Source organism: Terrimonas alba (genome assembly GCF_042434975.1).
Classification (GTDB): domain Bacteria; phylum Bacteroidota; class Bacteroidia; order Chitinophagales; family Chitinophagaceae; genus Terrimonas_B; species Terrimonas_B alba.
Map to the genome: position 1 here is coordinate 173014 of NZ_JBHMQM010000001.1, position 57671 is coordinate 230684.

At 40.0% G+C, this 57671-nt stretch carries 54 protein-coding genes and 1 tRNA gene (2 of these 55 only partly in view); 23 read left to right on the plus strand and 32 right to left on the minus strand.

The features are described 5' to 3' along the window. Both ACFEL9_RS00820 and ACFEL9_RS00825 read left to right on the plus strand, forming a co-directional pair. Positions 1-543: the 3' portion of an ester cyclase gene (locus tag ACFEL9_RS00820; RefSeq protein ID WP_385885259.1), read on the plus strand. 312 nt of this gene lie to the left of the window's left edge; the window shows 543 of its 855 coding nt (coding positions 313-855); the start codon falls outside the window, past its left edge; the stop codon is at positions 541-543. Between the two features lie 105 nt (positions 544-648). Beyond that, positions 649-1101 carry a YybH family protein gene (locus ACFEL9_RS00825; protein ID WP_385885261.1) on the plus strand — a complete coding sequence of 151 codons (453 nt, stop codon included), beginning with the start codon at positions 649-651 and terminating at the stop codon, positions 1099-1101. A gap of 91 nt (positions 1102-1192) precedes the next feature. Here the strand turns inward: ACFEL9_RS00825 and ACFEL9_RS00830 are convergent, their stop codons facing one another. Both ACFEL9_RS00830 and corA read right to left on the minus strand, forming a co-directional pair. After that, complete coding sequence (locus ACFEL9_RS00830; RefSeq protein ID WP_385885262.1) at positions 1193-2146, minus strand: ion channel; 954 nt, start codon at positions 2144-2146, stop codon at positions 1193-1195. A 269-nt stretch (positions 2147-2415) separates the two neighbouring features. Beyond that, positions 2416-3390, minus strand: a complete 975-nt coding sequence (gene corA, locus ACFEL9_RS00835; RefSeq protein ID WP_385885264.1) for a magnesium/cobalt transporter CorA — start codon at positions 3388-3390, stop codon at positions 2416-2418. A gap of 476 nt (positions 3391-3866) precedes the next feature. Here corA and ACFEL9_RS00840 point away from each other — a divergent pair, with 476 nt between their 5' ends. The 5 genes from ACFEL9_RS00840 to ACFEL9_RS00860 all read left to right on the plus strand — a co-directional run bounded on the left by ACFEL9_RS00840 (position 3867) and on the right by ACFEL9_RS00860 (position 7485). Further along, a complete protein-coding gene (locus tag ACFEL9_RS00840; protein ID WP_385885265.1) occupies positions 3867-4214 on the plus strand; it encodes a hypothetical protein in 348 nt (115 codons plus the stop codon). Between the two features lie 94 nt (positions 4215-4308). Continuing rightward, entirely contained in the window at positions 4309-4998 is a 690-nt protein-coding gene (locus ACFEL9_RS00845; protein WP_385885267.1) for an NAD-dependent epimerase/dehydratase family protein, read from the plus strand. A 12-nt stretch (positions 4999-5010) separates the two neighbouring features. Then, a complete protein-coding gene (locus ACFEL9_RS00850) occupies positions 5011-5478 on the plus strand; it encodes a GNAT family N-acetyltransferase (RefSeq protein ID WP_385885269.1) in 468 nt (155 codons plus the stop codon). Between the two features lie 472 nt (positions 5479-5950). Continuing rightward, a complete protein-coding gene (locus ACFEL9_RS00855; RefSeq protein ID WP_385885271.1) occupies positions 5951-6937 on the plus strand; it encodes a T9SS type A sorting domain-containing protein in 987 nt (328 codons plus the stop codon). 140 nt (positions 6938-7077) lie between these two features. Further along, complete coding sequence (locus ACFEL9_RS00860; RefSeq protein ID WP_385885273.1) at positions 7078-7485, plus strand: DinB family protein; 408 nt, start codon at positions 7078-7080, stop codon at positions 7483-7485. Between the two features lie 4 nt (positions 7486-7489). Here ACFEL9_RS00860 and ACFEL9_RS00865 read toward each other — a convergent pair whose 3' ends face one another. The 4 genes from ACFEL9_RS00865 to ACFEL9_RS00880 all read right to left on the minus strand — a co-directional run bounded on the left by ACFEL9_RS00865 (position 7490) and on the right by ACFEL9_RS00880 (position 11327). Further along, the gene (locus ACFEL9_RS00865) at positions 7490-8362 is read right to left on the minus strand and encodes a sigma-70 family RNA polymerase sigma factor (protein WP_385885275.1); all 873 of its coding nucleotides are present in this window, start codon (positions 8360-8362) and stop codon (positions 7490-7492) included. Positions 8363-8638: 276 nt separating this feature from the next. Continuing rightward, entirely contained in the window at positions 8639-9304 is a 666-nt protein-coding gene (locus tag ACFEL9_RS00870; protein ID WP_385885277.1) for a DinB family protein, read from the minus strand. Between the two features lie 61 nt (positions 9305-9365). Continuing rightward, entirely contained in the window at positions 9366-9716 is a 351-nt protein-coding gene (locus ACFEL9_RS00875) for a hypothetical protein (protein WP_385885279.1), read from the minus strand. A 192-nt stretch (positions 9717-9908) separates the two neighbouring features. Continuing rightward, on the minus strand, positions 9909-11327 hold the full coding sequence (locus ACFEL9_RS00880) for a glycoside hydrolase family 125 protein (RefSeq protein WP_385885281.1): 1419 nt from the start codon (positions 11325-11327) through the stop codon (positions 9909-9911). Between the two features lie 696 nt (positions 11328-12023). Here ACFEL9_RS00880 and ACFEL9_RS00885 point away from each other — a divergent pair. The 3 genes from ACFEL9_RS00885 to ACFEL9_RS00895 are packed head-to-tail and all read left to right on the plus strand — an operon-like array spanning position 12024 to position 13385. Further along, positions 12024-12866 (plus strand): hypothetical protein, encoded by an 843-nt coding sequence (locus ACFEL9_RS00885; protein WP_385885283.1) that lies wholly within the window; start codon positions 12024-12026, stop codon positions 12864-12866. Positions 12867-12910: 44 nt separating this feature from the next. Beyond that, a complete protein-coding gene (locus ACFEL9_RS00890) occupies positions 12911-13135 on the plus strand; it encodes a hypothetical protein (protein WP_385885285.1) in 225 nt (74 codons plus the stop codon). A 46-nt stretch (positions 13136-13181) separates the two neighbouring features. Then, on the plus strand, positions 13182-13385 hold the full coding sequence (locus ACFEL9_RS00895) for a hypothetical protein (RefSeq protein WP_385885287.1): 204 nt from the start codon (positions 13182-13184) through the stop codon (positions 13383-13385). A gap of 111 nt (positions 13386-13496) precedes the next feature. Here the strand turns inward: ACFEL9_RS00895 and ACFEL9_RS00900 are convergent, their stop codons facing one another. From ACFEL9_RS00900 to ACFEL9_RS00910, 3 genes are all read right to left on the minus strand, one after another. Further along, a complete protein-coding gene (locus ACFEL9_RS00900) occupies positions 13497-13733 on the minus strand; it encodes a hypothetical protein (protein WP_385885289.1) in 237 nt (78 codons plus the stop codon). 427 nt (positions 13734-14160) lie between these two features. Beyond that, a complete protein-coding gene (locus ACFEL9_RS00905) occupies positions 14161-15075 on the minus strand; it encodes an alpha/beta hydrolase (protein ID WP_385885291.1) in 915 nt (304 codons plus the stop codon). A gap of 107 nt (positions 15076-15182) precedes the next feature. Further along, positions 15183-16358, minus strand: a complete 1176-nt coding sequence (locus ACFEL9_RS00910) for a glycoside hydrolase family 172 protein (protein WP_385885293.1) — start codon at positions 16356-16358, stop codon at positions 15183-15185. 231 nt (positions 16359-16589) lie between these two features. Between ACFEL9_RS00910 and ACFEL9_RS00915 the strand changes: the two genes are divergently transcribed. Continuing rightward, a tRNA-Ser gene (locus ACFEL9_RS00915) sits at positions 16590-16674 on the plus strand. A gap of 725 nt (positions 16675-17399) precedes the next feature. Here the strand turns inward: ACFEL9_RS00915 and ACFEL9_RS00920 are convergent. From ACFEL9_RS00920 to ACFEL9_RS00990, 15 genes are all read right to left on the minus strand, one after another. Then, the gene (locus ACFEL9_RS00920) at positions 17400-17516 is read right to left on the minus strand and encodes a T9SS type A sorting domain-containing protein (RefSeq protein ID WP_385886594.1); all 117 of its coding nucleotides are present in this window, start codon (positions 17514-17516) and stop codon (positions 17400-17402) included. Between the two features lie 290 nt (positions 17517-17806). Next, positions 17807-18277 (minus strand): MFS transporter, encoded by a 471-nt coding sequence (locus tag ACFEL9_RS00925; protein WP_385885295.1) that lies wholly within the window; start codon positions 18275-18277, stop codon positions 17807-17809. A 277-nt stretch (positions 18278-18554) separates the two neighbouring features. Further along, positions 18555-20918 carry an alpha-amylase family protein gene (locus ACFEL9_RS00930; protein ID WP_385885296.1) on the minus strand — a complete coding sequence of 788 codons (2364 nt, stop codon included), beginning with the start codon at positions 20916-20918 and terminating at the stop codon, positions 18555-18557. 129 nt (positions 20919-21047) lie between these two features. Further along, positions 21048-21995 carry a hypothetical protein gene (locus tag ACFEL9_RS00935; RefSeq protein ID WP_385885298.1) on the minus strand — a complete coding sequence of 316 codons (948 nt, stop codon included), beginning with the start codon at positions 21993-21995 and terminating at the stop codon, positions 21048-21050. A gap of 105 nt (positions 21996-22100) precedes the next feature. Continuing rightward, complete coding sequence (locus tag ACFEL9_RS00940; protein WP_385885300.1) at positions 22101-23339, minus strand: polysaccharide pyruvyl transferase family protein; 1239 nt, start codon at positions 23337-23339, stop codon at positions 22101-22103. Positions 23340-23405: 66 nt separating this feature from the next. Next, positions 23406-24938: a lipopolysaccharide biosynthesis protein gene (locus ACFEL9_RS00945; protein ID WP_385885302.1), complete on the minus strand. Its 1533-nt coding sequence runs from the start codon at positions 24936-24938 to the stop codon at positions 23406-23408. Further along, positions 24938-25756, minus strand: coding sequence for a nitroreductase family protein (locus ACFEL9_RS00950; RefSeq protein WP_385885304.1), 819 nt, complete (start codon positions 25754-25756; stop codon positions 24938-24940). Before ACFEL9_RS00950 ends, ACFEL9_RS00945 begins: the two co-directional genes overlap by 1 nt. A gap of 330 nt (positions 25757-26086) precedes the next feature. Next, positions 26087-27073, minus strand: coding sequence for a polysaccharide pyruvyl transferase family protein (locus tag ACFEL9_RS00955; protein ID WP_385885306.1), 987 nt, complete (start codon positions 27071-27073; stop codon positions 26087-26089). A 55-nt stretch (positions 27074-27128) separates the two neighbouring features. After that, entirely contained in the window at positions 27129-27974 is an 846-nt protein-coding gene (locus tag ACFEL9_RS00960) for a glycosyltransferase family 2 protein (protein ID WP_385885308.1), read from the minus strand. 42 nt (positions 27975-28016) lie between these two features. Beyond that, positions 28017-29186, minus strand: coding sequence for a glycosyltransferase (locus tag ACFEL9_RS00965; protein WP_385885310.1), 1170 nt, complete (start codon positions 29184-29186; stop codon positions 28017-28019). Positions 29187-29362: 176 nt separating this feature from the next. After that, positions 29363-30223: a glycosyltransferase family 2 protein gene (locus ACFEL9_RS00970; protein ID WP_385885312.1), complete on the minus strand. Its 861-nt coding sequence runs from the start codon at positions 30221-30223 to the stop codon at positions 29363-29365. Between the two features lie 140 nt (positions 30224-30363). Further along, on the minus strand, positions 30364-31560 hold the full coding sequence (locus tag ACFEL9_RS00975; protein ID WP_385885314.1) for a glycosyltransferase: 1197 nt from the start codon (positions 31558-31560) through the stop codon (positions 30364-30366). A gap of 76 nt (positions 31561-31636) precedes the next feature. Beyond that, positions 31637-33061: an O-antigen ligase family protein gene (locus tag ACFEL9_RS00980; RefSeq protein ID WP_385885316.1), complete on the minus strand. Its 1425-nt coding sequence runs from the start codon at positions 33059-33061 to the stop codon at positions 31637-31639. An 88-nt stretch (positions 33062-33149) separates the two neighbouring features. Next, the gene (locus tag ACFEL9_RS00985; RefSeq protein ID WP_385885318.1) at positions 33150-35357 is read right to left on the minus strand and encodes a GumC family protein; all 2208 of its coding nucleotides are present in this window, start codon (positions 35355-35357) and stop codon (positions 33150-33152) included. Between the two features lie 10 nt (positions 35358-35367). Next, positions 35368-36129, minus strand: a complete 762-nt coding sequence (locus ACFEL9_RS00990; protein WP_385885320.1) for a TolC family protein — start codon at positions 36127-36129, stop codon at positions 35368-35370. A gap of 555 nt (positions 36130-36684) precedes the next feature. Here ACFEL9_RS00990 and ACFEL9_RS00995 point away from each other — a divergent pair. Both ACFEL9_RS00995 and ACFEL9_RS01000 read left to right on the plus strand, forming a co-directional pair. Then, positions 36685-37611, plus strand: a complete 927-nt coding sequence (locus ACFEL9_RS00995) for a glycosyltransferase family 2 protein (RefSeq protein WP_385885322.1) — start codon at positions 36685-36687, stop codon at positions 37609-37611. 296 nt (positions 37612-37907) lie between these two features. Then, positions 37908-39077, plus strand: coding sequence for a glycosyltransferase family 2 protein (locus ACFEL9_RS01000; RefSeq protein WP_385885324.1), 1170 nt, complete (start codon positions 37908-37910; stop codon positions 39075-39077). A 63-nt stretch (positions 39078-39140) separates the two neighbouring features. Here ACFEL9_RS01000 and ACFEL9_RS01005 read toward each other — a convergent pair whose 3' ends face one another. After that, entirely contained in the window at positions 39141-40307 is a 1167-nt protein-coding gene (locus tag ACFEL9_RS01005; protein ID WP_385885325.1) for a sugar transferase, read from the minus strand. 45 nt (positions 40308-40352) lie between these two features. Beyond that, a complete protein-coding gene (locus tag ACFEL9_RS01010) occupies positions 40353-40685 on the minus strand; it encodes a hypothetical protein (RefSeq protein ID WP_385885327.1) in 333 nt (110 codons plus the stop codon). A gap of 665 nt (positions 40686-41350) precedes the next feature. Between ACFEL9_RS01010 and ACFEL9_RS01015 the strand changes: the two genes are divergently transcribed. Genes ACFEL9_RS01015 through ACFEL9_RS01050 form a run of 8 tightly spaced genes read left to right on the plus strand, consistent with a single transcriptional unit; the run spans position 41351 to position 49192 of the window. Beyond that, positions 41351-42199, plus strand: a complete 849-nt coding sequence (locus ACFEL9_RS01015) for an ABC transporter permease (protein WP_385885329.1) — start codon at positions 41351-41353, stop codon at positions 42197-42199. A gap of 9 nt (positions 42200-42208) precedes the next feature. After that, entirely contained in the window at positions 42209-43486 is a 1278-nt protein-coding gene (locus ACFEL9_RS01020; protein WP_385885331.1) for an ABC transporter ATP-binding protein, read from the plus strand. 2 nt (positions 43487-43488) lie between these two features. Beyond that, positions 43489-44430: a glycosyltransferase family 2 protein gene (locus ACFEL9_RS01025; protein ID WP_385885333.1), complete on the plus strand. Its 942-nt coding sequence runs from the start codon at positions 43489-43491 to the stop codon at positions 44428-44430. Continuing rightward, complete coding sequence (locus ACFEL9_RS01030) at positions 44427-45170, plus strand: methyltransferase domain-containing protein (RefSeq protein ID WP_385885335.1); 744 nt, start codon at positions 44427-44429, stop codon at positions 45168-45170. The genes ACFEL9_RS01025 and ACFEL9_RS01030 overlap by 4 nt, the downstream gene beginning before the upstream one ends. Next, positions 45170-46180 (plus strand): polysaccharide deacetylase family protein, encoded by a 1011-nt coding sequence (locus ACFEL9_RS01035; protein ID WP_385885337.1) that lies wholly within the window; start codon positions 45170-45172, stop codon positions 46178-46180. Before ACFEL9_RS01030 ends, ACFEL9_RS01035 begins: the two co-directional genes overlap by 1 nt. A gap of 21 nt (positions 46181-46201) precedes the next feature. Further along, positions 46202-47104, plus strand: a complete 903-nt coding sequence (locus ACFEL9_RS01040) for a glycosyltransferase family 2 protein (protein WP_385885339.1) — start codon at positions 46202-46204, stop codon at positions 47102-47104. A gap of 9 nt (positions 47105-47113) precedes the next feature. Next, the gene (locus ACFEL9_RS01045) at positions 47114-48130 is read left to right on the plus strand and encodes a glycosyltransferase family 2 protein (RefSeq protein WP_385885341.1); all 1017 of its coding nucleotides are present in this window, start codon (positions 47114-47116) and stop codon (positions 48128-48130) included. 51 nt (positions 48131-48181) lie between these two features. After that, the gene (locus ACFEL9_RS01050) at positions 48182-49192 is read left to right on the plus strand and encodes a glycosyltransferase family 2 protein (RefSeq protein ID WP_385885343.1); all 1011 of its coding nucleotides are present in this window, start codon (positions 48182-48184) and stop codon (positions 49190-49192) included. An 830-nt stretch (positions 49193-50022) separates the two neighbouring features. Here the strand turns inward: ACFEL9_RS01050 and ACFEL9_RS01055 are convergent. The 3 genes from ACFEL9_RS01055 to ACFEL9_RS01065 all read right to left on the minus strand — a co-directional run bounded on the left by ACFEL9_RS01055 (position 50023) and on the right by ACFEL9_RS01065 (position 54037). Then, positions 50023-50469 carry a response regulator gene (locus ACFEL9_RS01055; protein WP_385885345.1) on the minus strand — a complete coding sequence of 149 codons (447 nt, stop codon included), beginning with the start codon at positions 50467-50469 and terminating at the stop codon, positions 50023-50025. A gap of 14 nt (positions 50470-50483) precedes the next feature. Beyond that, positions 50484-52508, minus strand: coding sequence for a PAS domain-containing sensor histidine kinase (locus ACFEL9_RS01060; protein WP_385885347.1), 2025 nt, complete (start codon positions 52506-52508; stop codon positions 50484-50486). Positions 52509-53605: 1097 nt separating this feature from the next. Beyond that, positions 53606-54037, minus strand: coding sequence for a hypothetical protein (locus ACFEL9_RS01065; protein WP_385885349.1), 432 nt, complete (start codon positions 54035-54037; stop codon positions 53606-53608). A 133-nt stretch (positions 54038-54170) separates the two neighbouring features. On the opposite strand from ACFEL9_RS01065, the gene ACFEL9_RS01070 reads away from it, so the two are divergent. Further along, on the plus strand, positions 54171-54656 hold the full coding sequence (locus tag ACFEL9_RS01070; RefSeq protein ID WP_385885351.1) for an NUDIX hydrolase: 486 nt from the start codon (positions 54171-54173) through the stop codon (positions 54654-54656). Between the two features lie 64 nt (positions 54657-54720). After that, the gene (locus ACFEL9_RS01075) at positions 54721-55104 is read left to right on the plus strand and encodes a DUF2784 domain-containing protein (RefSeq protein ID WP_385885353.1); all 384 of its coding nucleotides are present in this window, start codon (positions 54721-54723) and stop codon (positions 55102-55104) included. Between the two features lie 111 nt (positions 55105-55215). On the opposite strand, the gene ACFEL9_RS01080 is transcribed toward ACFEL9_RS01075, so the two are convergent. The 3 genes from ACFEL9_RS01080 to ACFEL9_RS01090 all read right to left on the minus strand — a co-directional run. Next, on the minus strand, positions 55216-55632 hold the full coding sequence (locus tag ACFEL9_RS01080) for a hypothetical protein (protein ID WP_385885355.1): 417 nt from the start codon (positions 55630-55632) through the stop codon (positions 55216-55218). A 329-nt stretch (positions 55633-55961) separates the two neighbouring features. Beyond that, on the minus strand, positions 55962-57014 hold the full coding sequence (locus tag ACFEL9_RS01085; protein ID WP_385885357.1) for a LacI family DNA-binding transcriptional regulator: 1053 nt from the start codon (positions 57012-57014) through the stop codon (positions 55962-55964). An 84-nt stretch (positions 57015-57098) separates the two neighbouring features. Beyond that, positions 57099-57671 carry the 3' portion of a lysophospholipid acyltransferase family protein gene (locus tag ACFEL9_RS01090; protein WP_385885359.1) on the minus strand. 189 nt of this gene lie beyond the right edge of the window, so 573 of the gene's 762 nt are visible here — the last part of the coding sequence; the start codon falls outside the window, past its right edge; the stop codon is at positions 57099-57101.

Here is a 57671-nt window from a genome sequence, read left to right on the forward strand (position 1 = left end):
GCAGAAGGAAATAAGGTTTTCGTGAAACAAACGATAGAAGGAACACACAAAGAACAATTTCAAAATATTGCGGCAACAAACAGAAGCATTTCTAATGAAGGGGTTGGTATTTATGAGTTTAAAGACGGCAAAATAATTAGTCACCAAATCCAAACCGACAGACTTGGCTTCCTTCAACAGTTAGGTGTTCTACCATCTGACCTGACGGCTCTTTCGCAAGAGAAAGAATCTAACGTATTCTTTGTTGATAAATTTTTCATACCCAAAAAAGCGATTGAAGAATTTACGCAAAGAATGCAATACAACAGGAACTTTATCAAATCTCTTCCTGGATTTATTAAGGACGAAGTACTCGCTTATAAGGATAGCAATGGTGACTTAAGCTTAATGACTATTGCCGTTTGGCAAAATCAGGATTATTTGGATAAAGCAAAAAGATTAGTGCAAACTGAGTATGAAAAAATAAATTTTAACCCGGCAGAATTTACTGAGCAACTGAATATAAAAATGGAAAGACAACTGTATAAAACTTATCAAAAATAGAAGAACGGCGGTCAAAACGAATACGCTTATGCTTTTGTAAATGCCTTCATTTATGATTTACAGATGCAGTAAACCAAAAAAGATTATCTTAAAATAAAAAAAATTATGCTCCCCCGTTTTTGCCTTGCAGCAACCTGTACTATGCTGCTCATCTCCTGTGGTCAGCAAACACCGGTAGTAAAAGACACTGAAGCAGTAAAACAGGAAATACAAAAAGCCGAAAAAGATTTTGAAACAATGGCAGCTGAAAAAGGAATAGCCGAAGCGTTTTGGTTTTATGCTGACTCCAATGCCGTGATCAAGCGAAATAATGACAGCCTTATTCATACAAAAGAAGGGATTAGAAATTTTTATGGCGCAGACTTTTATAAATCTGCTTCGGTAAAATGGTCACCGGATTTTATAGACGTGTCACCAGATGGAAACATGGCGTATACCTATGGGAAATATCTTTGGCAATCGAAAGACAGCACCGGTAAGCCGCTTGAGTTCAGCGGCATTTTTCATACGGTTTGGAAACGGCAAAAAGACGGCTCCTGGAAATATGTATGGGACTGACACGATGAACTATCAATTATTCCCGGGCTGATTTCATCTTCAACATAACGCAGGAAGCTAAGAATATCTTTACTGTTTGACGCTTGTCATCTTACAGCTTGCGGTAACTGCTGAGTTTATCCAGCTCAAGTATTGTTGTTTTCCCGTCTTCGCTTTCGTGGTACATGCTTGCAAATTTTGCATCGAATATTATTTCATCATAGGTAAAAGACGTACGCTGGATCACCGTCGTGGAATAAACATCATCAAACCCTCTTACCTGCACATATATTTCTACATCCGCTGTCCTGTAATCTTCTTCTGTTAATCCCAATAGAGGACTATTTTCATCAATCGGATGCACTACAGTCCAGTTCATCATCAGCGTATCTACCCTGCTTCTTTCAAGCGCCAGTTCATAAAACTTGTAACTCAGTTTTTCATTTTCCTGTACCTGTAACGCCAAATTCACTTTTATCACAGCATCTGTAAGATTATGATTGTCCTTATAAGATGCAATACGAAACATCAGCGCCTTTTTATCCTGGTAAGGCGCAATCAATGCATGATCGCTAAAGGCAATATGCGATTTGGGCCTAGCAAATCTTCCATAAATAAGACCCGTGGCTACAGCAAATGAAAGAAAACCACCCATGGCTTCAATAGCAGCCACCATATTGGCAGCATCACCAACAGGATTCACCCTTCCATATCCCACCGTCGTAAAAGTTTCGGCACTAAAAAAATAAAGCTCTTTAAATTCCTGCCAGTCATTAGAAGCAATGATTCCGGTAAAACCGCTTGCGCCTATCAAGTAATAAATGATTGCAAAAAACAAATTGATAGTAAGAAAAAACAAAACAATTACCGTAACGAATTTCCACAGCGGCATATTCAGCATGGTATGAAAAAGACTGAATCTGTCCCAAAACGAAACACCGGTCTTTTTGAGATTATAGCTGCCATCGCGGTTGATAAAACGGCCGCCATAACTGTTTACATTGATTCCAAAACCTGTATCGTTGTTGGTTTTTGAAAAGGGATTGATTCGCTTCAGCACAGACATAAGTAATAATTGGATGAAACAACAAAATAGAAAAAAATAGGTTCGCTTTTTTAGCTGCTATTAAATTTCCCGCAAGGGAACGATTGGCTAAACCACTGCTGACTAAAGATAAAACCGGCTCCTTGTTCGCCAATAATAAGCCTATCCGGCGGCCATAAGATTTATTACACAGGCTATCACAATGAAATTAAAACGGGATGCAAAAGTTAGCTTATAGGAAGAATCGAACTCTTTAATTTTATAAATGTGCATTGTCTTTAAAACCGCTGTCATAACCAACCCGATCTTCTGAAAAAAAAGTAAAGCAAACAGCAGGTTATGATCGTTATAGCAATGACCCCATAATAGCCGTAGTGCCAGTCCAGCTCAGGCATAAACTTAAAGTTCATTCCATAAAAACCGGCTATCATGGTAGGCACGGCGATGATGGCGGCCCAGCCGGCAAATTTTTTAGAAGTATCATTTTGTGAAATAGAGATCAATGAAAAATTTGCCTCCAGCGCCGTACTCAGCAACTCTCTTGTGTTATCCACCATTTCATTGATGCGGATGGCATGATCATAGATATCCCGGAAATAGGGTTGCGTTTCATTGGAAATACACTTTATATCAAATCGCATCAGTCGTGTACAAATATCCATTAGTGGTGACACAGCTCTCTTCACTTCAAGCAGCTCTCTCTTCAACTGGTAGATTTGTTCTGTCGTTTCCCGGCTTGGTTTTTCTTTAAATATCTTGTCTTCCAACACCTCCAGTGCCGACTCCAACTCATGCACCACGGGAAAATACCGGTCGACAATAAAATCCATGATTGCATACAACACAAAGCCCTGTCCCTTACTCAGCAGTTCCGGCATCGATTCACATCGTTGACGGACATCTGTGTAGGCCACAGTTGATCCATGCCGGACACTAACAATAAAGTTGGTTCCCACAAAAAAATGGGTTTCGCCAAATTCAATATGTTGTTCAGCATTGATATTAGCTGTACGGACCACTACAAAAATAGAATCGCCATACAATTCAATTTTTGGCCGTTGGTGGGCACGGTGAGCATCTTCAATAGCCAGATCGTGCAAACCAAACTCTTGCTGCACTTTGCCCAATATTTCACCGGATGGTTCGTGCAACCCGACCCATATAAACTTGTCGGTTTCTTTCAGTACTTTATGAATTTTGTCTAGCTCAATATCGGACAATCGTTTACCGCCTGAATAAGCGGCGCAATTGATAATCTCTCTCATGGCAGTGAAGTTGAACTTATCAATATGGTTTGCTTTGGTAAGTTCGGAAAATAAACAGAGAACATCAATTTAAAACCCTTATTCGCTTTTGGCCATGCCACAGGCATAATAGTTGCAGCCTTATCCAAAACATGCTGTATGATACGCAAATTAAAATCCGGAGAATACAGATTGTATTCGATAAAGAAAGACCCAAGGACAAATAAACGCCGTAACCTCGGCACTTTTTCATCATTGGCAGCTGCCAAAAAACATGAAAAGGAAATACAGTATTTTAAACGGCATAAATAGCTAATAAACCAGCTACTCATCAAATTAAGTTATCGTTAAAACCTACCTGTTATTTTATGAGCGGTAGTGAGTTCAACCGGCGTTCCCATGTAATGGCATAGAAATTGCGCAGTTCCTGAAGCCATCAGTTTCTCCTCCAGCTATCGGTTATCATCCATTTATTAATCTTCTAAATTTCACAGTGTATGAAAAAACTATTGCTGACCTTGTTGATGGGCGCATTCGTCTTTGTTGCTGCCAATGCCCAGGATCAAAAAGAGACGAAAGAAGAATGGGACAAAAAAGTAAAAACTGAACTGGCACTTACGGATGAGCAGGTGGCAAAATATGATGCCATCAGTAAAGAATACGGCGACAAAATAGACGCCATCATGAAGGATGCTTCGCTGACCAAAGAAGCACAAAAGGAAAAAAAGATGGAACTGAAAAAAGAAAAACAAGCTAAGCTGTTTGAGTTTTTCACTCCCGAGCAACAAACAAAATACAAGGACCTGATAGAAAAAAAGAAAGCTGAAAAACCAGCAGGATCTTAATTGTTTCAACAGTTATTGAAAAGCCGGCAAGCCGGCTTTTTTTATGCCCTGCCATTTCAATTCTTCTTTATCCCAATGAAGGTATATTTGGTTCATGAAATTAAAAGTATTGCTGACGGGTGCGACGGGTATGGTGGGTGAAGGTGTATTGCATGAATGCCTGCAGCATGAGCAGGTTGAAAAAGTATTGGTGATCAACCGCAGGCCTTGTCGTGTGCAACACTCCAAACTGGAAGAGATCATACACGAAGATTTTTTTGATATTACCCCTATCGTAGACCAATTGGCCGGCTATACTACTTGTCTTTTTTGCCTGGGCGTTTCTTCCGTTGGAATGAAAGAATCCAACTACCACCACCTCACCTACACACTTACTTTATCTTTTGCTGAAACAGTAGTGAAAAAAAATCCTGCTATGGTGTTTTGTTATATCTCGGGGCGTGGTACAGACAGCACAGAAAAAGGCAGGCTGATGTGGGCGAGGGTTAAAGGCAAGACAGAAAATGATCTAATGACACTGCCGTTCAAAAATGTCTATGCTTTCAGACCAGGATACATGCACCCGACAAAAGGATTAAAAAACACCCTGAAAGCCTACAACTATCTGGGCTGGTTGTATCCATTTCTCCGAACCTGTTTTCCGAAGTCCGTGTCAACCCTGAAGGAGCTTGGACTGTCCATGATCCAGGTTGGATTGAATGGATACTCAAAAAACATCATCGAAGTAAAAGACATCGTGCAACTGGCAAAAGAAAATATAGCCGCCAGTGCTCCAATAAAGTAAGGCAAAACCCGAATGAATAATGTCGTTATCATAAAAAAAGTCTCACCAGGTTCTGCCGAAGCGCAATTGATGTCGGCTGCTTTGTGGGAGGAAATTCAAAGCCGCTATGGTTTCGAAGCTCCCAATCCATTCGACGCTGCTTCATTTGCGGCAGGCAATGCCGGTTTTTGGATTGCCCGCGATGCAGCTAGCAAACCGGTGGGCAGCATTGCCGTTGCACCATTAAACAACACCGAAAGTGAAATCGATATGATGTATGTTTCGCCTGGTTACCGTGGGTGTGGCATTGCGCAAAAATTAATGGCGGCTGCTGTAAAGCATGCAAAAGAAAATAACTTCACCCTGCTAAAACTCAGGGCAGGTGCTCCGCAACCCGAAGCACTTCGCTTTTATGAAAAAGAGGGATTTACCCGAATCCCGGCATTTGGTAAATGGGTGGACGATTCTACGGCCATCTGTTTTGAAAAAAAGATTGGCTAATCATAATACCAGTTTATATTCTGTCACCTTTACGGACGCCAATCTGTAACCCGGATCTTCCCCAGGTATCTTATCCCCGGAGATACCCAATACCCCTGGTGCAATTAATGCCACACCATCTAATTTTGCCGTCGCTATAGTCCTGTTTTAAGGCTATCAGCTATCGAAAATTTTCGATCGTATCCTCCAGTCAGCCGTCAGAGCAAGAGCAAATCTCACCGGGTAAATACTTCCAGGTGAGTGTGAACCCCACCTTATTTCAACGTTTTTCCAAGTGCATACACTTATAAAAGTTTCCTATATCCCATTAGAATTAAGGGTACCTGCTGATACTAAATTTATTAAAATTTAATAATCAACACTTTATTATCATCATAGCAACTTTTCAAAAAAAAATTGCAGAAAATACTATGACAACTGCGAAGTTTTACCTTGTTTTACCTCCGATTTGATCACGTACTAATTCCAAACTATGAAACTAACTGTACATACAATTTTTTTAGCTCTTACCATCTCCTTATTCAGCAACAATTCCTTTTCACAGGTCAGTATTCAATCCACCAAAGGCTATAGCGTAAACGTTTATGTGGAACCGGTAGCTCTTGTTATCAATGCAAAAAGTTGCCCCTCGGGATATAATTACAATCTTCTCCTGAACTATGTTATTACGTATACCGGTAGTAATATTCCAAAAAATCTTCATGCCCTCCAGGGTACTATCACCAATAACTCGGTATCGCATTCTTTTAACCTCCCTAATAAACAAGGAACCGGCTCTGTAGTTTCTCATTCTAATGTATGGAGACCTGCCAGTGATTGTGCCACTGCTACACTCAGTGCTGTGTCACTGAAAATGATAAACATTGAAATAGAAGGTGATGGCATTAGCCATCGGGTGGTTTCCTATGCATTTGCCGGTATTCTCCCGGTAAAGATGGTTAGTTTTTCGGCCGTACCCGAGCAGCAAAAAGTGAAGCTCCAATGGCAGACAGCTACAGAGATCAATAATGATTTTTTTACGGTGGAGCGTTCCGCCGGTAATAATGAATGGACTGCTATTAAAACCGTAAAGGGCGCAGGAAACTCAGCGGAAGAAAAAAACTATGAAGTATACGACAATGCCCCTGTAACAGGCACCCTGCACTACCGGATTAAACAAACTGATCACGATGGAAAGACAAGTTATTCAGAAACCAGGACGGTAAAATATGTTTCTGCTTCGAACAGCGTATCTCTTTACCCGGTTCCCAACACTGGCAATACAATTAACATGACCGGTATCACCGATTTCAAAAATTACGAGCTGGCATTACTAAACACAGCGGGAAACTTACTTTACACCACTGTCATTTCAAAAACCAGTGTTGAGCTACCTTCTTTGCAAAAAGGCATCTATTTTATCCGCATCACCAACAAGCTGACAGCAGAAGCCACCAACCTTCGCTATGTCAAAATTTGATTTCTTTAGAAATCGTTCCCGTTCCACCAAGACAAATCAAGGGTCTCTTTCCAGAGATCCTTTTTTGTTATAATGAATAGCAAGATTTCTAAACCCTACCGGTTCACACACTTTTAGTTTTGTCAATAAATAGAAAAAACATGAAAGAGCATTTATTGACAACACTGGAAAACTCAAAAAACTATACCCTGGCTGTAGCGGAAGCAATGCCTGAAAAAAACTATTCCTTCAAACCTGCTGCTCCCGTCTGGAGTTTCTTAGAACAACTACACCATATCGGCTATGGCATCAGCTGGTGGCAGAATAATTATATCAGAGGGATAAAAACGGATTGGGCCCCTACTCCTGTCAGCAAAGACAAAAAACAGGTGATTGACTATCTTAAAAAAAATTATGATAGCCTAAAGCACTTGATAACAAAAGGAGAAGTAAATGAAAATACGATTAAAGGATTCCAGGCAACAATAGACCATATCACGCATCATCGCGGACAAGCAATCATCTACCTTCGTTGCAATGGCATTAATGCCCCTGAATATGTTTTTTGATGATTTATACGCCGCCTAAAAAGGTGCGAAGCTGGTTGAAATTTTGACTGGCCCTCAATTTAGTGATGGCTTTGTCCTTGATCTGTCTTACTCTTTCAGGTGTAATATCGAAACGCTGGCTGATATCCTCGAGGCTAAGCGGGTAATCAACACCGATTCCGAAAAAGTAACAGATCATTTTTTTATGCCGTTCGGGAAGTGTTTGCAGGGATCTCTCGATCTCCATCTTTAATGATTCTGCATGATGCACTTTTAGATCGGTTTTTTCTGCGTTGTGATTTTCGAGTGTGTCGAGCAGGCTGCCATCATCTTCATCCGAAAAAGGTGTGTCCAGGCTCACATGATGATCTTTCATATCCATCTGTGCTGCCACATCAGCGGGATCCATTTCCAGGAACTCGGCCAACTCTTCCGCTGACGGAACTCTTCCCAGTTCCTGCTCCAGAATTGCACTGGCCTTATGGATGCGCCCACCCAATACTACCTTGTTTAGCGGCAACCGAACTAGGCGGGCATGATCAGCAATTGCTTTAATGATACTCTGGCGGATCCACCAAACGGCAAAGGAAATAAATTTAAACCCCCTTGTATCATCAAAACGCTCGACTGACTTGATCAGGCCAATATTACCCTCATTAATCAGATCCGGCAGTGAAAGTCCCTGCCCCTGGTATTGCTTAGCCACCGATACAACAAATCGGAGATTGGCTTTTACCAGTTTGTCAAGTGCAATTTTGTCGCCCTGTTTGATACGGGCCATCAGGCATACTTCTTCCTCTGCTGAGATAAGGGGTACCCGGCCAATTTCCTGGAGGTATTTTTCCAGGCTTGGGGATTCACGATTAGTGATAGACTTAGAGATCTTAAGCTGACGCATAAGGGAACGTTTTATTATTTTAAAATGCGATTACTTAGGATAGGACACTGTAAAGTAACGGAGACAAACAGGCGAAGAAAATAGATTAGTGTCTCATTTACATGTAATATTTGTAAAGGAGGGCTTGTAGAGTTTATGCTACAATTTTGTTAAAAAGAAATGGAACTGAACATTCCGAATTTGCTCATTGAAACTTAACTATGAAGAATAATCTGTAGAAAGATGATTTTCAGTATAAATAAAGAAACATTATTATATTTCTATATTGAAAAAAAATTAATCATTGCCGGCTTTAGCCCCGGGCAATCTGCTCTTGATCCATTTGATTTGCCCGTTGTGATTTGATTCATGTTCTACTACATGAAACCATTTGCAATAATTATTAGTTGGCTGGTTGCCGAAAAAACTTGGATCAACGGTCATTAGCCATGTATCATCCCGTTTCTTGAATTCAGCCAGTGTAGCTTCCCGGGTTGAACTGAGAATGTCCAAGTAGTAATTAAGGTTATTACCCTTTATCTGCTTCCGGCCCTCATCACCAAGGCTCATTGCCGCACCCCACTTAGCTTTTTCCGCTTCATTGTAATCGCCTCTTCCTTCAAAAGTGTTAGCCCGATAAAATGCTTCAGTTGCCGCCAGGTGCAACAACATGGCGCCAATGGTATTTGATTTGGGATCTTGCAGGTAATCGAGCTGGTCTTTGGTCATATCCTTTACTGACCGCAATACTACCATCCGCATCCAGTTCATCATGGATACGAGGGTACCTATATGAGGTGAATAGCCTTCTTTCGGCCCGATGATATGAATACTATCATCCGCCATTCGATCCATGGCCCATGTGTCTTGCGGAATAAAGGGAAGCCCGGCAAGGCCGGTAGTGATAGCAGTAGCCGTTTTGATAAAATGTCTGCGTCCTTCATTGCCTGTACTCTTTTCCATAAAAATAATTTTTTAGTGACCCAGAAACATGATTGGCAAGGGTACGCATCAACCTACACTGTTATTTTTCCAACAGCCCGTCTTCTTTCCATTTTTTAAATACTGCAATGGTGCTATCGCTCAATTTTTCTGTTTTCTTGAAGGGCATAAATCCTTTCTCAGTGGGGCTGAGTTCCATACGACGAATGATCTCATCAATATCTGCTTTTACATTAGCGTAATTGTCGTATGCTTTTTTCTTTCCACCTTTCTCGGGAATATGACAAGGGCTGCAATAGCCAACGATAGTTGAATGAACACTGTTTTCGTAACTCAGTTTCGGAGCAGCTTTCGCAGCTTTTTTAGCACCGCTGCAATAAGAAAAAACGATTGTGACGACTGCTAACAATAAAAGAACAGCATATTTTCTCATGCGAGTTAAAATTTTGGATTTAATGTACAACTTGTTTTTCAAAATCGCAGCAATTTATTAGTGCCAGCAGACTCACAATAATAAAGAATAGTGTGTATAACCTGGCGTAAAATAGCACCCGCTTCAATTCGCCACAGCGGTTCCAGATCTTTACGAGTACATTCGAAAGCGGTAAAAAATTTTATGCCATCCCTATCTCAATAAATGTGGTCTTTCTTTATGCACTTTCCATACAAACTCACCAAAGATGGTATTGGCCCATGCAAACCATGCACGGGAAAATTTCTTCGCATCATCTTTATGAAATGACTCATGCATAAACCCGGTACCGCCATGACAATGCTGCAACAGGCCAAGGCATTTTTTAATTTCTGCATCACTATTACTGGTCAAACCCCGGATAATAATGCTCAATGGCCATATCATATCAATACCGGCATGCGGACCGCCAATGCCTTCACCCGCTTTTCCTTTGAAGAAAAATGGGTTTTCCGGTGACAATAATAATTTTCTTGTATTGATATAAACGGGATCTGTATTTTTTACTGCACCCAGGTAAGGCAATGACAACAGGCTTGGAATGTTCGCATCATCCATCAGGTTGTAACTACCAAAGCCGTTTACTTCATACGCATACACTTTACCAAACTGCGGGTGCGAAACAGTCGCATATTGCTTTAACGCTTGTTCCACTTCTTTTGCCAAAGCACTGCATTCATTGTAGAGAGCCGTGTCGCCATGCAATGCTTTCACCATTTCAGCAGCCTGTTTTAAACTGACCACCGCAAAGAAATTGGAAGGAATTAAAAAATTATAGATGGTAGCATCGTCACTTGGACGAAATGTGGAACAAATAAGACCAACAGGTTTTACCGGGTACCCGTAGCCACCCAGCGGTACACCGTCTGTAGCCCAGGAGGTCCGGCGTTGGAAACTGTACGGCCCATTCCCATTTTTACGCTGCTGCTCCTTAAATGTTTTTACGATCAATGCTATCGCTTCTTTCCATTGTACGTCAAATACCTGTTTATCTCCTGTGATCTTCCAGTAATGATAGCTCAACCGAATGGGATAGCACAAGGAATCGATCTCCCATTTGCGTTCGTGCAAACCGGGCTGCATGTCGGTTAAATCATCTTTCCATTCGCCTCTTTTATTCTCGTCTTTATAAAAAGCATTGGCATAAGGATCTTTCAGGATACATTTAACCTGCCGGTTGATAACACCCGTGACCAGGTGATGCAAGTCCTGGTCGTTCTTTGTCAAAGTGAGATAGGGCCAAACCTGGGCCGTGCTGTCCCGCAGCCACATGGCATCGATATCACCCGTGATCACATAAGTGTCGGGTTTGCCATTGATCATTTCAAAATCAACTGTTGTATCCAGCGTATTGGGAAAACAGTTTTCAAACAACCACGCAATTTCTTTATTGCCTGATTTGGCCTTTACTTCCACGATCGCTTTTTCCACCGCCATGCTCTTGAACTTACGTTGTGATTCGGGTATGCGCACAACCGGGAATTCATTACCCGAAGCAAAAGAAAGACTGGGGCGCAATAAAATGCCCGTTGTAATAACAGCAGATCGTTGCAGGAATTGTTTTCGATGCATAAGCAATTTTATTCGTTCCGTCCAAAATTAACCCCTCGTGCAAACCCGGCCAAACTGAGTTTGACCCGGATAAGGACACATTTTTGGAAAAACCCTGACAACATTTGAAAAAATGTTTTAATTCGCCCCTATTTTTATAAAAAGGTTATCAGGCAACCCTGATTTAATTGATGCTTCAAACAAAAATCAATCACGGGCGACGTTGGAATTCAGAAAAAATTTTGGTTCTATTTGCCGCAACTCTTCTTATAGGTATTTTTTGTTTCTATTTGTATAGAGCAAGTTTGTTGAAAAAGAATGGTGTTTATGTAATTGGGAAAGTTACTGATATAGAAAATGTTGAAAATGGCTACAATGTCAGTATCTCATATTTCTTTAATAATAAAAAATATAAGTACGTTCACAAAATGCTCCCTGCAACTAAGGACACTCATGTTTTCCTTCTAATAGCTAAAGACCGCCCGAAGATCTGCTCTTTAATAACAAAGTCACATGTTCCACCATGTCTAATCAATGGCAGATATTTCGATTCGTCATGGATCTACATTCCTACTTGTCGATGACAAAACATCAATTCATCCTTCCCTTTACTCAAATCATGTAAGCCTTTATTGTTTGACGGCGCATAATGACAAATCTTTAGCCCGTCAAAAACCTTAACCTTACCTGCACCCGGCAGGCTTAAATCTTATTTTTATGAACCGCAGAAGAATTACCTGGGCATCAGGATTTATCATGTTATGCATGCTGGTTAGCAGCAGCTTTCTATTGTCATCTTACCAGGCTAAACAAATGACGGACGATGTCTGGAAAATGCTGGGCCTGACAAAACAATCCGGCACCGAAAACATCAAAAACAGTTTTCTGAACGGCTATCTCCATTACTACGGGATAAAGAATGCAAAGAATCTTGCGGTAAATGACCGGGCGGCAGTGGCAAAAGATTTGTTGGTCTTTACCAAAGAATACATTAGCAGCGAGGTATTCAAAAAACAATATGACCAGCTCCGTAACAGTGCTAAACCGCAGGAACCGGAGTTGAAGCCACTTCGCAGTATCGCTGAAATACAAAAAGACGAAATTGCTAAAACAGAAAAAGGAATAAAAGATACCGAGAAAACAATGAAGGAGCTGACTCCTGAAATGGCTAAAGGTGTTAAGCCTGTGCTGGACATGCTTCGCAAAAATCTGAAAGACTACCAGGACCCCAATCATCAATATTTTTCATCTATGGCTATGGGCGAAAAATACCAACAGGAAAATGATGTGAAGCGTTACAAGGAATACCTGCAAAAATGGGAAACTGATTATCCGGAAAATATCAATCTCTTTATTGCCGATAAGCTTCAAAAAATGCTGGACTACACAAAAGGTATCGACTATAATGCAGCCCTCGTAGAAAAATATGGCAAGAAGAGATTTGTAAACCCCGCTTACGAAGGAAAAAGAACAGAATGGAAGCAAGGGTTCAGGGCTGGAAAAGAAGTAACTGAACAAGCCAGGGCTTTTGCAGAAAATTGGTTAAAATCCCTAAAATAAGTTTCAACGAAAAATTAAACTAACTTATAAACCAGGAAAAAATCATGGCCCAGGCAAGGCAGATTTCTCTCTTTTTTGCAATTATAAGTTGGGCCGCACTTGTTGGCGCTATTTTGTATTCGCATATTGTTTTTTTTCCTGGCTACCTTTCTCATCTTCCTGAATCAAACATAATCATCACCGATTTCGATATACAGGATGGAAACTTTTGGATGATCGCTTATCCCATTACGATTCTTTCCACTATTACCACACTCATTTTAAACTAGAAACTCAAAACACGACGCAAATTCATTCTCATTACACTGGGTATTTATGTTTGCGGCTCTCATTGCAACCATTTTTTATTTTTTACCTAACCTGATGCTTTTTGCAGACAGTATGAATAGTACTGTTTCTCCGGCTGAATGGTATGAAAGGGGACAAACCTGGCAGCGCTTGAGTTGGATCAGGGGTTCGGCAATGATTGCGGGTTTTGTTTTACTACTTATTGCTTTGACAAAAGACAGCGAAAAGTAATAGACCTAATTCGAAGTCCACTAGTGTAGGCGGCAAAATACTTGTGCCTAAAAAAATAGTTGCCGGGCGGAGAAAGGCAACTATTTTCAGAATTACGGGTAAGTAAGTAACTTAAAAAAAATCATGCTCCCTGCACTTGATATAACCTGAAGCCTGTTCGGGCAAACTCCATGTTGAAAAATCGGCTGGTTTTTCAAGGTTTTTCTTTTTAATGATTTTACCGCCAATGGGCTTTACAATTCCCATTTTACCAGCCCGGTTATTGACATTAACATATGAAAGCGGCAAGGAGACTTTTCTCAGTCTTCGCGGCGTGTTAACAATTCGATTTTCTTGTAACAACTGCATTGGATAGGTTTATTGATTAATTACCTGGCGTATAAGCACCCGGCTGATGAATGAAACCTCTAAGGGAATTGGATTATGAAGCAAACGGCTTGCGGGTTGCCGGGCTTAATTTTTCTCAGAACCAGTATCGACTGCCTTATTGGGTGAAACGACAATGAGATAAAAAAGAAGTTGATTGATATTGGATTTTCAAGGTTTTTCGCGGACCTGGATTTGCGATTTTCTCAGTTGGTATTGGATATAGATTGATAATAACTATCAATCAACTTCTATAGCAAAAGTATGGGCTTGAGCTATTCCAGAATAGCGGGGAAGTGCTAAGTTTCTGGGAGAAATTTACGATAGGGCATATCGTAAATTTTCGATCACCTGCAAAAAAAGAGGATAACTCGCTGGTTATCCCCTTTTCTTTCCAATTTTTCGTTGTTTACAGCCATTTGTTCTTCATCATCCAGCTTTTCACCAGGTCCATCCATTTTATATCACTGGTAGTGTTATTTAAACCAAAGCCGTGACCACCTTTTTCATAAAAAAATGAATCATGCGGCACTTTTGCCTTCTCCAATGCCCGGATAAATGCAAGGCTGTTTTCTATAGGCACGCCTTTATCATCTTTTGCATGTACAAGAAATGTTGGTGGTGTTTTTTTTGTCACCTGCAGCTCGTTGCTGAATAATTTTATTTGCTCAGCAGTTGGATTCGCTCCTAACAAGTTATTGCGGCTTCCCATATGAGTTATTTCGTTGCTGAAGCTGATAACAGGATAGACTAATAGGGCAAAGTCAGGTCGCAGTTTTGTTTTGGACGAATTATCAATATAAGGTTTGTCAAAATGTGTAACGGCTGTGGATGCTAAATGTCCCCCTGCACTAAAGCCCATGATGCCAACATGCTTTGGATTGATCTTCCAATCTGCCGATCTCTCCCGAACCAGTTGTATGGCCCGTTGAGCATCTTGTAATGGACCAATAGTTTTATCGGTCATGATTGCATCATCAGGTAGTCGGTATTTTAAGACAAAGGCTGTAACTCCCCATTCAGTAAAGACTTTTGCCACATTAATGCCTTCATGATTAAAAGCTAATATGCGGTAACCACCACCCGGGCAGATAATAACCGCGGTACCATTCGCCTTACCGGCGGGTGGTGTGTAAACGGTTAATGTTGGCTGCGTTACTTTGCTTATTCGTGTGATACCATCCTTACCGGTGTCCGCCACTTCCTGTAAGCTTGAACGTATTGAATTAGGAACGCTATCGTTGTATAAAGGAATTACGTCCTGTGCATGGATAACGAGAGTACTGGTCATCATACTGCAGAATAAGAGAAGTCTTTTTTTCATCCGTATATTTTTTATTTGATTTAGCCGGATGGAACCTCGCAAATAGTCATTCTCCTGTGTGAGAAAAATTATCATGCCCGGTTTCATATGCCAGCCTGTTTAATTATTCACCAACGCGGAATTTCAAGATCATCTTTGGAGGGAAGCTTTTGAAAAGGTGCATGAGGTTCCCGCTGATACCAGAATACGACAGACGAAATATCTGATTTTTGCGGGTAATATCTTCCATCATGACGCCAGCCCAGATCCTGTATGGTTATTTTGAGATCTTTCTCAAAACGAACAGGATCCATGATATGCCAGCGATACATACCAAATGCCTGTTGTGAACGATACAAGCCATCAGGTCGTATTACCTGGTGCAATCCCGCATATGCTGTGGAAAATTCCTGGTATTGCTTTGTCTTTTGATTTTCGAAATTGTAGGAGCCGCAGAAATAATCCTCGGTACCGGTGCCATTGATAGTAGGATAATCGGTGTCTCCATCCATATAGAATTTTATTTCGCCTTCACCCCACCATACGTTGTTGTTGACATTCCATGCAACATAGCAGCCCACATATTGTCCTTTCCCTTTTATACCATCAATCAATGTATGAATTGATCCCTGTGTAGGATTGGATCTTCTGAACTGAGCATGCAGATAGGCCTCATCATCTCCAACTTCTGTCAATGTATAATCGACCTGGTAATACAAACGCATGGCTTCACTCCTGTTTATATTCTCCATGGTGATCTTACATTTCTTCCGGAACGGCATTTTCCAATAGCAATTAAATGCACTGCCAGGATTAACGGTTACGGGGAGTGAATTCAATTGAGCATATTCGTTAAACGCCATTCCAAAAAAGTCACCTACCGGCACTTCGATAGAGGGAGTCTTTTCGTCATCCCAATAAAATCGAATAATGGCAAAACGCCAGTTACCGGTTGGTGTCATCCAAATATGTTGGATAGCGCCAGGACCTTCCATCTCTGCAATGGTAAATGTCTCTCCTTTACCGATTTCAATAAAAGGATTTACTTTCCATCCTTTACCCAAGTCCCTCGCGGCACTCCAGGCATTGGCAACATTCTTTTTAGCGCTATCGGCTTTGGGATCGGCCATGCCACCCTTTCCCCTGGCACCCGAATAATTTTCAGGACTGATCGATCTTGTCTTTGCGTCGGATAATCTTGAGAGATTACCAAGATTCATATCTAGTCCATTAAAAGGAGCTCGTTGTGCGTTGATGGCAATCAATCCGACAAGCATTGCTAGAAGAGCTACAACTTTTTTCATTCCCTAATATATGAAACTAATTAGTTTGAAAATTGGAAATAACTTTCATTGCCTGACTTATCAAATTTTCATTTTTAGTAATATCTGCTTTATCATACAGAATGGTGTTATTGTTTACCCCGGCAATACTGATTTAACTATAGTTTTCGCCAAAGATTGGAAGTAAAAAGTTTTTTCAATCAACAGCAAAATCAATTTTGCTGTTTTAACCTGCCCCCTTACTTTTGCGCCGGAGAGATGGCAGAGCGGTCGAATGCGGCGGTCTTGAAAACCGTTGACTGTAACAGGTCCGGGGGTTCGAATCCCTCTCTCTCCGCTTTATTTGTAGCACACTGTTTACCAACAAATTATGATGATTTCTTGGAGGGGTCAAATCTCCTTGAACCTGCCGACCCAAATGCATTCAATTTTCGCAAAAATGCTCAATCAACATTAGTTATAAATTCAGTGCGATTTCCCAATCACTGATTGAGGAATCAAATACTTTCAATCATCTTGCCCTTGGAAAATAACTTTGAATGCGGCTTTCCGCCAATAATTAATTTGTTGCTTACATAATCAGCAACAATGTTGTCCTGTGATTACCAGGTTCATGATTACTTCCAATACGTATCAATACTTTCGAGCCACCGCCTATTTGAGACAATTGAATTTGAGAGAGCCATGCGCTTTAATTCCATTGAATGCTGAATAAAAATTTGTCAATTGCCTTAGCTTCCTTTACTGACCATCCAATTGCCCTTTTTCCTTTATCACCATCAAGTTATTTGCCCTTTCCTCCCGTTACTGCATAACGCAACAGCCGATTGCAACAGTTCCTGCGTGGCTGTTCCGTTTTTATTTCTTCGTGCTCTTCTTTAAGTGTTACAGCTTGCCGCCATGTTGCCGTTCATAGGGGGTCGGTTTTTTAGTAGTTAAGTGATATTCTACCCAAGCGAAGTGGCAAGGCCCCGTAAAAGTCACATACATAAAAGGGACACATATAAAAAGAGACTGTCTTTCAACAGTCTCTTGATTAAATCGTAACAATGTGAGATATAATTAAAGTTTCACGATCCGTACAGTTTGCTGTTTATTCACTCCTTCCAATTTCAATAGGTATATACCATTCTTCAGGAAACTGAGATCTTTGCTGATTGTTGATTCCCCCGGAGAGATTTTCCATTGCTGTTCCCGAAAATTTTAATGGCATTGTCACCGATTGTTTCTTTCGTTTTCAGCAAAAGAAAAACATCGGAGCTATTAAACATTGCAAACAACAACAATCCGGTTACCAGGTGTTTGTATTCCTTAGAAGCGATTTTCCAGTATTTAAAGAAAGAAAAAAAGTTTCCTTTCTCCAATGTAGAGGCCGGTTGTTTCTTTTCTTTTAATAAAAAAATAAGCAGCACGCTGATGATACCTGGAATAAATGCGAGGCAAAAAAGCGTTTTGTATTCACCCGAATACTATAATAAGAACAACAAGGTGATTGCCGGGCTAATTGTTGCTCCGGTCATATCCAGCGCCCTGTTAAATCCAAAAACCTTTGCTTTATTTGTTTTGGTTGTTTCTGCCGATAATAATGCATCCCTGGCAGCAACCCGTACACCTTTTCCAAAACGATCAAGTGTCCTCGCGAAAAATATCCAAACAGGAGACACAAAAAAAACGATCAGCGGTTTTGATAATGTACTAAGACCATAACCCAACTTTACAAACGGCAGACGAAGTCCTTTTTCATCACTCAATTTTCCAAAATACCCTTTGCTCACGCCGGCCGTAAAATTTACAAAGCCTTCCAATACACCAATCCACACAATAGAGAAGCCAATTTCTTTTAAATAAATCGGAATGATGGGGTAGAGCATCTCGCTGGCAAGATCAGCGAACAAGCTTACTACGGAAAGGATTACTATAGTCCGAGTAATGATTCGCATAGATTGAAGGTAGATGAATTTCTTTGCAGCATTACCTGTGCCAAATATATTCAGGCATTCAATGACAATGTCGCATCTGGCTAAGAAACTTTTTTGTGAATCTTTTTTTCAAGCAGCCAGTGATGACCAAAAGTATCGGCAATTCTGGCCTAGTGGATTCGAATGGATACTTTGTAACTGTTTTCGAAAAGCTTCTGCCGCGGTCTCTAAGTTTCCATCGAGATGTTATTCATGGTCAACCAAACGCATCCTAATTACCTTAGCCAGTCGGCGATGTCTAAAAATTGCTTTTGATCGCCTGACTCCTGATAATTTTTTTTACTACTTTTTCACTACCCTGCCTGATTTCAATGAAATACAACCCGAATGGCAGTGTTGCATTCATCCTGATCTTTTCCAAAAATTTATCGGAATATTTTTTAAACTGCTGGGTTTGACACAGACTTCCATTGGCGTTTAAAATGTTCACCTTAACATCCTGTTTACTTTTGTTGTGAAGTTCGATAAAAAAAAAATCGGATGTTGGATTTGGATAGATTTTCGCCGCTGTGTCCTGCTGCTCGTCTTGAGTTATTGACTCGACAACGACGCTGTTAGTATTAACAGCAGTCCTGGCGCTGATAGCTTCCTCCACTGGTAAGATAAAGACAGGTGTCTCGGTAACTCTAACGGTTAATTTTCCGTCGGTGGTCTTGACCGTATCTACACGCATGGAGTCCTGACCGGCGCGGGGCCGATAGATTTTTGCAAAAGCAGCACTTCCAAGATCTAAAGTATAATAAGCTACTCTGCCCCGTTCATCAGGTACTACCAACACCCAGGCGGAATGTCCGTTTGCCTCATATCTATCCACAATGGCGTTGCTATTACTGTGAATAGTCTCTTTATAAAAATATTTTCCGATCAATTGGTTGGCCTGGTAAAGGAAATCAGCTGCCGGCCTCCTGCTCCTGTCGCCATTAAGTAATCCTGATGTATTAAATCTTCCTCCGTCCAGGGGAGCATTATCATATAATTGGTAAAAGAACACTGCTTCAATTCCCAAACGTGCATACAAAAGAGAGGACCTTAAAATCCAGTCCGCCTGTGTTTCCAGGACGCTTTTATTGTTTATGGCGATGGCCTTCAACGGACTTGCCTGGTTTATATCATACCCCGTTTCTGTAATCCATACCGGCATATCATAAGCGTAATCATGTGCTATTTTCAAAAACTGTTTAGCAACCTCTGCAGCCCCGGAAATTTCAGGTGCTGCCCCCCTTGTTGATGTCCCGCTTTGTGAGCTATGTTTATCATTTGAATAATAATGATAATTAATAACGTCCCAGCAAAGATTGACTGTCCCATCCGGATTATAACCTCTGAACTCCTTGCACCAATCTATCATGCCCTTGACATAATCGATGTTGGCACCGGCAAGCCCTCCTATTACTACTTTCATTGCAGGATCTGCATTTTTAACTCCTATCCCCGGTCCCATGGTATTTTTATGACCATCATAAAATGCGGATAAATTAGCGGCATATTCTCTTGCTGTTTGGTAGGCTTTCCGGCCCTTCCACCATTTATCCCGCTCATTGTCACATTCGATGTACTTAATAAGACCCAATCCTGTTTTAGCCACGTTTGCTATGTCATTTTTCCACCTTACAGTTTTATTTATTTGGAGTAAAGAGGTATCGATGTTTTTATTATTCCCATACCTGGCCGCGAATTGGAAGCCCAACTTCGCCTGCTCGGTATAAGAGCGGGTATCGGAAAAGTCTTTTCCATATGTAACCGGGACGTTTTCATCATCCTGCAAATCTGCCGGATAAGTTGCTTTCATCCATGCCGGGATAGTTTTCAGGCAAGCCAACACTTCAATTCCTTCCTTCTTGCAGCGTTCGTAAATAGCATCATAATTCCAACCGCCACTATGGGTTGGGTTGAAAGTATAGCTTCCCTGCGTTGACTCCAGTTTTTGCCAGTCTACATAATGCCGAACGCCTGTGAAGCTTTCAACAGCTTTCATTCTCTTTTCGTCTATCACAGTTGGTTGCTGGGCAGATTCGAAATTCCATTCAAATGCATTGACCCCAAAATTTTGCCTTAGCTGCACCATCTTTCGCGGAACTGGCGACGACCCCTTACCAGACTTATAGGTGCCATATAGTTCAATTTCATTAGGGAATGAACTCGAAGTGGAAGTGATCACCAGGTACCGCACATTAGTTGCCGTACTCCTCAAAGCAAACTCCCTGGGACTGTCAGAATATGGACCTACCCATGTATTGTAAAGCTCGCCGCTAAACCTGGCCAGTGGTATACGTTGCCATTTATCATTAATGATGGAAAGAACCATCGGTGTATTAGCATAAATGTTGGCGCCATCATAAAACCTGATGCTGTCGATCGTCATTTCTTCGCCATCGGCTAAAGGATAATAAGAGTCATAACTGCTTAATATTTTTCCATAACCTGTATGTACCCGCTCACTGATTACTCCATCAAAAAGTCCATACAGCCCCTTACTTCTAAAATCAAGATTATTTACCTGGTACCACCTTTCAGGATCAATTGGTATTTTATTGGGAGATGACTGCGCCTGGCAAGATAAAATGCACGTCAGCGCCTGAAAGATCAAAACAAGCCTTTTCATAGAAGTGAGTCGGATTTTTTCTTTAATGCAACTATTGAGTCTCCAAATTTCTTCAAAAAAAAAGCAAAACTGAAACATAAGCCCCTTTCTTTTTCTGGTTACGTCAAAAAATAATTCACATTACTATTTTTAAAAATATCGATGAAGGAAACTAAATATTTCTGGTTTTGTTTTGGCATGTAGAATTCTGGCCCCGGAAAGAGCAGGAAAGATGGTAGTAAATTCATTAAAAATATGCTCGATACCGCTGTTGGAGAAAATAATATTCGTGCCGCCAAAATAACTGCTCAGGGCAGCCGCACCTCCATGTACGGAAATAAAATGCTCGCAATTCGCATACACCAATAACTGCAGGTGATTATAATTATTAACCGATAAACGATGCCGAACATATAAATCCTGCATCAGTAATACTTCAGGATATTTCTCCCTGAGCCAGGCAAACTCATCCAGGTCAAGTATCTCACTGTTGTCCGAGATAATTTCTGTTACGAGCGGCCTGTTATAAATGATCTGGTATTTTTCCCCATATGTTTTAATAATTTTTTCCAACGTAAGTTTATCGATGAAATTCAAGGGCTTATTGTCCCACTCAATATTATATTTGTTGGCAATTATTAAAATGGGCTTTTCAAAAGAAAATATGCTGTTACTGAAAACCTTTTTTAACGGAACTTGCGCCCACTTTGAATAGTTAAAAGAAACGCAATGAGTCATGTTGGGAAATTCAAAGTTGCTGTGGTTGAATTGCCAAACCCTTTTCTCATATATCTCCTCATGGTCTTCACTAAAAAAATATAACTCTTTTGTATTCTTTGACGAAATAGTTTTTTGCAACGTGCCATTCAAATAATGCCAATAGGCAAACGGAAGAACAAAACAAAGTTCCTGTTGAAATTCACCCTGGTAGCTAATTACTTTATATCTTTTTTTGTAGAAATAATCGCTCAAATAATACTTTAGCTGATAAAGTCTGCTGTAATAATTGTCGCTGATATAATAGCGATGTCTCTTTTGTATTTTGTAATACCTCACATGCGCAAAGGCACTCAATAATTTTAAGACTAATTTCTGCATTTATGGCCAAACATTAAATGAACCAGGAAGCTTCGATACATTATTGTAACCAAACTCATTTACGAACCGATGATTTTCCGGGGCCTCTTTTACAATCCGGGCGGGTTAACGATCTAAAGCTATTTCATCGAACATTTCTCTTGCTTTTATTTTTAAGCCGGGCAGGCTTGTCTTTATCTTTTTTTCTATACTTTCCTTTTCAGTCACTAATCTATTGAGTAAACGTATGGCATCATCCTGCTCCATGTCATTTGATTCCAATACAAAATCTTCAAGATCAAATAAGCTGAATAATTCCTTGTATTTGTGTGACCAGCTAATGGCCATAACAGGCTTTTCATGCAGGAATCCAAATATAAGTGCGTGAAAACGCGAACTAATTAAAATGTCTACTGAACCAATTATCGTGTCTACCTCGATGGCAGAGTAGTACTGATCGGCAAAAAAACATCTTTCGGGGACCTCAACGAATTTCATTAACAGTCTGCATAAGTACCTGTCATCCTTTGCCGGAACATTTGGTGGAAAAACTTCATTGGGTATAAATACGACATCGGCATTCAATGTTTGGATGCAGTGATTAGCCAGCGCTAAAAGCATTTTGAAGTAAACATTATCCTTTTCCAATCCGGAAGTTCTTTCGTATACTCTTAGATTTGGTGAAATACCGATTAACCGGCCACCCCTACGCTTGTTACCCAATGAACTCAGCACATTATTGTTTACCCCGTTAGTATCGTAAGCAAAGACTATGTCGTGCATCAATGGGATTTTTTTTGGAGGTATATCTAAAACGTCTGAAAGATATTTTTGAGATGTTAAGTCCCTTGCATAAAACTTATTGGCGTTGGCTAACATTTCTTTTACAGCATTGGCCACCGCGGGTTTATGAAAACTACCCCATGCCTGGGGCATAAAATAGAACCTTGTCTTCTCCTTTTTATATAACCTTTGAAGCTTTATTGTCTCCATTACCATGGGCTCACCCCAGGAATCCGCATAGGCAAAACCACTTACATCAACAACCATATCTATGCCGGGAATTTTGGTTTTCAAAACAGCAAAAGGAAATTCAAACACAAACGGCTTGTCTTCTTTAAAAATGAACTTGTGCATTTTTCCACTAGCTCTTTTATAGAACCTTTTAATTTTCTTCTTCAATTCACCATCCTGGTTGCAAACAGGTACAATGCCATTTTCTTCGGCCAGTGTTGCTTCGTAGCCCCTGCATAGCATATAAAACCTGGCCAGCTTATGCCTAAGTGCTAATTGTTGCTTGACTGTTAACATCATGGCCTCCGCCCCTTTATTTGAAAAATTTGCTCCAATAATTAAAATGTTCATCGACGGTCTCGCTTTTATAGTTACGGATTTAATTACAATCCGAATGAAAGTATCCGAACCAGATTTCTATGGCAGCTTTTCCTGTTTTTTCATAAATACTTGCCTCATCATGTAAACCTGCCTGAGTTTTTCTCTCCCGCTTTTTGTCAAATACCATAATGACAGGTATATTATTACGCTAAACAACAATCCAATAAAAAACAAATACAAAGCCGGCTGGTAAACAAAATATTGCCTGAAGCTAAAGATGGCCAGCCCGCTTAAAATCGAGATGATCAGCGGATACCTGATCATCCGGAAAAAAAGCCCGACTGTTATAGCCGAGTCTTTAAACGAATAGTACAGGGATGGCAAAAGTAGCAGGTAGTTTACTATAGCATAAGATATAGCCACACCGGGAATACCCCAGGATATCCCGATAATAAATCCAAGGATCACAAAAATGGCGTTGGCAAAGCCCCATATCAAATATCTTTTTGTATTGCCCGTTGAAATCATCACTGCGCCCCGTGTACTGGCAACAGGTTGAATAAATGAAGTAATCGCTAATAATTTAAAAATATAGCTGGCGCTTATCCATTTTTCTCCCAATACAATCAAGATCAACTCGTCGGAGAAAATAGCCAAAAACAATACCAACGGCATTGAAAAAAAAGACAATAAAAAAATATAGTTAGAATAATACTGGCGAAACTTTTCCTTTTCTGCCTGCAAACTGCTTAATGCGGGTAAAGCCACAGCATTTAAGGGGTCTCTCAATTGTGTGATCGGAAGTAATAAAAGTTGATAGGCTTTTGAATATAAACCCAATGCTCCCGCTCCTAGATACTTTCCAATTAGCATGTTGTCTGCATTCCTTGAAAAATAATTTATCAGGTCAAACCCGGTTATAGCGAGCCCAAATTTCAAAAAAGGACGGCTCTCTGAGAACTTAAAAATGAAAAGCGGTCTCCAGTCACATATAAACCACAACGAAATAGTTGATAGTACTGGAGTTAATACCGTTGATATCACCACGGCCCAATAACCATAACCTTTATAAGCAAGGAAAATTCCTGTTAAAACACTTATACCAGAACATAAAATATAATTTATCGCCAGGTTTTTAAACTTCATTTGCCTTTTCATCAAGGCGTTATGTTGAAGCGAAAAGCCAGAGATAAATATACCAATGGCAAAAACCAACGTTATATTGAACACCTTTTCCTCTGCATATAAATAAACTAAAAGAGGAGCACATAATGCCACGACCAACGACATGAAAAAAGAAATAATGATATTTAACCAGAATAAAACACTTACCTGGCTTTGGGTAATGACTTCTCTTTGAATAACAGCGGCTGAAAGACCTAAGTCTTTAAAAGCGCTGATGAATCCTGTAAAAGCAGTTACCATAACAACAAGGCCAAAGTCACCCGGTGTAAGAAGCCGGGCCATAACCGCGGTAGAACCAATGGTAAAAAATAGACTTATTACCTGCCCGCTTACCGTACTAATGCCGCCTTTGATAGATTGTTTTTTCAGGTCAGCTTTTAAATGCCCCCGGGAAAACCATCTTTCTTCATATCCTGTTTTGCCTGTTATTCCGGAATTACTCATTATTGATTATATCTTATTAAATAGCCCGGGGATTTTTTTTGAGAATAAGGAATTTTTTCATTGGGATCAGCATACCCCACCCCTATTAACATCAATGGTCTCTCATCATCATTCAGGTCAATTATTTTCTCCATCTTTCGCTCCAGGGCTTCAATATCCGGCCAGTTTACAGGCATCGAACTTAAGCCTAAGGTTTCAAGAGCGAACATAAACGACATAGACGCCAGCCCGCAATCAATATACATTACATGTCGGTCCCTCTCACTGATGTATGCGCTCAATTTACCAACAACGACAACAAAAACAGGCACGTTGGTATAAAAGCCTTTGATTCCCATGGGAACAGCACCAACCAGATTTTTTTTCTCTGTATGATCAAATATTCTGAATTCAAATGGCTGGCGGTTACAGGCCGAAGGAGAAAGTGTAGCAATTGATATGGCCTTTTCAATCAACTCCCGGGAAACCTCCTTCTCTAAATACCAACGAACCGATCTTCTTTGCCAGGCCAGCTTATAAAGATCCTCAAATCGTATTGAATTATATTCACGGACGTTTCTTACAAAAGGCACTAAATCTTCGCTTTTAGCAGACCCATTTGCAATGTGATTTACGTCACTAAATGTTTTTTTAGCCTGTTCGATAACAGGATGGTTATCTACACTATTAAAATAGGTTTTTATGACAGAGTTGGCCCAGTATATCAAGTCTCTATCAACAGTTGAAGAGTCTTTATGATAAGCTTCACATAAAATCTTATAATTTTCCACTATGCCGGAAATATAATCTACTGCAAATACAGCCCTGCGTTCCTTCATTATTAAACCTTTTTCCAAACGATGAATTTCTCTTCTTAAAAAAAATTCGTTTGGTTTATTTTCTTTCAATGCCAAATAATGTGAATGCTTTCCATTCAAAACCTTTTGATGCTCTCTTGCAAACTCTTTTGAAAAGAAACAATAGTAAACGCTACTTAAGAATCGGTTTCTCCTGCAGAAAGGAATTAAAAATTTATTCTGCAGCTTTAATTTCAATTGATATCCTGATATCATTTTCTATTATTGTTAATATTTTATGGATCAAGTGATGTCACTTAAAAATTGGCTATTCGGGCACAATACCAGATTAATTTAACGTTACCACGATCATTAGTTGATCAAAGAGGAATTTTCAAATTCTTTCATCCAGGTGTTGTAAAATGTGCTGTTTTTCCCATATGAATTGTCTATTAAATTCACCTTTTTATCCAATAGCACGGATAATATATAGCCATGCAACCGTGTGGTATAAATTTCATCGTAGTTGTTTATAAAATCAATGCCCTGTAGCATATACCATTTACTTAAGTCCCGCCTTTTAAATCCATAACTATGATTGATGATATTTTTAAATCCCGGCTTTTTAACCAGCAGCTTTGAAATAATGTCATCTGCTTTGCTCAGCGCATTCTTTACTTTGGTGCCCATATTCCGCTCCATAGGTGGCCAATCTCTTACCTCAATTTTTTTCTGGGTATGGATACGGTCTTTCAAGGCCGTTACATCAAATGATTGACTGAGTTCTTTATCCTGCCGCTTTAATATTAATATGTTATTGGTTTCTGCATTGTTGTTATACTTCTCCAGGTTCAAACAAAAAGCCATATCAGGCACTAACAAAATAGTATTCCTGGTAAAATGCTTTTTTAAAATTTCGTAAGATGTAGTATCCCGGGCGCAAATGGTTAGATCGGGATGTTGATTGAATAGTTGAGCATCCCTGCGAAGCAGGTCATTATCTTTATAGTATACAGTTTGGGGTAAAATAATGATTTTGCTCCCTGGAAATGCACTTATCACCTGCGTTTTAAATTTCTGATGCCAACGCCAGATGTCGCCAAAATTACCGCCGCCATGCAATAAAATTAAGCCCCTGGATGGTATGCGTTTGAAATCGCAATAGGTAAGGTTGGCCATATACTGTCGCTTAAAGGGTAGTCTTCCCAGGTACGCTAATTCGCCTTCACAGATCAGCTGGTCACCAATATTATAATGATTCGGCACATCCAGGAGACAGTAGTCTTCCTGAATAATAGGATCTAATGACTGATAAACATGTTCTCTTAACTGTAAAATGTTATTTTGATTACTGTTCATCTTTTTAATTGAGATAGTAGATATATAATTGTTTTTTATTTCTAAGGGCCAACCGTTATGTATTTGCTGTTGTTAAATACGCTGTTTCATTATTAAGCAGGTATTGATCTATTCCCGATTGACACCATGTACTTTTATTTTCCCTGCTCTTAAAAGCTCTTGCATAATTTTTCTCACTGTTTTCTTTTTTCGCCTCTTCATGATAAAGGTGGTATTGAATCGCCCCAAATCGTATAAAGGTTAATTTGATACCGCGGTTGATCAGGCGAAATGCCATTTCAGTGTCTTCTGAACCCCATCCTTCAAATGCTTCGTCATATCCATTGATCCCCAAAATATCTTCCCGCCAAAAAGCCATGTTGCAACCTAGTATGTATTGATATTCTTTTTCCCAGTGATAATACCGGGCATATAGTTTTTGAAGTGCCGGTATGCGCAGTTGACGAATAGCATTTTTGGAAAACCCCGGAACAAAACGGATGGACGCCATACGGTGATCGAGGATATTTTTTGAAACAGCCGGGTTCAGGTAAAAGCGGTTGCCGGAATAGAAACGGTTTTTCGTCGCTTGTAACAGGTGATCGCGGACAAAATGCTTGTGCAAAATAATGTCACCATCAATCTGTAGTATATAGGCGCTGCCGGCTATTGCTAAACCTTTGTTACGTATCCTGGCTAACTGAAAACCTTCATCGGGCTGCCACACATGAATAAGAGGAACCTTGCTCAGCTTTTTTAACCGGTCTATCACTTCTTTAGTGGTGGCCGCAGAGCCGTCATCGCAAACAATAATTTCATCAGGCAATCTGCTTTGAGCAAAAACACTGTAGATCGTAACCTCCAATGCCTCCGGCCAATTATAAGTCGAGATCAATAAACTACATGATGGAAATGGTTTCATACAATACGAATCAATTTTTTTAATAATTTGTCCTGAAGGCATTTATATATACTTCATTAAAACCTTTGTTATGTTTTCCCAACTAAATTGCCTTACAAAATGTATTCTTTTCATACGCAACTCATCTGAATTTTCCTGCAATGCTTTTTCAGTTTGATATATAAAAGAAGTACACCCATCTGCTAAATAGGAATGCTGACTAAAAACTTCCTTCATAGTATTTGTTGCTGTAGCTACAACGGGCTTGGCCATCGCGAGATATTCAACTATCTTCAATGGAAAATTGCCTGTGGTTATATCATTTACAGTTTGAGGATTGATACAAACATCAACATGTTCCAGGTAAGCAGGAATTTCTTTTGTACTTTTTCTTCCCAGAAAATACACATTGGCCAAAGAATGTAATTCACTTTTCTGAAACGACTCGTCTTCCCAACCTATCAAAACAAAACTCCATTCAGGTTTATTCTTAGCCATTTCAATAAACAATTTTAAATCCAATCGTAAGGAAAGCAATGCTCCCACATAACCAATGCGGGGCCGGGAGATGTTTTTCAAATCTTCAGGTTCTGCCAGGGATATATTATAGTTGTATTGATCCGTATCAAACCCATTACCAATATAAAAACTGTTCGGATTATACTGTCTGGCTCTTTTTGCAAAATCATTAGAATTACAGACTACCGCATTGGATTTTTGCATTAATACGGGTTCCAGTTTTGTCCCGTGCCGCTTCCAGTAATCCATTGCCACTGTATTATCCCGGTCCAAATAAATATATTTCTCCGGGTGAAGTAGTTCTTTCAGGTAAAAACTTCTGAATATATCCTTATCATTAATCAAAACAAAGTTTTCAAACTCCAATTCTATCAAGGCCTCCCTAATGTCCTTTGCAAAACGGACATTATTGATCCAGTTGAGCTTTTTGAAAATAAAAGTAGAAGGGATCCAGTTTATAGATTCGATAATTCTTGAAGGCTGCAACATCCAAAGATTTTCCCTCAACCGGGTTAACTTCTTCTTTTTACTTTTTATATTATCGATATGAGCCCTGGTAAACGGATCTTTTGATTTGGACAATAATGTCCTCCTGTCTATCGGCGGATTAACATATAATACTTTGTGGTTTTTAGACAGTTGTTTTGCCAGGCAGGTCGAGGTTGAATCCCTGTCTGTATTAATAGGCTGCAGACTTACAAATACAAAGTTCATATCCATTACTTGCTTAACTTTCAGGAGCACAGATTATTTGTTATCGTGGCCTTATTTGAAATATTTAGTTATATATTCCTTACCAAAAAACATCTTATCTACCTGCAATTCCATATTTATTTACAAAATTCTTTTTTACCTTTTCGACGTGCCTTTGCCTGACAATTGAATGATTTTTATTCATTGGTGGATGTTTTAGTATCATGGGGACGATGTGGTACGAACATGTTTGAAAATCTTCTCATCTCTTTAATGATCCGGTTACTTAAGGCCTTGCCAAAACTACCATCCCGCTGCAATGACCTGGGATTGGTCCACACGATTGCCTTTGCTGATTTCACCTGCTTCACACCTCCATACTGCATCAGGTCAAAGCACATTCTCCCGTCTTCGCCTCTTATCTTGTGCATGACAAAACCTATTTTCATTCCATGTTCACGTACATATCCCATACTCATTCCATAGGCATTCAGGTACGGTCTCTTAAAATGCCGAACCTCAGCTATTAAGTTCTTCATTTGCTCCAATAAAAAAAGCTTCCACCTTGGATAGCCAGGTTCCGATATAAAGGCATACCGCCCGTAAACACAAGCCACTCCATCCCTTTGCAATGCAGCCACCATTTCGTTTACCCAATTCTCAGGATAATAACAGTCCGCATCTGCTAACAAAATATAGTTTCCCTTAGCTTTCTCCATTCCCATTTGCCTTGCCGGTCCCCAACCCTGTATACCCTGGAAAACCGTTCTTACATGTAGCTGATCGAGCGTCTGCCCGGTTTTGTCGGTCGAGTTGTTATTCACTACGATAATCTCTAAAGGAATGGTCGTTTTGGACTTAGCCAGGCTCGCTACGCAGTGTAAAATATTGATCTCTTCATTCCAGGCTGCCACAATAATACTTACCAGCGGATTAGCAGTTTGTATTTTATCCAGATCGCTGTTGATGGTTTTAAAAACGAAACCGGGAATTTCCTCAAACCTCGTGTATGAGAATTGAAATTGGTGTAGCCATGTAGGATTGTTAAATACATTCATCGCCTGATCTTTTAGTTATAGCTCCGGTCAATTAAAAAAAATCGTTAAATAACATTTCTATTTTTTGCGCTTAGGCCACTGATCACTCCTATGATGAGGAAAACAACAGCGACCGGTATGATAATATAAAAAGGCATATACTACTGGTTGATTTCAGATGAAACAACCGCTTTGTGAGCGGTTGCCATAAATGAATTTTTAGTTCTTCGAATCTTAAAAAGGGCGGCAACCATGCATACTATCGCATAGGGCAACCGGAGCAGTGCCTTTACTAACATTTTGTTTTTATAGTAATGACCCGGCACAGCAATTAACAACGCAACGAAAAGAATGAGCAGTAAAACCAGCCAAAAAAACGGGGATGGACCAACCGGAACAAATAATGATAGTAAAAAAAACAGGCCCAATGCGGCCATTAGTAAAGTCCTCGGCACTATCCAAACCTGTATCAGCTTATTGATAAATTCAACATTACCTGCTTTCAGTTGGGTAAATGTTTCCCTGGAATATTTTTTCAACAGCTCCAGTTGCGATGCCAGCCATCTCGTTCTTTGGCGGGTAAATACCCGGGCATTCTCTACCTTTTCATCAAAAACCAATGTGTCATGCAGGTAAGCGATCTTGATCTTATCTTTTGCAATCCGGAAATCCATTTCTTTATCCTCTCCCACTGTTTCTCCAATATTTGCAATTATTTTTTTAAAATAGCTGAACTCAAAAGCCATTCCCGAACCGATCAGGGCCGCTGAAAGGCCAAGGGCATACGAACCCTTTCTATAAATATGATTACTGATTTCTTCATTGCACGCATCGAGGAAAGCAAAAGCCGTATCCTTATTTTTTGCGACCCGGTGAGTTTGCACCACCCTGTATCCCGCCTCGACAGCCACGTTTACATCGGCCAACACATTTTCATTCATTATATTGTCAGCATCCAGCACCATTACCATGTCATACTCATTTTCCAGTTGAGCAACCGCTGTTGATAACGCCTGTCCCTTCGTACTTTTTTTAAATGATACTTCAATTACTTTGGCGCCATTGCCCCTTATCTTTTTAATTGTTGACTCCTGTAGTCCGTCGGCAATTACAAACACATCAAACATGCCGGCATATCGCTGCTGCATGGCGAGCTTGCTTGTTTCTAGTATTACCTGGTCCTCTCGATAAACCGGTATCAGTATGCAAAACTTCCGATACTCCTGTACGTTTACATCCAAAGGCCTGGTCTTCTTTAATCCCACGACTGAAAAGAATAATATATAGCAGCAATTCAGTACTAAAAAAATACCCAGCGTGTATAAAGTGATATTCAGTAAACTCTCCAAAAAAACCATGATCTACATTTTATTTCCAGGAATGGTGTTCTCCATAATTTTCTGGTATTGTAATTATCCAGTTAAAAATTTTATATCAATTATTCACCACTTCTTTCTTATCAAGCTTTGGACCTAAGAATACAAAGGCCCAGGAAATATAAAGTATCATCGCCGAGGGCATATTGTTCATTACTTCATTACCATAACTACAAATAAAAATCCCAGCGCCACCCGCTGTTAATGCCGCCAGTTTGAATCTCAGTCTCGGATCTTTAATTTTCCATACAATACCGCAACATTTTCCCAGGATATACATCATGATCCCAAACCAGATGACCAGCCCTACTACTCCGTACATCGCCCACACTTTTACCCAATAACTATCCGGTGGAATAGTCGATATGTACGTATTCTTATTATATGTTTTGCCTGCGTAACCTAAAGCGCCAATCCCCGCACCAAATGGTCGGGTGCTGAGATAATCCTTCAGCCTGACCTGATTTCTTAACCGTAGATTCAGAGATGCATCATCCGGTTTTAATGCCGTCCGCATTCTTCTGATCTCAGCGTTGTCATTTAACAGGGAAGTATATTTCAGGAAGACAAAACTTGCTACCACAATGGTTAAACCAATAAAAAATACTTTTGCATTTCGGGTAATGATCAATGAAACAAGCATTGCAGCAAAAAAAGCAAAAAGAGCACCCCTTGTTCCGGAAATGATCATTCCGTAAAGCAAGACCAGGCCTGTAATTACCAACAACACCCGCTTCCAGGTTTTAAAAGGTCCCAGGGCCAGCACCAGCGCTATACTGCTTAGTTGTGCCATCGAGGCACCGAATTGGCCGGCATCCAGATAAAAAGAAAAAACCCGCAGCTTACCAAATATCATGTGCGTGGGCGATTTGGCTACAAAAGCCTGCTCAGCTCCGGTCAAACCAAATTTTAATTGCTTGATGCCATACAATGCGCCAATCAGCGAAATAATAATAATCAGGCCCAGGAAAATATTCAGGTTTTTCTTCGTATTAAAAATGACCAGGCAAAGAGGAATACACAGCAGCCACAATAATGGATAACGGGCATCACTGATCCAGCCTGCCAAACTACCTTGTTCAGGATTTGCGAATTCCATTATGGTGATGATGAACCAAATCAATCCCAGGAAACAAAGTTCATTTTTCAGATTTTGCCAATCATACGATTTGGCGTTGAATAGAGCTCCTACCCACGACAGGATAAGTAATGTTTCTATACCGTATGTAAAAGGAAAATCAGGAATATATCTTGCCAACAGGGCCAAACAAAAACAATAAGTGATAAATGAAATAATTCCAAGCCCTGGATTCTTGAGAATAGCGATTGCAAAAGGAATAATAAAGGCAATTACTGCAAGCAAAACAGGAATGACCATACCCCCCATAGCAGTCGCCCATGCGATGAAGACAGCCATCCCCAGCCCAATCGCCAGCACCAAACTATTTTTTATTCCTGGTCTTATAGTCAGCTCGTTACTCATGAAAATTTATTATAAAACACTTCGGTATTTGGGTCCCCGAAATTTTTTAGTTAGCTGGCAATAAATCGTCAGGGTTAGTGTCCTGGTCTTATAATCCTTCCGGAACTATATATTCCTCGGATTTGGATCGCTTTCTTTTTTCTTTCCTGCTTAAGGAAGTATTAGTGGCCGTTGGCTTGTGTCTTCCGTTATATTCTCTGACAAACTCGCGACGGGCATTCGTGAGAACAACCTGGACTGAAGTTTTTGTAGTTTTCTTAATCGCTTCTACTAATAGTTTATCTGACTTTTGCCAGGTTCTTCCCATTCTTATTGCAATTAATGCCACGTCCAGTTGTTGTAACAATGAAACAGGATAGGTTTGTTCCAACAGCGCAGGAAATTCAATGATAACAACTTCCACGGTCATTATGCTGGCGCTCTTTAATTCAGGAATTACACTGCCAGGAGTTATTGCCTCTATTGGATCGTAGGTCGTTGCTGTATAGTTTTCTTCCAGGCTTTGATCGTGTCCCCGGGGTACCAACACCAGAGTCCGTACTCCGCATTCATCCAATTGCCTGACGATAGCATTGGCAATAAAGCTTTTTCCTTCACCGCTATAACTACTCAGCAAACCGATCAACATAGGCCCTGATCCTGCCGGCTTTTGATTTAAGGAAAGTAATACGTATTTAGCGAGCTGTTTTTCTGCTTTGTCAGCAAGCAACAAAGCTCTTCGGCTATTTCTTAGCTTCAGGCGGGGTAAAACACTGATCACCGGCATGCCGATAATTTCTGTTGCGACTGTTGGATTCTTTAATGACTGATCCAATAAGTAAACACCAATTATAAAGGAAGCTGTCAACAAAAAAGTACCTAAAAAAGCTGCCACAAGTAATAAAGGCAACTTCGTTTGATTCGAAGGAGCATCAGGAAAATTAGGCGGGTCCAATACCTTCATCTGTGAGGAAAAAAGCTCCAGATTCTCCTGCGTCAGCTTACTTTGTTTTAGCCCTTCGGTGTGCGATAAATAATCCTGTTGAGCCAGCTCTATTTCCCTTTTGATCTTGCGGATCTGTGAACCAAGGGGAACCAGTTTATTATATTCGCCTGCAACACCGCTATTTTGACGACGCATAACATCAAGCTGGCTCTTCAGTTGCTGCACCAACATCGTATTTTTAATATACGCATCTACCAAATCCTTAATAGGCACACCCTGTGAAGAATGTGTATTGGTGTAATATGTATCAATAGCTTGTTTTATTTTACCCGACAAATCGTCTGCAGTTTGCCGGAGCTTAGCAATTTTGTTTGTTGTTTCAGCATCTTTATTTCCCAATGATTCAAGGTTTGAAATTTGAACACTAACATCAGACAGTTGATTGCGAAGCCTGATAATCTCCTGGCTTTCAAGATTTGATACTCCTTTTTTCTTCAGATCATTCTCAAGCTCCTTCAGCGTAGCCAGGCTGCCCGAGTATTGCAATTCCAGGTCATTATATTTCTGAATTGAATTTCGTTTTTCATCTGAAGTGGTTGTTACCTGCTGATCATAATCCAAAATATTGTTAGCCTTGTTAAAATCCAATAATCTTTTTTCCGCTGCCTGAAGCCGCGAGTAGGCTTTTTGCGCCGCGGTATCGAAATACCCAATAACCGAAGCAGGCTGTGTTGCAAAAAGTTGTCTTTGCTTTTGAATAAAAATATCATCCAAAAACTTCAGCGTCTGCTGACTTATCGCAGGGTCTCCGGAGCTATATTCAAGCTTTACCATTTCACTTCCCTGCAACTGGTATACAGAAATTCCCGACAACGCATTCATTGAGTAGATGGGATCATCACCATAAATCAACATTGATATTTCGTTGTTGTTACCGGTATTGCAATAGCGGGTTACATTTTCAAGCGTTTCGGAGAAGCCCGCACCCTTCAGTTCATCACGGACGGTAGCCGGAATAAGAAATCGGAGCCTGTCGAAATTTTCATTGCTGATGATAGACGGGTCATAGCCGGGAAGCGTCAGGTGTTGCGCTAATAAACTCAGTGCAATTTCTTTTTTTGTTTCCCGGGACTTGATGATAATTAATAAATCTGAAATGGCCATATCCACTTTCAGTTGTTTATAACCGTCATTATTATCTCCGGAAATACGATAGGTTGATGCAATACCTGTAAAAATGATAGAATCTGAAGTATACACATCCTCTTTCTTGGATAGAAAGAAATATACACCGGATGCAGCCACAAGAGGTATCAACAGGAGTTTAAACCAGTTGCGTTTCAGTAGAAATTTTAATTCGCCTATTGTCATCGCTTATTTCTTATTTATTAAAATACGTGCTGAGTAGCGGCAAAACTGGCATGCCCACTATTTCCTCCAGCAACATTAAATTGGTCTGGTATGTATTTTTTGCTTGCTCTGCCGCCAGCAATGCGGTTGTATAAAGTTGATCGGTCGTCATTTGCTCGCTCACTTGCATGTTCCCTTCCTTGAATTGCTTTTCAGCCATAGTCTTATTAACATACGCAGTTTGAAGTGCATCCTGTGTATGTTGCAACACGACCCTCGATAATTTTACCTGCTGATACAAGGTGATCACTTGCTTCCTTATTTCTTTCTCGCCCTCTTTGAGCTCTGCCTCCGATTGCTGAATCGCCAACTTTTGCTTTTCGACCCGTAACTTTTTACCTCCGAATAATTGTTCAAGATTAATACCGACGCCGACTCCTGCCGTATAGGTCGACCGGATACGACTCCCATCATAAAATACAGGAACAGATTGTCCGTCAGTGTTTGGAAATACAGTATTGATGTTCCCGTAGTTGTAGCCGCCCTGAAGGTTAAAGTCCTTCAGAAATTCTTTTCTTGACAACCGCAGACTATTTTCCGCAGTTTGTTTGCCGGTATTTAAGATCGCCATCTGGGGCGCATTTTTCAAAGCGGCTTCAATGAGAACTGGAAGAATTGCATCGGAAGAATCAAAAAAAGATACTTGCATATTTGCAAGATGGGTGGTTGTGTCCTGGCTAAAACAGAAAGTCAGCGAGAAAGTTAACAGGAATGCCAAAATTGTTTTTTTCATCTAAAGTGTCTTTATAAATTTTATGCGCCATGCGCCGATGTGTGTATATTTTCGGACAAACAAGCATTAGGATCTCCAATATTTTTCATGATCCTGCCTCTGATATGGGCATTCACTTTATCTATTTACCTATTTCCAATAAATCATAATACTGGTGGAGAATAACAATTTGTATCTCCGAAAACCAAAAACAATTTTCAAGACACATTCCGAACGTTACTCTTGGCAAAAAAGATACCAGTTTATACCGCGCCATTTTACAGCAGTTAGTTCATTGATTTGCAAATGCCAATTTTCAAACCTCAATGAAAAATGATTGTACTCTCCGGTCCATTTTTCCAGGTCACATATAATAAAAATATATGCCAAAAAAAACTCACGCATAAATGCTATCAATCTTTGAATCTGACTTTCCTAATGCATTAGTCCTTCCGCGATGTTATATTTGGTTATTGATGCAAAATTTTCACACTAAAAAAAACTGGCATAAAATCCGCGTTCTTTATCGCGCCGGATTTTTTTTATTGCCGGTAAATACTCATTTAGTCATTAGTTATGAAACTAGTCTCCATCATTACTGTCAACTTTAACCAGCCTGGAATCACGGAAGATCTGTTGGATTCAATTTTTTCATTGAATAACTATACTAATGTTGAAATAATCGTTGTGGATAATGGTAGCACTGTCGACCCTGTACCTGGCTGGAAAAAAAAATATCCTTCCGTTCGGTTTATCCGATCTGAAAAAAATACTGGTTTTGCTGGTGGTAATAATCTGGGTCTCAGTCTGGCCAAAGGAGATTATATATTTTTAATCAACAACGATACGGAGGTTACGGAAAACCTTGTCACTGAACTCGTTTCGACCCTGGATAAAAATCCAACTATAGGACTCATTTCTCCAAAGATTCTTTACCATCATTCAGACATCATACAATACGCCGGTTATACTCCTTTAGAATATATCACCGGCAAAAATAAATGCATTGGCCAGTTTGAAACTGATAAAGGTCAATATGACAAAAAAACAGGAAAGACAGGTTATGCCCACGGCGCCGCAATGATGGTAAACCGCCGGGCGATTGAAAAAGCCGGGGTGATGGAAGAAAACTTCTTTCTTTATTATGAAGAATTGGATTGGTCCGAACGGATAAGAAAGCGGGGATTTGAAATTTGGGTAAATCCCCAGGCAGTTATTTATCACAAGGAATCGGTCTCTGTTGGCAAACAATCGCCCTTAAAGGAATACTATATGAACAGAAACAGAATTCTGATAGTAAGAAAACATGCGCCCACACTAGTATACCCGATCTTTATGGCATATTTTTTATGCGTCGTTGTACCGGTTAAGTTGATTCGCTACCTAAAAGCCAAACAAGGCCGTTTAATCCCTCTGCTGGGACAAGCGATATGGTGGAACATGAACAATAAGACGGATAGCCATAACTTTTACTCTCCTTCACACAAGATATTTAAAAAATAAAGTCTGTATAACCCACTTAAGCACCCTGTACAGTTTGATCATATTGAGCCGGATAAAAAAAATTCTTATCCTTTTTCTATAGTTTTCATCCACGCCACCGTATTAACGGGCGAACTGATGGCTGTATGTAGAACCTATTCCTCATCTGAAACCTCGATAATGACAAGGAGTAATAAAAATCTAATACTAAGAAACATTGTTCAGTTCTCTTCGCGCACCACCAACAAACATTTTTTCCCATTTCTGAATTAGTGGAATAACTATTGCCTTGTTTGCAGATCAAAAATATCTTCTTTATGACTCTTATTTTTTGGTCATGCCTCATTATTATCTTCTATACGTATATCGGGTATGGTGTTTTGCTTTATGCATTAGTTAGATTCAGGCGGGTGATAAAAGGTAACCGCTTAATTCCCGATGATGCTGGCAATCTGCCTTCCATGACGGTAATTGTAGCCGCTTATAATGAAGAGGCCATTATTGAAAAAAAAATTCTCAATACAATTTCGCTTGCTTATCCTGCCGGAAAATGCTTCTATATTTTCGTCACTGATGGCTCAGACGACAATACGGCGTCCATCATTTCCCGTTATCCACAAATAAAACTACTGCATGATCCCCGAAGATTGGGAAAAATAAACGCAGTACATCGCGCCATGAAGGAAGTAAATACAGACATTGTTGTATTTACAGACGCGAATACCATTTTAAATAAGGACGCCCTTATTAGTATGGCCAGGCATTATACAAATGTACAGGTGGGGGCCGTGGCCGGTGAAAAGCGGGTGGCTATTACCGAAAATTCAGACGCTACTGCCGGCGAGGGCTTTTATTGGAAATATGAATCATTCCTGAAAAAGCTTGACTCTGAATTACACTCCGTAATGGGAGCAGCCGGTGAGCTTTTTAGTATAAGAACGAAACTTTATCAGCCAGTTAATACAACCGCAATATTGGATGATTTTTTAATTTCGATGATGATCGCAGGAAAAAATTACCGGGTTGTTTATGAGCCGGGTGCTTATGCTTTGGAGAATAGTTCTGCGAATATTAAAGAAGAATTAAAAAGAAAAATTCGTATTGCGGCGGGCGGAATTCAATCGGTCATCTGGCTCCGGAACTTATTAAACCCCCTGGTCTACCCAATCCTTTCCTTTCAGTATATCAGTCATCGTGTCCTGCGCTGGACCATAGCGCCCTTTTGCCTTTTAGCTCTTTTTCTTATAAACATCTATCTTGCTTTTCAAAGAGCAGGAACGATATATGACGTTTTGCTCGTAGCGCAAATCGTCTTTTATACTGCCGCGATCATTGGTTGGCAGTTTGAAAAAAAAGAAATTAAGGTAAAAACCTTTTTTATTCCTTTTTATTTTTGTGTAATGAATTACGCCGTCATAAGAGGCATAGGCCGGTTTTATGCAAAGACCCAAAGTGCTACATGGGAAAAAGCTGAAAGAAAAATCTGATTGGTGACAAAAACTAAGGTGGGTAACATTCGACCTATTATCATTCTTTTAATTACCGATATGCTACACGTCGCTCTTTTGCAAAAGCGCTACCGGCGTACATAACATTATCCAAAGATCATAGATCAAATTTTCATTCCTGGCATACGTGATATCCAGGTTTATTCTCTCGTCAACCGACATTTCAGCTTTGCCTCTTTTCTTAACCTGCCAAAGACCCGTAATACCCGCTGTTGCCGTAAATCGCTCTACGCATTCATTAGTAGTTAAGGACGCGGCTTCGTATAAAGGAAGCGGGCGATTGCCAACAAGCGACATATCCCCCTTTAATACATTGAAAAGCTGGGGAATTTCATCCAGGCTTGTATTACGTAGAAATTTCCCAAACCTGGTAACTCTTGGATCGTTCTGTATCTTATAAAAAACAGGTCCGCTGGCATTATCACCATTGTATTGATTCAGGTGTGCAAGCGTATTAATTTCCCGGTCGGCATTTAAAAACATAGTTCTGAATTTGTGAAAACTGAAAACTTTATACCCTTTGCCGGCCCTGGATGATGTATAAAATACGGGGCCCTTAGATTCTAACTTGATGATCAGAGCAATGATGAGCAACAAGGGCAATAAAAGGATCAGGGCTATGGTCGCAACTGTAATATCAAGCAATCTTTTTAGCAGGAATGAAATACAGCGCCTGGCTGAAAGTCTGCGGGCCCTGTTTTTTAAAGCTCGCAAACGTCTTAGTCTATGGGCTCTTTTGCTGCTTCTCAAAAAGGGAATTATTGCTGCGTAATTAATGTCGTTGGATTGAATATCAAAAACATCATCAAGCATATCAAACCTTCTGATATCCTTTATGCAATTGTCGGTTAATCGGGTGCCGTTATAAACAAGTACGAGTCTTGAAAATTTTTTTCTTCTCAAAAAAGAAAAAAACTTTTTTAATTCTGATCTTTCCAGAGGATAATCGATAAAAATAACATCGTAAAGACATCCTGCAGCCCGGCTGGATTCCGCCAAAATCATTTTTTTTGCATCTCCAAAATCGTAAGCCATATCCCCGGCTTCAAACTGGTGCAACAAAACCTCTTCTGTTGCTATATGGCTACCGATATAAAGAAACCTGAATCTTGCCTTGCCATTTTGCAAATTCCGGGCCGTAAATTTGGAGATCCTTAGCCATTGATCTTTCGGAACCATAGGTTCTGTACGGACGTTTTCTGATATCATATCAATAGGGTTTTGAATTATAACATCTTTAGCATATGTACCGGATTATTTTTGCAAAGAGCCCATAATAATCTTATCGATCTCCTTTTTCAAATCAAGTGGATCGAAAGGCTTATAAAAAACACTCTCTACATTTGCAGGCTTATTACTATCATAGATGTCTTTATGACTGCTGAGAACAATGACAGGGCATTGATATAAAAAACTATCTTTTAAATGCAGTATAAAGTTTAAATTTTGCTCGGTTTGATAGTCGATATCGATTAAAATACACTCAATTTCTCCGGTAGTTTTCAATGAACTCATTGCTTCAACCGTATCCTCGGCCGTTATTACATCGTAGCTGACACATGTAATCGTCTTTAGCAAATAATTCATTGACCGATTGCTGTTAATACTTAACATTTTTCTAGCCATAACCTAACATTCAACGATTTAAAATTCAAGTCATGGCAACCCGCAATCGTGGGACATAAACCACATCAAAAACACTTCACTCAAACCCTCAGGCTTAACAAATGACCAGGCGATTTATCGAATATTGGATATACTGAGCAGTCCGGATTATTACTATTAACATGCAATGGTGTTTGCGCGAAACATTAAACCAATATTTGTGCCATTGAAATATGGTAAGATTTTATATTATAATAGGCGGCGTGTTCGACTCTTTAGTTTTGTGCGAATAGATTTGGCGTTTTACGACACGGATTGCTCCCTTTTTGACCTAAATCATTATTGCCAATAATTAAAATTTCTCCTGACTGTAAATCAATGTTTCCGGTATGATTTTTTAATTGATTATTGCTTGATAAAAATTTCAAACCGATGCCGGGGAGATTTCAAAAAAGTAGACCAACCGAATACTAACGGGGAAATAAATTACAAGACGAATGGAAAAAAAACCCCAACCCTATGCTCCTAAACCGGGCGACCGGGTTAGTATCACATGTTTAAAGCATGTGGATAAAAAGCTTTTATTAATAAAAAATCATACGCCCGCAATTTGCAGGTCTTACGATTAACCTTAATTAATAGTAGTAATGAAAAAAAATAAACAGTGGGATTGGGAAATAAAACCGGCACAGGAAAAGTGGCATGTAGGGATGGCTGAAATAATTCATTACAAAGATCTGCTCCTTCGTTTTACGCAAAGGGATCTATCGGTAAGGTATAAGCAGACTATCATCGGTCCGTTTTGGAATTTTTTACAGCCGTTGATGACCACTTTTGTTTATTTTTTCGTTTTCGGGAAGATTGCAAAAATTTCAACAGATGGTGCCCCCCCCGTTTTATTTTTCCTTGGTGGAACGATTATATGGACATTTTTCTCCGACTGCTTTCAGTCTGTCCAGTCGACTTTTATTAGCAATGCCCATATTTTTTCCAAGGTCTATTTTCCCCGGCTTGTTGTTCCGCTAAGCTCTATTCTCTCACAAACAATCCGGTTTCTTATCCAATTGCTGCTGTTTATTTTGATTTACTTATTCTATTTCTTTTATTTTGAAAACGTTTATCCCAACTGGTACATATTGCTGCTGCCTTTGTTGATGTTATTAACCGCGGGCTTCGCCTTGGGTTTAGGACTGATAGCAAGCGTTTTTGTAGCTAAATACCGCGACCTGGAAAGCCTGACCCAGATATTATTACGCTTATTTATGTTTGCTACTCCGGTCATTTACCCTTTATCTATTATACCTGAAAAATATAAACCCTGGTTTTGGCTAAATCCTCTAACCTGGATACTTGAAACTTTCAGGTCTGCATTTTTGACACGTAAAGAAATTTCATTTATCAATATGACGGTGTGCATGTCAAGTGTTTTGATCGTTTCGCTGATCGGAATGGTGCTATTTAAGAATAGAGAATTAAAGGTCATGGACACCATTTAAATCACTTTTATGAAGGATCTGGTAATTAAAGCAGAGAATATTTCCAAACAGTACCGGTTGGGTGTACTTGATTTTACATCGCTTAAAGATGAATGGAAAATGTGGTGGGCAAAAAGATCCCCCGAAAGAAAGCCTCCGGCGAATACAGGGATTTTAGCTGATGAAAAGATAGCTGAAAAATATATCTGGGCATTGCGAAATATAAGTTTTGAAGTTAAACAGGGAGAGGTACTGGCGATTATTGGGAAAAACGGCGCCGGCAAATCGACCCTGCTAAAAATTATCTCACGCATCAGCCTCCCCACTACGGGCATAATAAAAGGAAAAGGGAGAATTGCCAGCTTACTGGAAGTTGGTACCGGCTTTCACAACGAATTAACCGGCAGAGAAAATATTTTTTTAAACGGACAGATATTGGGAATGAAGAAAAAAGAAGTAGCAGAGAAGTTTGATGAGATTGTGGATTTTTCGGGAATAGAAAAATTTCTTGATACGCCCATAAAAAGATACTCCAGCGGGATGTATGTACGTCTTGCCTTTGCGGTGGCAGCACACCTCGATCCTGAAATATTATTAGTAGATGAGGTATTAGCGGTTGGAGATGCGGAATTTCAGCGAAAATGCCTGGGCAAAATGAAAGACTCTTCAATACAGGACGGAAAGACAATTCTTTTTGTAAGCCATAATATGCAGGCAGTCCGAAATCTCTGCCAGCGGGCTATTTTGCTGGAAGGGGGCCAAATAGTTGATGAAGGAAATCCGGAAAATGTGATTGCCGGCTATATTAACAAAGCAACCCACCAAAGGCTGATCCAGGAATTTAATAATCCGCAGACAGCGCCCGGCAACGAACATATCAGGATAAAAAAAGTACTGCTTACTCCCCGGTATACAAATCATCCGGATATTATGGATATCAGAACGCCGCTGTTGATCAGTTTTGAATTTTGGTACCATGGACACAAAGACATTAATTTAATGTGCGGGGTACACCTGTTCACCATTTCAGGTGAATGCATATTTGATGTATGTTCCCCAAAAAAGGACTTTAAAAATGGGCTCATTAAAGGGGAATGCCTGATACCCGGGAACTTCCTAAATGATGGCTCCTACTATATTTCAATAATATTTGTAAAAGACAGTTCAAGCATGCTGTTCTACTACGAAGAATGCCTGTCCTTTCACCTGGAAGACCATCGGGAAGATATTGCCTGGTATGGCAAATGGATCGGGTATGTGCGACCAAAGTTTGATGTGCAGTTACATCAAAATAAAATTGAGTTCTAAATATGGAAGGTCTTAACCCATATAAAAAAGGTTCGCTGGTATCTGTTATCATACCCTGTTATAATCATGGCCATTATTTACCAGCAGCTATCGAAAGCGTTTTGCAACAAACGCATTCAGCAGTCGAAATTATTGTGGTTGACGACGGCTCAACCGATAATACCAGGCAGGTGGCTCTACGCCATGCACAGGTTAAATATATCTCGCAAAAAAACAAGGGATTGTCCGCCAGCAGGAATACAGGAATAAAAAATTGCTCCGGGGACTGGGTTATTTTTTTAGATGCGGATGACTGGCTATATCCTGATGCAATAGAAACTAATCTTCATTACTTGCGACAAAATGAACAAGCTGCATTTGTATCTGGAAGTTATGACAACGTAGATGAAGCCAAAAATATCATCGCCGAATGTAAAGTGGAAATTACTGCTAACCATTACCAGCATCTTCTACATTACAATTATGTTGGTATGATATCAACTGTATTATACCGCCGTTGGATATTTAATGAGTTTTTGTTTGATGAAACACTCAAAGCTTGCGAGGATTATGATCTTTATTTAAAAATCGCAAGGAAATACCCCGTCATTCATCACACGGAAAAAACTGCCGCATATCGAAAACATTCATCAAATATGTCTTTAGATTTTGACGTAATGTTATCATCTGCATTAAGTGTATTGCAACGGCAAAAAAATTTATTAAAAACAAAAGCCGAAACCGAGGCGTATAAAAGAGGTCAATTATTTTGGAGAAAATATTATGCCATGAAAAGTTACCTGAGGGTCCGTTCAACCAGGAACAAATCGTTTAAAAGGGATCTTACCTTTTTGCTAAAAGCCAGGCCTTATCTCTTTTTAAAATTCATCATTGTACATCCGATCCGTAAGTTGGTCGGCAACAAAATTGGATTTACCCGTTTCGCAAACGAAATAAAGCTATGATCAAGTCCTCCATTAAAAAACTTATTCCGTATTCAATTCTAAAAAGATTGTGCAGGCTAACCCCTTCCAAATTGTTACCGCCTCCGATCAACCATGTTAGATTAGGAGATTTCAACCGCCTGATTCCTTTCAGCAAAGTATTTGGCTATGACAGGGGAGGTCCCCTTGACAGATTCTATATTGAAACTTTCTTGCAAACAGAATCCGCCAGTATAACGGGGAGAATACTTGAAATCGGTGATAATACCTACACCTTATTATATGGAGGTGTGAACGTAACTAAAAGTGACATCTTACATATTGACGAAAAAAATCCTGCAGCTACCATTATTGGTGACATCAGTAATGCGCCCCATATACCGGCCAATACGTTCGATTGTATCATTTTTACCCAGACGCTCCATCTTATTTATGATTTTAAGGAAGCTCTCAGAACCTGTCACCGCATCCTGAAACCCGGCGGTACCCTGCTCCTCACCGTGCCCTATATTACTTCCATCGATCACGGTGAATGGAATGCCACATGGTATTGGGCCTTCACAGACAAAGTATTCCACCCTTTAATGGCCGAAACTTTTCCGGGAAGCCGGACCACGGTACAATCTTTTGGCAATGTATTTACAGCATCTGCATTTTTATATGGAATGGGGTTGCCCGAATTATCAAAAGAAAAACTCGATTATCATGATCCCCATTTCCAGGTAATTATTACGGTAAAAACAGTTAAAAAGCCAGACTGATGTTCAATATAAAACAAAGGATAAAGCATATTGTTAAACGCGAGGCCATTATTCTAATGTACCACCGCATTGCCAATCCTGTCATTGATCCCTGGCAATTGTCTGTTAGCGCAAACAATTTTGAACAGCACTTAAAGCTATTGAAAAGCAAAAATATCGTCAAGCCCCTGCCACAGATTATCGGGGAGATGAAAAAAAAGAAGTTTAGCAAAAGATATATTGCCATAACTTTTGACGACGGGTATGCTGATAATTATTTTACCGCTAAGCCTCTTCTAGAGAAATATGAGCTTCCAGCCACTTTTTTTATTACCTCAAAAGGTATTGATTCAACCAGTGAATTTTGGTGGGATGAACTAGCCCATATGCTGTTGCAAAGACAAGAACTTCCTCCAACTTTATCATTAGACATAAATAGTCACCCGTTTTCTTATGACCTTGCCGATGAAACCTCGTTAACAGACGAACTACTGGACAGGCATAAAAATTATATTTACTACAACCCTGCTGAAACTTCACGCTCCAAACTTTATTTTAAGCTTTGGAAATATTTTAGCCTGATACCTGACCGGGAACAAATTAAATTAATCGAACAGGTAAGAAAATGGGCGGGCGTCGACACCAATCTCCAGCCGGCATATCGCTGCTTGTCTTCCGAACAGATAAGAGAATTATCAGCCCACCAATTGTTTAATGTGGGGGGACACACAGTGTCACACCCGATGCTACCTTATTACAATGAAGGCATACAGCACAAAGAGGTTTTAGAGAACAAACTTCTCCTTGAACAAATCACAGGAAAAAAAATAGACCTGTTTGCATACCCATCCGGAAAATTTAATGACTTAACCATCAAAATATTGAAACAATTGGGCTTTGAAGCAGCTTTTACGACAAATGCAAAAACAGTGAAGAAGTACGCTGACCCCTTTACACTTGGCAGATTTCAAGTCAATAATTGTAGCGGGAACCAGTTGCGGCAACTACTTATAAAATGGTCCAATTACTAATCGCCAATAAAAACCGCAGTCATGAGTGCCATTACGCCAAAAATTTCTATTATCACTTGCTTTCTAAATACAGAGCTGTATATCCGGGAAACGATAGAGAGTGTTTTAAAACAGGATTACGACAACTGGGAGTTGGTGCTTATTGATGACGGATCCTTTGATAACAGCACGAGCATCGCAAGAGCATTTGCAGCTGAATACCCTGGCAAAATTATTTACCTGGAACATGAAGATCATGCGACCAGGGGGGCAAGTAAAAGTAGAAACCTCGGCATAAAGAAAGCAAGCGGCACGCTAATCGCTTTCCTGGACGCAGATGATCTATGGTTCCCTGATATGTTGTCCAGCCTGTTAAATATAATGCAGCAGCATCCGGCAACCATGATCTGTGAAGCCTCAGAATATTGGTACGATTGGAATGATAGCGGCCGTAAAAATGAAATTGTCACTATCGGCGCAGAGCAGGACAAATTGTATTTGCCGCCGCAACTGGCACTGACCCTATATCCATTGAACAAAGGAGCGGCCCCTTGCATTTGCGGGATGCTTGTTCAAAAAGAAATAATAAATAAACATGGTGCTTTTGATGAATCATTCACCGGCATGTACGATGATCAGTCTTTCCTGATTAAATTCTATTTGCATGAACCAGTTTACATCTCTTCCAGTTGCAAAAACAGGTACCGGCAACGGCCCGGCTCCTTAGTACATTCATCTCACGAGAAGGGTGAATATATACGAGACAGGAAATACTTTCTTGTCTGGTTAAAATACTACCTTAAAAATAATAAGATTCACTATCCTGAAGTCAACTTTCTTTTGCAAAAGGCCTTGTTACCTTTTAGCCCGACGTGGTTTGTCCGTCACGTCTTGCTATCCCGGGTTAAAAGAATGTTACGAAAGGCTTTATCAATCAATAAATAAATTTCCTGTATGGCACAGCCATCCGTAACTGTTTTAATGCCGGTTTATAATGCAGAAAGGTTTTTATCAGAAGCGATTGACAGCATACTAAATCAAACTTTTGCGGACTTTGAATTTCTTATACTTGATGATGGTTCTACCGACAGCAGTGTAAAAATTATAAACTCCTATTGTGATCAGCGTATAGTACTTGTACAAAACGAAACAAACCTGGGCATCACCGCTTCTCTAAATAAAGGTATCAATTTAGCCAGGGCCGGACTGATAGCAAGAATGGATGCAGATGACATTAGTTACCCTGATCGTTTACAGAAACAATACACCTACTTAAACGAACATCCTGACTGTGCATTGGTTTCTACATTGGCCCGGGTAATAACAGAAGACAAGCAAACTGTGTATATTGATAAAACTGATAGTAATTACTTTTACTACAATCTCACCTTCTGTTCTCCTATTTATCACCCAAGTGTGATGTACCGGAAAACAGCCGTGCAGGACGTTGGTATGTATACCGTGCCGTACTCGGAAGATTTTGAATTGTTCTGGCTCCTGTCCCGCAGGTATAAGATCTATAATTTACCCGAAGTATTGCTTGATTACAGGAACAATCCGCAAAGCCTTCACCAGGTAACCAAAAGAAAGGAATATACTGAAGCGGCCTTCCAGCAAACGACCAGGAATTTACGTTTTTATGCCGGAGAAAATTATTCAATTGCAAAAGACTATGTGAATTGCTTTCAATACGATATTGAGCCGCTATTAAAACAAAGAAAAATTGGACGCATAGTAAAATGCTTTCGGGAGCTTGAATTTATTACCGAACGGATCATCGGCACTGAAAATGTTAACAGGGATATAAAGAACATCCGGAAAGCAGCTTTGTATAAACGAAGATTCACGCTGACGCTGATACTCAAACAACTTCCACGAAGCAAATCCGCGCTATTATTGTTAAGACTGTGGGAGCTCTCGATGTTGCTGAACCACGTAAAATATTTTTTAAAAAGAAAAATTCGTTTTTAATGTTGTGGCATAGGCTGTCAAGGCAAAATATTACAATGAAAATTACCAGCCATGGTTAGAACGCCAACTTCTCCACCGGTAATACCTGCGCTTCCGGCCGGGATTAAAAAACCATTATGGTCTGTAATGATACCAACCTTTAATTGTTCTTATTATCTGCGGGACACCCTCATAAGTGTTTTAGCCCAGGATCCTGGAGCTGAAAAAATGCAGATAGAAGTAATTGATGATTGCAGCACAGATGAAGATGTAGCCGCACTCGTTCAGGAAATTGGAAAAGGAAGAGTAGGCTTCTTCAGGCAAGAAAAAAATGTGGGAAGTTTAAGAAATTTTGAAACCTGTTTAAACAGATCCAAAGGAGTGTTGATCCATTTGTTGCATGGCGATGATTTGGTAAAACCCGGCTTTTATCTTGAAATTGAAAATTTATTCAATCAATATCCGCAGGCAGGCGCTGCATTTACGGCCGTTTCATATATTGATAAAAATGGAAAGCAATGGTTCGATCATAAAAAGGTTTCAGAAAAACCGGGCATTATTGACAACTGGCTATACAAAATTGCCCAGGTGCAATGGGTAGAGCCGCCGGCAATGGTGGTAAAAAGAAGTGTATATGAACAGCTGGGGAGTTTTTTTGCTGTTCATTATGGCGAAGATTGGGAAATGTGGATACGTATCGCCGCACATTTTCCTGTTGTCTTTTCTCCCAACTATCTTGCACTGTATAGAAAACACCCGGCCAATATCAGCGCAGGGTCGCTTTTATCACGGCAGGATATAAAAGACGTTCGGAAAGTGATTGATATAGTTCAACAATATCTTCCACAAGATCAACGGAAGAGATTAAGAAAATCAGCCATAAAAAACTTTTCCATTTACTTCGCGAAAATATCCGATCAAATCTTTCATGACTATAATGATCCCAAAGCAGCGCTATCCCATGCAAAAGATGCACTCAAAATGCAGGTAAATAAGACCACTATCTTTTCTATAATTAAATTATATATCAAATATTACATTGGCTGGAAACGAAAAAGCAGAACCAGGATCGGCTTAAAATAAAAAAATAAATACACCACATTATAGCAATCCTAGGCAGATAGGTACTTAAATAGGTCGAAAAGCGCAGGCAAACCATCTTCCGGACAAAGCTGGCAAATATAACCGGCGATGTATCCAAATTTGCAGGCCGCAATAAGGGCAGGATAGGTTGGTATAATTATCTGGCCTACATGCCATCGGTGACAAACGAAGTAGGTTTCATGCTACATACTTTTTCGGAAGGGATTATTTGAATATCCGGTTTGACGATATTGTATTCATTGCATAAGTTTAGTCACCCCACGACAAGAACTGCCGACCAATATTTGCTTTTATCCGAGGCTTCCAAAATATTCCGAACTGATCGCGGAGATGATGAAGGCACCAGTACGGAATGGTTTGGTTCCCGGGTACAGGGATGCACAGATAAATTTAATGACGATAATATTCAAATACAATTGAGGTCCAATGGAACGTACCGTGTTTATTATTTGATTGCAGAAAGTGTTTGTAATTAAGATATATTTATGCCTATAAATTTATCGTCAGCGAAAAGCCGAAATTATTTTTTGAAATTTGGCATGAATAAATAACTAAAGTAGTGAGTAATTCATGAGTAAGTACACTCGGGCTTCTTCACAATATTGATTTTCAAAAGATTTTGAGAAAGATTCGAATTCCTCTCTCTCCGCTTTCTTTAATTAGTTGTAATAGTAGATAAATAAAGAAACCTGCAAAATCAATCTTTGCAGGTTTCTTTATTTTATTAATTACCCTGTATTTACTCCTCCTGATCATGATAAGCACATAAATCTATCAAGGCTTGCCATCCATGTATTGCTTACTGATTTTCAGGAATAAGGACTTTGATTCAAAATGACCCAATACAAACCGAGGTCGGCCACCGCCTTTGTAAATGTTTCAAAATTCACCGGCTTGACAATGTAGCTATTTACACCCAGCTTGTAACTTTCAATCACATCTCTTTCTTCCTTTGATGAAGTAAGAACAACCACCGGAATCTTCTTTGTTTCTTCATCTGATTTTAACTGCCTGAGTATTTCAAGGCCATCTACTTTGGGCAGCTTCAAATCAAGAATGATAAGTTTGGGATGTGGCGAGTTTTGCCTGTTGGCATATACACCTCTTGAAAAAATAAAATCCAAAGCTTCCTCTCCATCGTCAATATGCTTCACTGTATTGGCGAGGTTATGCTTTTGCAGGCTCCATATAGTTAGCTCCGCTTCGTAGTGATTGTCTTCTATAAAAAGAATCTCGATCAGATCGTATTCTGCCATACCGTTACTGGTTTTCAATGTTTATCAGCCAAAAGAGGCAGGCCGAAAAAAAAGGTAGCGCCTTTATCTACTTCTGCTTCGGCCCATACCCGTCCGCCGTGCCGGCTAATGATCTGTTGTACCAATGCAAGGCCTACACCGGTACCTTCAAATTCGTTCATTTTATGCAGCCGCTGAAACACGCCGAATAGTTTATCAGCATATTTCATATTAAATCCCACCCCATTGTCTTTTATCCTATAAATAATTTCATTGTCGGTCTTCCTGGAACTGATCTCAATAGACGGCTTCTCCCTGCCACCTGCATATTTAATAGCGTTGGAAATAAGATTTACCCAAACCTGGCGCAGCAGGCTGCCGTCAGCATCAGCAGGTTCGAGTTCTGCTGTTTCTACATGATAGTGTTTTGTTGTCTGCGAGAGCTGTTCGGTTAGTACCGATGCCACCATTTTGTTCATGTCAATGGGGTGCACAACCAGTTCTTTCCGTCCCAGCCGCGAAAGATTCAACAGGTCGTCAATCAACTGGCCCATCTTACGTACATTTTCTGTAATAATGCCGAACATCCTTTTTCCTTCTTCATCCACCTTATTGCTATAGTCACCTACCAACATGCCGGTATAACCATCAATGATCCGGAGCGGTGCCCGCAGATCATGTGAGACAGAATAGGAGAAACTTTCCAATTCCTTGTTTACCTTTTCAAGTTGCTGCGTTTGTTTTTGCAAGGCCGCCTCTGTAAGTTTTAATGAAGTGATATCTCTTCCTTCGGCCACGATATAGTCCACTGTTTCATCAGCCGCCAGTATAGGAATCAAACTAAAGTTAATGGTGAGTTCTGTTCCAAATACAAAAACGGTTTCATCATAGTTAATGGGAGTTCCGGCACATGCTTTTGCAAAAGCATCTGTTACCCGGCGCTGCACTGCTGCATCGTAGGCCCACCAATTTCCTTCCAGGAAATTGGTCTGCAGCAATTCCTCCATGGATAAACCCGTCGCCATTAAAGCTGTTTTATTTACCATCAGTAACGTTCCGTCTTTGGCCACTTTGGCGCAGAGTGTTGACATGCTGTCTATAAAATCCTGGATGTCCTGGCGCTGCCGTTGGATGATAGCTTCGCTTTTTTTACGGTCGGTGATGTCGCGGATAGCCGCAGACACCAGCATTCCTTCCGTAGTAGCAAGTGGTGAAAGACTGATCTCGACCGGAAACTGGCTGCCGTCTTTGCGCACAGCATACAATTCCAGTCCCACTCCCATGGCTCTTACTCTTGGTTCATTATAATAATCGGCACGATGTCCCTCGTGCCTGTGTCGAAGATGATTGGGAATCAGCATTTCAACGGGCTGGTTTATCAATTCATTTTTATTGTAGCCAAAAAGAATTTCTGTTTGCTGATTCACCAATACTATTTCCCCTTTTTTACCGGCAATGATCATCGCGTCCGGCGCCGACTCCAGCAACCCCCTGAATTTTTCTTCTGCTTTTTGCCGCTCCTGTATTTCGCCCAACAATTTTTTATTGATCTCCTGTATTTCCTGTGCCCGCTTGTAAATCTCTGTCTCCATTTCTTCCAGTTGCCGCTTCATTGTCTCGCTCTGTTGTTGCTGCCGGCTTTCGTTTCTTTTCAACCTGACAAATTCCGTTACATCTTCTACCCGGTGAATGATATAGACGAGTTCATTTTTATCATTGAACACCGGTTTATTCAGCGGGCTCCAAAACCGTTCTTCAAAACTGCCATCGGGCCTGCGTATATCATACTTCTGCACAGCCATGGTATGGGCCTCACGGTTTTGTAGTACATAGTTCAGCGATGCACGAAGATTCGAGACACCTGTAGCAGCAGGGTCATCTGGATTGTCGGGAAATACATCAAACAAATTCCGACCGAGTATCTCCCCTCTTTTCGTCATGGTAGCCTGCAGATATGCATCGGATGCCGCAAGAATGCTAAGATCAGGCAGCAGGACAAGATATAAGCCAGGTGCAGATTCAAAAAGCCATTGAAAATTGGCGCCAGCCGGCGATTGCATGTAATTATAAATTAATAAGGGTTAAAAAGGCTCCTTTCAACACGTATACCACCACAGTTTTACATGGATATTTTAATGCAGCAACGAAACAGGCCTTTCCTCTAAGATAAACAAGCTTGAGTTAGCTATATACCAGTTGATTACCGGCATTCATTAAAGATCGGGAAAAATTATTGACGGCAAACCAAACAACTCAACAAAAAACATAAGTGTTTATACTATTTGTTTCTTTATCTCTCACTCTCTGATCAATGGATTTGCCAGCTTGGTGTGAGGTCATATTTTGGGCAATAGCATTGAGGTTGAAGTAAAGAATAGAATTATTAAAGTTATCTTTTTTATTGTTTAATTGCTTTTGCAAATCATTTTAAATAAAAACATCAAGGGGCTTTAAGCTTTGGCTTTCGTTATTATTTATCTTATTGGTGGGCCCGGGAATAAAATGGATACCACTTGCAAGTATCAATATCAAAGCCATTATTCCCGCAACAATCATAACTACTTTCACAATAATTGTAGGCTCAAACCAACGATTTCGCAAAAGGAAAATTGACATAAGAAGTACAAATAAAGAGCTATAAAGGAAGACCGTACTACACCATTGTCGAATTATGACGGCCTTTTTAAGCCCTTTATATTCCTGTTGTGTTAAGCTTCTCTTCTCAATCAATCTGGCTTTACCCCTACAATCTTATGCGATAGAGGATATCTCATAGACCATACCACCATCATACCTATGTAAAGGACTATAAAAATTATGTATATATATATATATATATTTAATCATTGTTATTCCAGTATTTGTAGTTCCATTTGTATAAGTAGCTCCTGGTAATGGCATTGCTAATGAGTAACTTTATGTCCTATCCCTTGCATTCTCCCACAGCCTTGGGTTCGTATTCCCCACGAACCAGCTACCTTGCAACACTAAAACACTTCCAATCTCAATTATGATTTTCGCTTATTGCTTAATCTACCCTCCATGAAACAAAGCTAACTATTGCAGATGATTCCGGCTCGTGAGAGACTTGCCTACCGACAGGCAGGCACGAGCCGGGGCTTTCTTTTATTCACTTGACCAGCTTTGCTGGCTATCTCTATTTCGTTTCTTTAAAACTGTCGGCCCATACACGGATTCTTTTATCGGGTGCATCGTCAAACGTTGCCAGGAAAGATACTTTTCCATTTTTACCTTCCAGTGTGACAGTGATGTTTTTCGTCTCGCCCTGGTCTTCAAATTGAGTTTTGAATTCGCTCTGTCCCTCCCTGAAAGGGATTTGCCATGCACATTTCGTCGATCGAATCGTGCCTGTCATAGTATGGTCGCTGGCTGGAGAGATAGTGATGGTTTTTTCCGAAATGATTATTTCAGTTACTTCATCCACCGTTTTTCGCACCGATCCTGCAGTATCCAGGTATTCTGTTTTAGAAGAAGTAAGTGAAAGTTTCTTTTCACACTGGGCATTGACAGCAGTTTGTGATGCGATACTAAAAGTCAATGCTAAAAAGGCTGGGATAATCGGTTTCATGTTTTTGATTTATTCTATAAGACGCATTCATGAAAAATAGGTTTCAAAAAAATCTGTCTTTTTGGATTTCCGGCAACAAAAGAATGCTATTGTATGGAAAAATCGACTTAGCTTTTCTGTTTTATCTTTAAGAATGAAAGCAAAATCAGCATCATCAAAAAAAAGCGCCGGCATTCTTCTCTATCGCTTTTCGGGCGGTCTGCCGGAAGTATTGCTGGTACATCCCGGCGGGCCTTTCTGGGCAAAAAAGGATATAGGCGCATGGTCCATTCCTAAAGGTGAGTTTGAAGCTGAAGAAGATCCCCTATCTGCCGCACAGAGAGAACTGGCAGAAGAAACAGGAATAAAAGCCGAAGGAAATTTTATTGAATTGACACCGGTAAAGCAAAAAAGCGGCAAACTGGTTTATGCCTGGGCTTTGGAAAAAGATGTAGATACCGGTAGCATAAAAAGCAACAGCTTTGAAATTGAATGGCCGCCAAAATCCGGGAAGAAAAAATCATTTCCTGAAATTGATAAAGCTGCATGGTTTGCTGTAGCGGAATCAAAGGAAAAGATTTTGCCCGGCCAGCTACCACTTATCAACGAACTGGAAGTTAAACTTGGCCATCCTGCTTAATAGAATGATAAAATATTGACTTATGCCTATCCTGTTTCCAAAATCCTCTTTAATACCTGCATAAATGTGGTACCAGTTTCTCAATATTTTTTTCTTTGTGTTTCATACCGTGTTCACCTTGTTTAATATGGTCGGATGGATTTTTCCCCGTACCCGTAAACTTCATCTAATTACTCTTTCATTAACTGCCTTTTCATGGTTTATATTGGGCATCTGGTATGGCTGGGGATATTGCGTCTGTACCGACTGGCATTGGGATGTGCGTGATAAACTGGGATACGAAGACCGTTCCGGTTCCTACATACATTTCCTTATTCTCAAGCTGACAGGTGCTGATTTGGATCCTGGATTGGTAGAACGAGGCACCTTGATTGTTTTCCTGCTGAGTTTTGCGTTGAGCATTTGGTTAAACATACAGGATCGCAGGCGGAAAAGAAAGCTTTCCTGAAAATACCGGTTATTTAGCATCATTCCCATTGGTAAGAAAAAATATTTCCTAATGGCACGATAAAAAATGGCTGCGAAGGTGATTCCTTCGCAGCCTCCTCATTTTTATAAACTAGCGGCTTACAATTTGGACCGTCGAAATTCCCGATTGCGCGGTAGTTCCATCGATTAGCGTTGCTGTTATCCTATAGCTGATGAAACCAGGAAAAACATTGTCATCTGTAAATTTGTAAGATCTTGAACCGTCTTCTGGCAATGAAGTTACGTCTTCCCATACCGCATATGGATCTGTGACATCTTCATATGTTTTTTGAATGGTAAAGTTTACGACGCCTGCAGTTGATTCAACTGACCAGGTAAGGGCTATACCTTTTCCTTGCCGGTGAGTGGAGAAAGAAGTAAAGACGGGGCCTTGCACATACCCGGCTTTCACATTAATTGTTGGATTTACTGAATTTTCTGCTGCTGAAGAAATGCCTGTGGTAATAATCATTACCGAAATAGCAAATGCCGATAGTTGCGTTTTCATAAAATTCTGATTTTAGAATTTAAAAATAGGGCCTGGTGTCACTAAAAGCAATAGTATATTTCATGCATTGGGCATGATTAATTACAGTTATCGTTATCGTAATAATCCATCCGATTACAGGAAATAATAAGGCGGCGACCAAATCTCACCATCTAATTTTTAAAAAGCATTGATTGACTACTTCGAAATAACCGGCCATTTTTAGAATACATCTCCCATTGAGGCAGGGCAAGAAAAAGTATTAACCTTTGTTAATGCTTTTTTATTTTATGATGTAATTTATCGGAAGGAGTTAGCTGAATGAGGCTTTTATGAAAAAAACGGGTCTACTATTTTTGAAGATTTTTCTTTTCGATTTTCTTAACAAGGTCTTCATGCACCACAACCTTGCTTTGCATTACAACCCGCTTTTCTCCTATTTCTTCAGGATTTTTTTTATTAATCAGTTGCATCAAAATTTCTGTAGCCTTCTCCGCCTGTTCATAGGGGAACTGTTCCACTGAAGCCAATGGCGGCTCATCCAGATAACTGGTCATCGGCAGGTTGGCATAGCTTACAAAGTAAATATCCTTATTCACTTTTAAGCCTTCATTTCTTGAGTACTTGATGGCATCCAAAGCAACGTAATCATTAAACGCAATCACTGCTGCAGGACGTCTTTCCAAAAGAAGCAATTGCCTGACGGCTTCAAGAGTTTTCTCCTTGCTGAGGTCCGTTTGTACAATATAAGATTGATCAACTGAAAGATTATTTTTTTTCAACCCTTCCAGGTAGCCATTCAATCTTTCCTGTGAGGGCAACATGGTATCAGGCCCTTTTATAAACCCGATATTTTTATGCCCCTGGCTAACCAGCCAGTCAACCAGCTGAACAGAACTGCTTTTTAAGTTACAGGATACAGAATAAACATCGGGGCTGCCAGGTACCCGATCAAAAAATACAACCGGGATTGAATAATTGGCTAATTGTTGGAAGTGCTCGTAACTATCGGTGTTTTTTGACAATGATACCAGCAAACCATCTACCCGGTGCCGACGCATCGTATCCACAATTTTCTTTTCTCTTTCTACATCGTCGTGTGACTGGCCTATCAATACGGTATAATTATTTTCAATAGCTATATTTTCAATTCCATTTATGGCAGTAGAAAAAAACTCTTCGCCTAAATTGGGAAGTATAACGCCTATGGTAAATGTTTTGCCTTGCTTGAATGAGATGGCAGCCTGGTTGGGTTCGTAGTTTAGCTCTTCAGCTAATTTCTGCACCTGCATTTTCGTGCGCAGACCAATGCTGGGGTGATTGTGCAGTGCTCTTGAAACGGTTGACACAGAAACATTCAACCGCCTGGCGATCTCTTTAATAGTAGCGGGCTTTTGGGTCATATACGACAAGAAAGATAACTACAAAATTACAACGAAGAAAATATTGGCCTGAATAAGCAACCCTGAGTTAATTTTCAACCATATTTAACCATGCACCACTTCATGCTTTGCTGCCAGCATGTGGTTTTTACTTTGTTCAATTGCATCCATTATTTGTCGCAGTATTTCTTCTGAGCTATCATTGTAATCAATTGTCATTGGAGGCTTGAAGTACACCGATAAAATCGTTCCCTTATTTCTTAGTTTCAATCCCGTTTTATTAAAAGCCCGCCAAAAACCATCTATCACGACAGGTATCACTATGGGTTTATTTTGTTTGATGACAAGAACGGTACCTTTTCTACCGGGCGCAAATGGCTTGGTAGTTCCTTGTGGAAAGGTAATTACCCAGTTTTTTTCCAATGCTCTTGTGATCTTTCTTGTATCAGAAGGGTCAAGTCCTTTACGGGTTTCGTTGGTTTCGGCATTCCATACCCGTTTCACCGTTAATGCGCCTGCCAGCGTAAACAGCCGGCTTATCCAGCTACCATTCATGGTGGCTTCAGCCGCTACATAGTTGACACGGGTAAAGGGATTGAGCAGGTAGTAAGGAATGCCCAACTTGTTTTTCTTGCCCCATTTTACAGCACAAAAAATATGAAGGAAGGTGATGACATC

Bases quoted from the DNA above. Each gene is read 5' to 3' on its own strand.
- ACFEL9_RS01040 (WP_385885339.1), top strand. From the start codon at position 46,202: ATGAGTGCCATTACGCCAAAAATTTCTATTATCACTTGCTTTCTAAAT.
- ACFEL9_RS01035 (WP_385885337.1), top strand. From the start codon at position 45,170: ATGTTCAATATAAAACAAAGGATAAAGCATATTGTTAAACGCGAGGCC.
- ACFEL9_RS00960 (WP_385885308.1), bottom strand. From the start codon at position 27,974: ATGAAACCATTTCCATCATGTAGTTTATTGATCTCGACTTATAATTGG.
- ACFEL9_RS00850 (WP_385885269.1), top strand. From the start codon at position 5,011: ATGAATAATGTCGTTATCATAAAAAAAGTCTCACCAGGTTCTGCCGAA.
- ACFEL9_RS00865 (WP_385885275.1), bottom strand. From the start codon at position 8,362: ATGCGTCAGCTTAAGATCTCTAAGTCTATCACTAATCGTGAATCCCCA.
- ACFEL9_RS01015 (WP_385885329.1), top strand. From the start codon at position 41,351: ATGAAAAAAAATAAACAGTGGGATTGGGAAATAAAACCGGCACAGGAA.
- ACFEL9_RS00940 (WP_385885300.1), bottom strand. From the start codon at position 23,339: ATGAACATTTTAATTATTGGAGCAAATTTTTCAAATAAAGGGGCGGAG.
- ACFEL9_RS00900 (WP_385885289.1), bottom strand. From the start codon at position 13,733: ATGCAGTTGTTACAAGAAAATCGAATTGTTAACACGCCGCGAAGACTG.
- ACFEL9_RS00965 (WP_385885310.1), bottom strand. From the start codon at position 29,186: ATGAACTTTGTATTTGTAAGTCTGCAGCCTATTAATACAGACAGGGAT.
- ACFEL9_RS01005 (WP_385885325.1), bottom strand. From the start codon at position 40,307: ATGATATCAGAAAACGTCCGTACAGAACCTATGGTTCCGAAAGATCAA.
- ACFEL9_RS00885 (WP_385885283.1), top strand. From the start codon at position 12,024: ATGAACCGCAGAAGAATTACCTGGGCATCAGGATTTATCATGTTATGC.
- corA (WP_385885264.1), bottom strand. From the start codon at position 3,390: ATGAGAGAGATTATCAATTGCGCCGCTTATTCAGGCGGTAAACGATTG.
- ACFEL9_RS01080 (WP_385885355.1), bottom strand. From the start codon at position 55,632: ATGAAAACGCAACTATCGGCATTTGCTATTTCGGTAATGATTATTACC.
- ACFEL9_RS00830 (WP_385885262.1), bottom strand. From the start codon at position 2,146: ATGTCTGTGCTGAAGCGAATCAATCCCTTTTCAAAAACCAACAACGAT.
- ACFEL9_RS00950 (WP_385885304.1), bottom strand. From the start codon at position 25,756: ATGAAGGAACGCAGGGCTGTATTTGCAGTAGATTATATTTCCGGCATA.
- ACFEL9_RS00930 (WP_385885296.1), bottom strand. From the start codon at position 20,918: ATGAAAAGGCTTGTTTTGATCTTTCAGGCGCTGACGTGCATTTTATCT.
- ACFEL9_RS01065 (WP_385885349.1), bottom strand. From the start codon at position 54,037: ATGAAACCGATTATCCCAGCCTTTTTAGCATTGACTTTTAGTATCGCA.
- ACFEL9_RS00840 (WP_385885265.1), top strand. From the start codon at position 3,867: ATGAAAAAACTATTGCTGACCTTGTTGATGGGCGCATTCGTCTTTGTT.
- ACFEL9_RS00980 (WP_385885316.1), bottom strand. From the start codon at position 33,061: ATGAGTAACGAGCTGACTATAAGACCAGGAATAAAAAATAGTTTGGTG.
- ACFEL9_RS00925 (WP_385885295.1), bottom strand. From the start codon at position 18,277: ATGCGAATCATTACTCGGACTATAGTAATCCTTTCCGTAGTAAGCTTG.
- ACFEL9_RS01055 (WP_385885345.1), bottom strand. From the start codon at position 50,469: ATGGCAGAATACGATCTGATCGAGATTCTTTTTATAGAAGACAATCAC.
- ACFEL9_RS00985 (WP_385885318.1), bottom strand. From the start codon at position 35,357: ATGACAATAGGCGAATTAAAATTTCTACTGAAACGCAACTGGTTTAAA.
- ACFEL9_RS00970 (WP_385885312.1), bottom strand. From the start codon at position 30,223: ATGAATGTATTTAACAATCCTACATGGCTACACCAATTTCAATTCTCA.
- ACFEL9_RS00990 (WP_385885320.1), bottom strand. From the start codon at position 36,129: ATGAAAAAAACAATTTTGGCATTCCTGTTAACTTTCTCGCTGACTTTC.
- ACFEL9_RS01010 (WP_385885327.1), bottom strand. From the start codon at position 40,685: ATGAATTATTTGCTAAAGACGATTACATGTGTCAGCTACGATGTAATA.
- ACFEL9_RS00995 (WP_385885322.1), top strand. From the start codon at position 36,685: ATGAAACTAGTCTCCATCATTACTGTCAACTTTAACCAGCCTGGAATC.
- ACFEL9_RS01070 (WP_385885351.1), top strand. From the start codon at position 54,171: ATGAAAGCAAAATCAGCATCATCAAAAAAAAGCGCCGGCATTCTTCTC.
- ACFEL9_RS00905 (WP_385885291.1), bottom strand. From the start codon at position 15,075: ATGAAAAAAAGACTTCTCTTATTCTGCAGTATGATGACCAGTACTCTC.
- ACFEL9_RS00975 (WP_385885314.1), bottom strand. From the start codon at position 31,560: ATGGTTTTTTTGGAGAGTTTACTGAATATCACTTTATACACGCTGGGT.
- ACFEL9_RS00875 (WP_385885279.1), bottom strand. From the start codon at position 9,716: ATGAGAAAATATGCTGTTCTTTTATTGTTAGCAGTCGTCACAATCGTT.
- ACFEL9_RS01025 (WP_385885333.1), top strand. From the start codon at position 43,489: ATGGAAGGTCTTAACCCATATAAAAAAGGTTCGCTGGTATCTGTTATC.
- ACFEL9_RS01030 (WP_385885335.1), top strand. From the start codon at position 44,427: ATGATCAAGTCCTCCATTAAAAAACTTATTCCGTATTCAATTCTAAAA.
- ACFEL9_RS01075 (WP_385885353.1), top strand. From the start codon at position 54,721: ATGTGGTACCAGTTTCTCAATATTTTTTTCTTTGTGTTTCATACCGTG.
- ACFEL9_RS01020 (WP_385885331.1), top strand. From the start codon at position 42,209: ATGAAGGATCTGGTAATTAAAGCAGAGAATATTTCCAAACAGTACCGG.
- ACFEL9_RS00955 (WP_385885306.1), bottom strand. From the start codon at position 27,073: ATGAACAGTAATCAAAATAACATTTTACAGTTAAGAGAACATGTTTAT.
- ACFEL9_RS00945 (WP_385885302.1), bottom strand. From the start codon at position 24,938: ATGAGTAATTCCGGAATAACAGGCAAAACAGGATATGAAGAAAGATGG.
- ACFEL9_RS01000 (WP_385885324.1), top strand. From the start codon at position 37,908: ATGACTCTTATTTTTTGGTCATGCCTCATTATTATCTTCTATACGTAT.
- ACFEL9_RS00870 (WP_385885277.1), bottom strand. From the start codon at position 9,304: ATGGAAAAGAGTACAGGCAATGAAGGACGCAGACATTTTATCAAAACG.
- ACFEL9_RS00935 (WP_385885298.1), bottom strand. From the start codon at position 21,995: ATGCAGAAATTAGTCTTAAAATTATTGAGTGCCTTTGCGCATGTGAGG.
- ACFEL9_RS00890 (WP_385885285.1), top strand. From the start codon at position 12,911: ATGGCCCAGGCAAGGCAGATTTCTCTCTTTTTTGCAATTATAAGTTGG.
- ACFEL9_RS01045 (WP_385885341.1), top strand. From the start codon at position 47,114: ATGGCACAGCCATCCGTAACTGTTTTAATGCCGGTTTATAATGCAGAA.
- ACFEL9_RS01050 (WP_385885343.1), top strand. From the start codon at position 48,182: ATGGTTAGAACGCCAACTTCTCCACCGGTAATACCTGCGCTTCCGGCC.
- ACFEL9_RS01085 (WP_385885357.1), bottom strand. From the start codon at position 57,014: ATGACCCAAAAGCCCGCTACTATTAAAGAGATCGCCAGGCGGTTGAAT.
- ACFEL9_RS00910 (WP_385885293.1), bottom strand. From the start codon at position 16,358: ATGAAAAAAGTTGTAGCTCTTCTAGCAATGCTTGTCGGATTGATTGCC.
- ACFEL9_RS00895 (WP_385885287.1), top strand. From the start codon at position 13,182: ATGTTTGCGGCTCTCATTGCAACCATTTTTTATTTTTTACCTAACCTG.
- ACFEL9_RS00855 (WP_385885271.1), top strand. From the start codon at position 5,951: ATGAAACTAACTGTACATACAATTTTTTTAGCTCTTACCATCTCCTTA.
- ACFEL9_RS00860 (WP_385885273.1), top strand. From the start codon at position 7,078: ATGAAAGAGCATTTATTGACAACACTGGAAAACTCAAAAAACTATACC.
- ACFEL9_RS01060 (WP_385885347.1), bottom strand. From the start codon at position 52,508: ATGCAATCGCCGGCTGGCGCCAATTTTCAATGGCTTTTTGAATCTGCA.
- ACFEL9_RS00825 (WP_385885261.1), top strand. From the start codon at position 649: ATGCTCCCCCGTTTTTGCCTTGCAGCAACCTGTACTATGCTGCTCATC.
- ACFEL9_RS00845 (WP_385885267.1), top strand. From the start codon at position 4,309: ATGAAATTAAAAGTATTGCTGACGGGTGCGACGGGTATGGTGGGTGAA.
- ACFEL9_RS00880 (WP_385885281.1), bottom strand. From the start codon at position 11,327: ATGCATCGAAAACAATTCCTGCAACGATCTGCTGTTATTACAACGGGC.